Consider the following 45837-nt stretch of genomic DNA (forward strand, 5'->3'; position numbering starts at 1 on the left):
ATCCCTCTATCACTGTTAAACCTCCTATTTATCGAGTAATCGATTACTAAATATTTTATTACATAGCGAATACTACTCTTTTTTCATCTTTATTTAGCCATTTATTCGACCTGAACAAAAGCTGAATGGTCATTGACTCGAATGAACAGATATAAAATAGAGCAAAAATCCTAATTGATTGTTAACTCAATAATAACACTATTGTCATGGCACTGACGCATTGCTAGCATAAATCTACATTCGCACCTCAGTCACCACCACATTTCTTGTGGCGCTAATAATGTTGTGAATGCCAAGGAATAGGCTGTCGCCCGGTATTGAAAAGTATGGACAGATACCGTCACCAGAAAGTAATAGCCAAAAAATTAGCGCCTACTTTTTGGTGAATAATGATAAAGCGGCAGTGCTCGGTAACATATTAAAGAAGGGATACTTTAAAGTGAGCAATACAATCCAAAAAACAGCGCTCGCCGCTGCCATCGCTCTTACCAGCACAACAAGCTTTGCCGGTGAATTAGGTTCACTGACCAGTGAAGTCAAAGTCAACGACTATGAAAAAGGCCTGACAAAAACAGAAGTCACGATAGGTAAGGGTTCCTACAAATTAAGCGATGATGTCAGCTTTCTTTTTGATGTCGATAAAGATTTTATTGATAGTGAGGGAGCGGCGAGAAAAGAAGGGTGGGACACCCAGTTTGGTTTGGCCCAAGGCATAGGAACTATAGGGGATTTTAATACAACCATGTATTATTTATTCCGCTATGATGCCTCATGGAAAGCTAGCGATGAGTCCGATAGTTCGGATACAAAGCAGTACATCATTGCCCCATACTTGAGTAAAGACATCTCCCTTGGTGGCAAAGATTTCTCCTTTGGTATCGAGCTGTGGGCACAATTGGGTAACGACAATGATGAGAGCCTAAAAAATATTAGTGGTGTGGAAACTAACTTCTATCTGTCAGGTGCTCTATCTGAAAACTGGAATCTAGAACTGGCTTGGTATAACTTCGATTACTATGATACGGATGAAGAAGAATACGATTACCAAATTGGTACTGAGAACTATTTAACTTATTCACTCCCGCTCGTCTCAGGTTTCTCATTTAATATTGAAAATTATGTAGAGGCTTACCACACACCAGATTCAGACACCACAATAGCCTATGCACATATCCAGCCTGAAATTGAGTTTAAAAAAGAAGTTAACGAAAACTTCTCTTGGCACGCAGGTGTTTCTTACGAAGCATTTAACTGGGAATTCAAAGATGCTAAAGGAAATAAAGGTGATAAAGACATCTTTGACAATAACGAGTTTCAAGCATACCTAGGTTTTACTATTCAATAATCGCACCACACTGCAGGCAAATTCACTGCCTTTTGCCTGCAGTGTTTAAACGGTAGCAAGATTAACTCACACGCTTTTGCCATTTATCGATAACCGTGGCGCCAATCAGATCACCTTGCACGTTGACTGCGGTACGGAACGTATCAAGCGGGCGCTCAATGATCAGCAAGATAGCGATGGCTTCAAGTGGGATCCCCGCTGCCAGCAGCACCAACTGCATCCCAGACATCGAGCCCGATGGCATCCCTGGCGCGCCCACCGACGACACCATCGCCATAATGAAGATCATCACAATACCGGTCGTAGACAAATCAATCCCGAACAATTGCGCAAGGAACACGGCAGCAATCCCTTCAAACAACGCGGTGCCATCCATGTTCATCACCGCCCCCAAAGGCAATACCATACTCGCCGTGGATGGGGTGACCTTGAGCTCTTCCTTGGCTGCCTGCATAGATACCGGCAGTGTTGCCGCGCTTGATGAGGTAGCAAATGCCATCGCCAGAGGCGCAGAGATTGCACGAAATAAAGCGATAAAACCAACGCCTCCCGCGACACGTGCGATCAGCGGCAATACAATGACGCCATGTACCATCGTCAGAGCAAACACTAAAGCCGCGAAGCTAAACAGCTGACCAAATAAGTCATTGTCGCCTTGATGCGAAAACTGAAAGACAATCGCAAAAACGGCGAAAGGCGCCAGTTTGATGATTCCGGCCACCAGCGTGTTAATACCTTGGTTTAAACCACGAATGGTATCAAATAGCGGATGTTTTTCCGGCAAAGCTACAATCAGTGAAATACCAAACAAAATGGTGAAAACGACAATCGCAAGTAGATTACCACTGCTTAGCGCCTCAACGGGATTCACTAACGCCATGTTAAAAAGCTTGGTGGCAATCGCGCCAGCTCCTGCCGCATCTTGATTGATAAAGCTGATGCTCTCATCCACCGGGGGCGCACTGTTAAGCGTTTGCCACTCTGGCATCAGTAACGCTGCGCCAAGTCCTAGAATAATCGCTATGGTGGTGGTAAAACCGTAGAACAAAAGGGTGGCACCACCGAGACGTTTTAAGCGGACAACGTTGCCAATATTACTGATCCCTTCCAGCAGCGAGAGCAACACCATCACGCCGACGACGGCTTTCAGTAAACCGATATAACTGACTTTGGCCAACATGAGCAATGGATACCAAGTGGTCTGCTCCGCATTTTCTATGGGACCAAATACAGTCCCCACCAGCCAAGCCAGTGCTGCTGCCAATGCAATTTGCAATGGTAAAGAATGTTTAACTTTTTTCCACATCGTCTTTTCCCTCGCTGCAGACGGATCTACATGCTGATGTTCTGTCTAGTTTGTTGGGGTTTAATGGCGGCAAATCATAGCAAGATGAGGCGTTTAGCTCATGTAAAAGTTATGAACATTCTGGAATATCTAGTAACAAAATCGTTGGTTGGATGCGATTAAAAGCCCGCCAGTGATTGGCGGGCTCGCAGTACACGAATTACTGAGGCTGTTGGTTTTGAGGATTGAGTTCAAGGTTGACCGGCGTCTCGAGTGATTGATTGAGTGCTTTTTCCAGCGCCGATACATTCACGCCTGGGCTGGCTTCGAGCAACGCGACACCATCCATATAACTCACCAGATCCAGACCATATTGGTCAGCGAGTTGATCCGCTCGTGCTTGACTCGCTTTCACCAAAATAGAACCAGTGACTGTTAATGGTGTGCTCTGAGCAGACAAGGCAACCTTGTCACCGACCATCACCCCCATTTGCTCGCCATTCATATTGCGAGCATTATCGGCCGTATCGACCACAACATAGCGGTCACCATTTAATTCAACCGTAGCGGCATGGACACTCATTGTCAGCCCCATCGCTGCGATTACTGCAATTAACTTTTTCATACTTTTCTCCTATTAACCGCGGTGACCAATAACACGCAGTGACCATTGCATTAGTTTGCCATCAGCGCTGTTATTGGGTAGGGATTTCACTTCCCCTCCCAAGCTGTATTGACGTGTTTCACCATCGGTGTCAGTAACATGTAACGTCCATTGACCCGCTGAACTTTCGCTATTGAATTTATGGCTGAGCATTAAGTGATCGGTAAAACCCTCTGGATAAGTGCTATCCAGCGCATTCGATAACATGCTGTTACGCGGCGACATAAGCACGCTGCGTGTGCCAGATGGCGATTCGAGCTCGATCAACAAATCGGACATACGGCTATGATCAATTGAGCTACGTACTTGCACCGCCTCAATAGTGAGGTCATCTGTCACTCGCACGCTATCGGCGGTGGCGGCTACTCCTGCGTCAGCAATCGGTAGCCCTGTGTCACCATTTTGGTTGTGATAAGACCAAGTCCAATCCGTAAACACTTGCTCAGGCAAAGGTTGATACGTCTTTGCCGCCTCAAGCGCCGCATTGACATCAATTAAGCCAAACCCATAGGTTGGGCTATACCAACGATCTGCCGCGTTTTGTTGCCAACCTTCTAGTCCCGTGACAGTGCGAGTCTGCCCTTGTGCCGTTTGGTAGCTTAAGCGTACATCATCACTATTCGTATCCACACGTGTAGCCGTCGTCGCTAACAAATGGCGAATATCACGCTGGGAAAGGTTCGGATAGGCCGACATTAGTAGCGCGAACGCACCCGAGGTGTTTGGTGCAGCCGATGATGTGCCATTCATGACGCTATTAAAGTCACACGTGTTGTCTATTTCCGTGCCACCGTGTAGGTCATGCGAATCATAAGGAATACGATCATTGCGGTTATAGCCCATGGTACAACCGGTCAAATCTGTGGTGATATGTGCGGGTTTATTGGTGCCGTATTCGCCTCCTGGAGCCGTCAAGAATACGTTGCTACCGACCGAAGAATACGACGATCGTTTGCCATCTGCATTCAAGGCACTGACCGTCACATTCCAATAATTTGCGTTGCTGGATGACTGGTTACTGTTTTGCCATGGCAATCCATCATTATTACCCACAGGGCCAAATCGCTCTCGGTTAAACGAGGTGCGACTGAAGCCATTTCCCGCTGACTTAATAAAGACTGCGCCACGCCCACCAAAAGCTTCCGTGGTCATTGTCTTGTATTGGGCATTTTGGCGACCATCATAGCTCATAGGATCATCACTATAAGGATAGCTGCGCACCCCTGAGCCACCATAGCTTTGATTAAAGACTCGGACATCATCTGAATAACCTTCCCGCCCGTGACTGATCTCCCATGCTTTTTGGCTCTGATATGCCAGGTAATTATAGCCTTGTAGATTGGCAAGCGGTGCAACACCCATCCCTCCCAAGCCGTTATCACGCGCCGCCGCGATAATACCGGCCACCGAAGTGCCGTGAGCTGTATTTCGATTGCTCCACCCTTCAGGCGTCGGATCGTCATCACGATCAACGAAATCGTAAGATTTTCCTGCACGCATATTCGCCACTAGATCAGGGTGTGCGATCTCTAATCCGTCATCAACCACGGCGACATTGACGTTTTGGCCTAAAATCTCTTGTCGATGAGCCCACCAAAGATTTAAGTCATTACCTGGCTGCCCTCCTTCGCGAGCAAATGCATTCTGTCCCCTATTTAGCAAATGCCATTGCTCTGCGGTAAAAGGATCGTCGCCCGGTAGACAGCGCTCGGCGCTGGTGCGCCCAATATCGATAGGTTCACTTCCTGTTAACACAATACAGGCTTGTGAGTCTGGTTCCGTCGGTGGTTCAACGGGTTCAGGCACTTTTGCCATCGCCCAAGCCCCAGATGTATGAAAGAGCGCGCCGATAATGAGCGCAAGAGAGCTATGTTTGTGCATTTATCATTCCTTTTTACACTAACGAGAGATGTCTCATTCATGAGATACTCATCATTAGTAAAAAGAAACAAACTCAATAGAAACAGGCTATTAGTATAAACGTGATCTTGTGCCTAACTTTTAGAGCAAGTAATCTAATTCGTTGAACACGGCCAGCAAAATTAACGTTTACGTTACATTCATATTCAAGGCGTGTGATGTAAAAGAATCCCTGAGCCTATGCCCAACCATAAATCTATTGATGCTGCCCCATCCACCATCGTAACCACTTCGGCAATTTTTGCTGTTTGACTAAACGTATTATCTGCTTTTCGCGTAATATAAAGGCGAACAAGGAGCGATAATGAACTGGATTGAAACACATGAAGCGGGATTTCGACTTGGTCTATTCGTGCTCGTACTCGTGATCATGCTGGTCGCCGAGTGGCAATGGCCCAAACGTCAGTTAACCCGTACTCGGCGTGAACGCTGGCGGGGCAATATTGCGCTCACCGCATTTAATACGCTAACGCTTCGACTACTGGCACCGCTTTCAGCAGTTGGTGTTGCCAGCCTTGTCGATGAATCAGGGTGGGGACTGCTTAATCAGCTCTCTTTGCCGCTTTGGGCAACGGTAGTCCTCACGCTAATTGTCATGGATTTGGCGATTTGGTATCAACACAAGCTGTTCCATGAGCTCCCTTGGTTATGGCGATTACACTTGGTTCATCATGCCGACATGGATATTGATGTCACCACTGGCGCGCGCTTTCACACCGTCGAAATCTGGCTTTCAATGGCGATAAAATGTGCACTGGTAGCCTTATTAGGTGCCCCTGTTTTAGGCGTGATTCTGTTTGAAACCGTATTAAGCAGCATGGCGATGTTTAACCACAGCAACGTCCGTTTACCGCTGCGTCTCGATGACTGGCTGCGCCGTATCGTCGTCACGCCCGACATGCATCGCGTTCATCATTCCACTCGTTTTCATGAGTGCAATGCCAACTATGGCTTTAATTTGTCTTGCTGGGATCGCTGGTTTAATACCTATGTTGCTCAGCCTCGCAAAGGGCATCAGAAAATGCGAATTGGCTTAAATGAAGTGGCGCAAGCCAATGATGCGAGTCGCATAACAGGCATGCTGCGCTTACCTTTACGCTGGCGTATACTGCAGCGCGCCTACCAACACGATAAGGAGCGCTAGGGCGTATGACCCACGTAATCGTTACCTCACAAAACCCTGCCAAGATTTCTGCCGTTAAAGCAGCATTTTATGACGTTTTCCCCAATACCGACTTCACGTTTACCGGCGTGTCCGTACCCAGTGATGTCGCCGACCAACCCATGACAGAGAAAGAAACCTATTCAGGCGCATGCAATCGGGTTCGGCATGCACAAGGACGTTATCAAGGCGATTATTATGTGGGGATAGAAGCCGGCTTGGATGGCCAACATACCTTTGCTTGGATGATCATAGCAAAAGACGACGCGCACGGCGAAGCACGCTCRGCGTCACTTCCCCTTCCACCAGACGCGCTCAAGGCATTGCATCAAGGCGAGGAGCTCGGTGATGTGATGGATCGAATGTYTAGCCAGCAAAATGTAAAACAAAAAGGGGGGGCCATCGGTATGCTTACCGGACACCGATTAACGCGATCAAGCGTGTATCATCAAGCTTTGATCATGGCACTGATCCCGTTTATGCATCCACACCTTTATCGCTAAAAACCCAGCGCTAAAAACCCAGCACTAAAAACGGAGCCCGTGGGCTCCGTTTTTGTTTGATAGACAGGGGATCAAGAGCGGGTTTGCTCCGCCTCGCGCTTGAGCAAGTCGGCGAGCCAAATTTTGGTATCCTCATCCATCCGCTTTAATTCGTTAGAGCCTCGGGTCACGGTCGCGATCCCTACCCCAAGTAACTGACTGAGCTGGCGCTGACTCATTCTGCCTTCTAATAATTCATGCAAGATATTGATCCGAGCGACCAGAGTATCTCGCTCATCAGGCGTCAGTAGTGCTGTCAGTAATGCATCATCGTTATCGTCTTTTCCTGCTAAACGCACTAAAGAAATAACATCTTGCCAACCAGAGAATGCAGGCGATTGCGACATGGTTTCCTCTCGCTCTTTACGTGATGACAGTAATGATAACATCAATAGCGCTGAGCCAGCTCGTGCGCACTTAAAAATTGCACCGGCTCACCTAACAGCTGACGATAATAAATGTCGAACATCAAGACGTTCTGCACATAATGGCGCGTTTCGTAAAACGGAATCGACTCAATAAAAGCAATCGCATCCATATGACCTTGCGATCGTTCCAACCAACGCGACACACGATGCGGGCCGGCGTTATAGGCCGCGAATGCCAAGATACGATTACTGTCGAAACGATCTAACATCATTTTTAAGTAACCGCTGCCAAGACGAATATTAACGCCCGGATCACTCAAGCTAGCAGGGCCTTGATAATCAAATCCCAACTGACGAGAGGTTTCGCGTGCCGTGCCTGGCATTAATTGCATCAAGCCTCTTGCGCCCACATGGGACACTGCACGGGTAAAAAAGGCGCTCTCTTGACGCGATAAGGCCATCAGTGTGGTTTTGTCTACGCCACGCTCGCGGCTGAAAAACTCAAACCACCACTGGTGTGCTAACGGGAAGCGGAGTGACAAATGGTCCCACATTTTTCCCGCAATCGTGGCTTGAACCGCGAAGTGGTACCAATGTTTTTTATTGGCATAGGCCGCCAGTAAGGCAATCTGCTCATCACTAGCACGTTGTAATACATAATACCATTCACGCTTAGCCGCATAGATTTTATCGAGCGCGATAAGCTCATTCACTCTTGCCAATACATCATTGATCGGCATTAACCCTGCTTCTTTCAGGACTGCTGTGCGTGAGGGTATTGAAATCGGTTTATCTAAATGCTGCGCCGCTGCCACGCTATAGAAATTACGCTCACCAAGCATGGAAGCAAATGCTTGATTTGCTGACGCGCTATCACCAAGCTCTAGCTTGATTCTCGCCTGCCAATACCGCCACTTTAAAGACTGCTGAGCCGCTTCGCTGAGCAATGCGCGCCACTGATCCAGCGCGTGCCAGTCACCCTCGATAAGTGCAAGGCGAAACCGTCTTTCCAATAAACCATCATCATGACTCTGACGCAGCATACGATCTCGCCAGCCAGCCAATGCAGGCTCGTCATCATTCATTAATTGACCAATCAAGTAATCGGCAATGTCTTGTCGCTCTCGTTTATCGTAATGCTGGCCCTCGACCGTGCGACGAAAGTGGCGAATGGCTTGCGCTTCATCCTTGCGAGCCAAACGCTCAAACGCCAAGCGAGTCAGTTTTTGATTAAACGGCGTCACATAACTGCGCTTAGAAAAATCGGCCACGTTCTCAGGTTGGTCATATAAGTCCAACACCTGCTTGCCAACCGCACGATCCGCCTCGGGTAACTGGCGTAACAAATAACGCATCAAACTGCGGTTGCGCGCATCGAATGTTAGAAGCATACGCTGCAATATCAAGTCACCGGTCAGCAGCCCTTGTTCCGATAAAAAATCGAATAAGTCATTGCAACTGCTATCCACGGATTGACCCGACAAATAGAGCGATTTGGCGCCACTGCGCGCTAAAGCCTGATTCCCCGCTTGACTGTGCGCATAATAATATTGGCACTGATAACGATCACTCCGTGGCACATCAGACTGGAACGCGATCAAGGTCTTCCAATCTCCTCTGTCCGCCAACAGGGTGAGATAATCCGCACGCAAACTATTCGCGAATGGCATGGTGCTATAACGCTGAATAAAGTTAGTGACCGCGTGGTGAGGCTTTTTAGAAAGATTACGAGTGAAATCACGATAATCGAGATACGGATACAAAGGATAATCACGCAGTTGTGCTTTTAAGCGCTGAAACTGATGCAAATCACCGCTTTCAATCGCATCGATTGCCGCTTCATACTGGCGCTGGTGCGGTGTCCTTTGACGACTATCAGGGCTGGCGGAAGCCTCAACCATCGGGACTGATAAGCTGGAAATCAACACGAACCCTGACACCCATACAGGAAAGAAGGCACGGGCGTGACGAAAAGCCGCTCGATATGCTGACTTAATTGGCCCGGATAATGCGATGAATCGTTCCATGTCAAAGATCGCTCCTATTGTATGCAACACCGACTGTGTAACACCGAGTAGACAACAGCTCCGCCCGCAAATTCCCTGTAGGTGGTAAGCGTTGTTTGTCGGCACGTCTCGCCATATTAGTGACCGAATATGACAATCACTGTTAAACTTGGCAAAGTTAACGTTAGAATAGCGTTTTTTATACCACAACGATTAACGTGAGCAGAAATGGCTGAGTACGTATATACCATGTCGCAGGTGAGCAAGATCGTGCCACCTAAGCGTCAAATTCTTAAAGATATTTCTTTGTGTTTCTTCCCAGGCGCCAAAATTGGGGTGTTGGGTCTCAACGGGGCCGGTAAATCGAGCCTATTGCGCATTATGGCCGGTATCGATACCGAGATTGAGGGCGAAGCCCGTGTGCAACCCGGGATCAAGATCGGGTATCTCCCGCAAGAGCCGAAGCTGGATGAAGAAAAGACAGTCCGGGAAACCGTTGAAGAAGCGGTCGGTGACGTCAAAGATGCATTAACGCGTCTCGATGGTGTCTATGCCGCTTACGCTGATCCAGATGCCGACTTCGATGCCTTAGCGCAAGAGCAAGGTGAACTCGAAGCACTGATCCAAGCTAAAGACGGGCATAACCTCGATAATACGTTGGAGCGTGCAGCAGATGCACTGCGTTTGCCCGAGTGGGATGCGCAAATCAAGCACCTTTCAGGGGGCGAGCGTCGTCGTGTTGCTATTTGCCGTTTGCTACTCGAAAAGCCCGACATGCTGCTGCTTGATGAGCCAACTAACCACCTAGACGCTGAATCCGTTGCATGGCTTGAGCGTTTCTTAGTCGACTACTCCGGTACCGTCGTTGCCATTACGCACGACCGTTACTTCCTCGACAATGCAGCGGGCTGGATTCTTGAGCTTGACCGTGGTGAAGGTATTCCGTGGGAAGGCAACTACTCATCTTGGCTCGAACAAAAAGATGTACGGTTAAAGCAAGAAGCGTCGCAAGAAAAAGCGCGTCAGAAAACCATTGAGAAAGAGCTTGAGTGGGTTCGCCAGAATCCAAAAGGCCGTCAGGCGAAATCAAAAGCCCGTATGGCCCGCTTTGAAGAGCTCAACACCACGGACTATCAACGCCGTAACGAGACCAACGAGCTGTTTATCCCACCAGGTCCACGTCTGGGTGAAAAAGTCATTGAGGTCAATAATCTGACCAAGTCGTTTGGTGATCGCATCTTGATCGATGACTTATCCTTTAGCGTGCCCAAAGGGGCAATTGTCGGTATTGTTGGTCCGAACGGTGCGGGTAAATCAACCCTATTTAAGATGCTCAGTGGCACAGAAACCCCAGATAGCGGCACCGTTGAAGTAGGCGATACCGTACAACTGGCCTCGGTCGATCAGTTCCGAGACAGTATGGACGATAATAACACCGTCTATGATGAGATCTCTGAAGGGGCGGACATCATTCGCATCAATAACTTTGAATTACCGGCACGCGCTTATGTATCACGGTTTAACTTTAAAGGCAGTGACCAACAAAAACGCATTGGTGATTTGTCAGGCGGTGAGCGTAACCGCGTCCACCTCGCCAAATTGCTAAAAGCTGGCGGTAACGTGTTGCTCCTTGACGAACCGACTAACGACTTGGACGTGGAAACGCTCCGTGCACTTGAAGAGGCACTCTTAGAGTTCCCAGGCTGTGCCATGGTGATCTCGCACGACCGCTGGTTCCTTGACCGTGTCGCGACCCATATTCTTGACTATCGAGATGAAGGCCAAGTGAACTTCTTTGAAGGTAACTTTGCTGAATACACCGATTGGTTGAAAAAAACACTGGGTGCACAAGCGGCGGAGCCGCACCGGATCAAGTACAAGCGTGCAGTCAAATAATAACGCATACCACGGTAAGGGCAGCGACGGCTGCCCTTTACCTTCCCACTCTTCATCTTCTCACTCGTCATCTCAATAAACCGTATTGCCGCCTGTACTTAGCTCAGCAAAACCACGAAAACGTTTTAAATGTGAGACAAGCCACTAAATCAGTATTGTGATTGCCCCATATCACCTACACTAGAGACAGTGAATGAGGAGATGTCATCATGACAGAGCGTAGAAAATTTTCCCGCGTCATGTATCGTGTGCCGGCAATACTCAAACAAAACGAGCAGCAATGGCACGCACAGGTACTGGATCTATCTCTCAAAGGCGTGTTGCTCAGCCGTCCTGAGAACTGGCAAGCTGATCCCGAACATAACGCGTTTCTACTGGTGTTTTACCTCCATGACTCGGATGTAGAATTAGACATGGACTGCATTCTGGTAAATAACTGCGAAAATTATCTCCATCTTTACATCGATCACATTGACATTGATAGCGCCAGTCATTTAAAAAGGCTCGTTGAACTGAACGTGGGTAACGATGAACTGCTTCATCGCGAGCTTGCGCAATTGACTGACCACATGGCGGAACCGAACGCTTAATCCGCACGGTCATGGACGGTATTTAATGCAGGCCAGCAGTAACCAGTCATGACAGACCATATCCATATTGCCGTAACGCACCCGAACGGGGTGAAACACTATACCCTCTGCCCGACCCGTAAAAAGGTCGTGCAAACCCTTGCATTAGTGATACTCGCGGCTCTCACCATCACCTTTGCTAGCCTGTACCTGCTTTCTGAGCGTTCGACCGAGGCCGAAGCGGCTGTTGAACGATTACGCCAAGAGCGCGCGACCTTAAATAACGAGGTGGCGATGTTGCAACAAAAACGTGATGCGCTGTCACAAACCATCGAGAACAAAGATGTTGAACTCACCGCCCTGACACAACGCGTGGTCACGGTTGAAGATATGCTCGGGCTAGAATCAGTGGCCAAAGACGCCTCGCTCACTCACCGTCTCGATGTCGCAGCGATTAACTCAGCGGTGCGTTACACCATGCTCCAGCTAATCCCGAATGGTAAACCGCTTGAAAGCTACCGACGCTCCTCGGGATATGGCTCACGAACTCACCCTGTGACAGGGAAAGAAAAATTCCATATGGGCTTAGATTTGACCTCGGACGTCGGCACGCCGGTGTATGCCCCCGCGGATGGCGTCGTCGAATATGTCCGTCCCAGCCGCCGCAAAGGCTATGGTAACTTCATCAAAATCGACCACGCCTTTGGCTTTATGACACTCTATGCCCATTTGGATAAATTCAATGTCCGGAGCGGGCAATTTGTGAAAAAAGGGGATTTAATTGCATGGTCGGGTAACACCGGACTATCAACTGGCCCGCATTTGCATTATGAAGTGCGCTTTTTGGGCCGCGCCCTTGACCCTCGTCGCTTTATAAAATGGAGTACTGAAGAGTTCGATTCCTTACTCGAAAACGAAAAACGCGTGAGCTGGGGACATTTGGTCGCAGTAGTTGAAAACTTGGTCCAGACCCAGGTCCAAGTCGCCAACATGCCCGCCCCTAATCCACCGTTAAGCACCGCACAGCAGCGTGACGCAGAGGATGATCGCGCCCCGGCTAATGCCGCTATGTAGCTCAAGCAACCGCCGCTATAACTCTTCTAATACTGCCAACGCATCTGATAATTTGCTCACACCGTACACGGTCATGCCTTCAAGCGTCTGTTTGGGCATATTGGCTTTAGGGACAACCGCTTTTTTAAAGCCATGTTTCGCCGCCTCCATTAACCGCTCTTGCCCACTGGGTACCGGGCGAATTTCACCGGCCAAACCGACTTCGCCAAACACGACTAATTCTCTTGGCAAAGGCCGGTCTCTAAAGCTTGAGATCAACGCAAGCAACAAGGCCAGATCCGCGCTGGTCTCAGTCACTTTGACGCCACCAACCACATTCACAAACACATCTTGATCAGACATTTGCAGCCCGCCGTGCTTGTGTAACACCGCCAATAACAGCGCTAGACGATTTTGCTCTAACCCCACAGCCACCCGACGGGGATTAGCCAATTGCGAATAATCCACTAGCGCCTGTATTTCGACCAATAATGGGCGTGTGCCTTCCCAGACGACCATGACCGAACTGCCAGAGGTTTGCTCCTCACCACGGGAGAGAAAAATCGCCGACGGATTACTCACTTCCTTCAACCCCTGACCTGTCATGGCAAACACGCCCAGCTCATTCACCGCCCCAAAACGGTTTTTGTGGCTGCGTAAAGTGCGAAAGCGACTATCGCTCGAGCCATCCAATAACACCGAGCAGTCGATACAATGCTCAAGCACTTTCGGGCCTGCCAGTGAACCATCTTTGGTCACATGTCCGACCATAAAAATGGCCACATTGTTTTGTTTGGCGTAACGAGTTAAGGCGGCGGCAGATTCACGGACTTGTGCCACGCTCCCAGGCGCCGATTGCACCTCGGCGACATGCATCACCTGGATGGAGTCGATCACCATGATCTTAGGCTGTTCTTTTTTCGCAACCTGACAAATGGTTTCAACGCCCGTTTCAGACAATAACTTAAGCTTATCTTTGGGTAACCCGAGTCGGTCAGCCCGCATCGCGACTTGTTGGAGCGATTCTTCCCCGGTGATATACAGTGTCGGAAAGTGGTGTGCTAAGCCCACCATGGTTTGCAATAGTAAGGTACTTTTACCCGCGCCTGGGTTACCACCGATAAGAATCGCCGCCCCCGGCACAATGCCACCACCGAGTACCCGATCAAGCTCTTTAAAACCGCTGCTCAGACGCGGTACTTCTTGCAAGTTAATATCTTGTAAGGTTTGTACGACACCCTCGGCACTGCCAGTATAACCGGCGTATTTTTCATTGCGTGCGACTTGAGGTGAAGCCGCTAACCTCACTTCGGTGATCGTGTTCCACGCCCCGCATGCAGAACACTGCCCTTGCCAACGCGGAAAATCTGCCCCACAGTCATTACACACGTAGGCTCGTTTTGTTTTTGCCATTCGCTCTCCAATACGTATGATGTCAGCTAATTCACAAAATGATTGCTATCTTATTCATTATCCCGACACTTTTCAGAGAAGATGCCGTTAACAAAGTAAGCGATTACTTTACCAGACTTTGCCATGAAGCAGGATGATTACCAGGGACTGATTGAGCAACTGCTTCCTCTGTCCCAAACCCCAAAATTTGAGGTGTTGCTCGATAAGCTCACGGCTAACGAGCCCAGCTCCGCAAAGCTGCTGATCAAAATGGAGATCAGACGGCTGATGACCCCATGCAATCGCGCCATCGACTTACGCGGGAAAGTGGATGGCGACTGCCACGAATACAGCCTGCACGGTCAAAAGCACTGGCTCGATGATGTGGCGATTAACCGCTACTACGATCGCCTCCCTATGTATAACGGCCAACTCACCCAAGGATTATGGGAAGATTTGCATAACACACCGAATAACTTTCGGGTGAAGCACGAAAAAGAGAAACAGCGCCAACAGCAAGGAAAAGGGCCGGTCAGCGATGCGTCACAGTCGGCACTCTTACCCGAAAAGCTGACATTTGGTCATTACTTATCACGCAGTGAAAGCCGCATTCATTTTGCTACACAAGTCTTAATTACGCTCAACACTGGCCATGAAGTGCATGGAGTGACCAGTGATTTATCGAACTCGGGCTGTCGGGTTCGTGTGCCTGCTGCGTTCGATTATCCACCGAGCTCAGAGGTGGTGGTTCGCTTTACCACTCTCGCACAAACATACCCGGACCCCGATCTTGAACAGGGGTTGAGTTATCGGATTATCGGCGTCGATGACAACAAAGACTCGACCAGCAATGTCTGGCTGCGGTTGCGGCTAGACACGAGCAGTGACGCGATAAAACAAGCATTAGAAGCAGAAATGACCGCGCCAGATTTTCGCGGCAAGCAAGATGGCGAAGACAAACTGCTCACGTTAAAACTGCAAAGTTACGAGCAATCTTTTTTGCATCATACCAGTGTGTTACCGCTCTATTTCGCACAAGATAAAATGGAATATGTGCTACAAACGCGACAGAATCAGGAGCTATGGGCCTACTGGCACGATAACCGTAATCAACCCGTGATCAATCACCTGTTTAACACTGAACGGTTATCACTGCTCCAACTCGACGGTGCCTCCACCAGCCAGCTGTTGCTGTACTGCTTTTCTGTTGACAAAAACAAACAGCGTTTTTTCTACTCCGCCTCCCCCAGTGAAATGAGCGAAGAAGAGCGCCAGCTTTTTTGGCACCTGGGAGCCAAGCGCGCCTCGTGGCGCGTGTTTAAAGTGACGATGTCTGCCATTAATGCGACAGATATTGAACGACTCCAAGATGTGTCACCCGATTGGCTTAACACCCTCAAAACGCTGACCCATGTTGCGCTGGTACAAGATGTCACTCATGCCGACGGAAGACGCAGTTACCTTGAACACCCAAAACCTCAATGCTCTAGCCAGGTCCTGCGACGTTTTTTACACCAGCGCAACCCCGTTTGCCGTGCACAGCTCATCTCATCCGATCGCCAGCCACAACGACGGGAGCCCCGATACGCTTATCGATCGGAAGTATCAATGGTTCACGCTGAACAAGGGCCTCTTAAAGGTCAGCTGATTGACTTTTCCTCTGGGGGACTCAATGTGACGCTGAAGCAACCGTTTCAAGGGGCAAGAGATGATATTGTCTCGGTATCGCTCGATGCATTTGTCAATATTGACCCGCGCGCTCCCTTGGTCGATATGCCGTATCAAGTGATTCGAGTGAGTCCGAAAAGAGACAATATTCAGCTAAAACTGACCACCGAGTCACCGAATACCCGGCGCCGACAATACTTACGCCGATTGATTGAACATAATCAGGATAAGTTAACAGTACTCGATGAACGCTTACCCGATCCGCCTCTGGTTTGGGCCATGCACCAGCTGTTGCTGACGCGTTTGACCGTACAGCCCTATTTTGTCCAACGAGATAATGGCGCTTTGTCGGTGTCTGCTGTTGGGATCAACTTACCACCGAGCCGCTTACACCGTTTTCTCGAACGGGCGGGTGGCGGACGTCAATTATCTTTTTATCCGGTTTTCGGCGATAAAATTTTAACGCGAACCCATGAAGTCACTCGCCCATCGCAACCGCTCAATGAATTAGTCCGTGAGTACTTTGTGTGGATAGATATCCAAGCCGACAAAGTGCGAGCGGTACATACCTTTGCCGATAGCGAGTTTGAATCGGACGATGCACGACGTAAATTCGTTCAGTTGGCACAAAAAGGCGGCACGTTTGCCGTGATACGCAATCGCATGACGCCTCTGACTCACGCAGAGCAAGACATTGAGCCATCACAATTATCGGCGCTACTCAAGCGTGACACCCATAAAGCACGCCAACTCGAAGACGAATTTATCTCGCTGTGTGCGTACGGTGAATTAGTGGATGTCACCGACGAAGTATTGATGCGCTTGGGCCGTTAACGGGGTTGCCAGCTAATCTTCCCCGCTCGCAAGCTCGCAGAGAGCACGCAGAGCACGCCCCCAAGCCAACAATGTTTCACTGCGGTTTGTGCTCGAGCATTCACGGTTGGCTTGGCGTGATAGGCAATGCCGAGTCCAGCCGCCTCCATCATCGCCAGATCATTGGCGCCATCCCCGACCGCTAAAGTATTCTCAGGATCAATATCGTACTGCTGCGCCAGTGTGGTTAAAATATCCGCTTTGCGCTGGGCATCAACAACAGCCCCTACCACGTCGCCAGTCAATTTCCCCTCGTCAACGCCAAGCTGGTTTGATTCGGCATAATCTAGCCCTAACTGATGCTGAAGGTGATCAGAAAAGTGAGTGAAGCCGCCAGACGCGATTGCCACGTACCAGCCGTGTGCTTTTAAGCTTGCGACTAACGCCGCCATTTCTGGCATTAACGGTAAATGCGCTTTCACCTCATCAAGAACAGCAATATCTGTACCTTTAAGCGCAGCCACACGTTGGCGCAGGCTCGCCTCAAAATCAAGCTCTCCGAGCATCGCCCGCTCTGTCACCGCCGAGACCGCCTCACCTACACCTGCAAGCGCGGCAATTTGATCAATACATTCAACCTCAATGGCTGTTGAGTCCATATCAAACACAGCCAATCCAGGTTTACTTAAATCTGGCAATGCGTGCAGATCTGCACAATCTAATCCGAGAGCATCAATCACGGCTCGGTGATCGGGCGTGAGCTCACCACTCATTAATAAAACCTGATACGGGCCGACACACCACGCATCCATGACGTCGACTACGTGACCGGTAAAAAAAGCAATATTGTCTAAATGATCAACGCTAATGGTCTCAGCGAAGAGAATCCAGCCACCGTTTCGGCGACGATAGGGAAGCGTGCGGGTAACAGTGGGAAAGCGACGATACAGTCCGGATGCGCGGTAAATTGCCAAGGGCTTAGCCTTATCCATGGTCAGTATTTTCCTTTTCAGCTCTCAAGCAGAGCCTCGTCAATAAAACAATCGAGATGAGGCTGTGATACCATAAAAAGTGTACTCAGCTCCAGTGCTAATTACGCCGTCAACACGGCTTTGAGGTAGGTATGTTTTCAATTTCGCGCAAAGCGCTACGGCGAACCACTCGGTGGGGAATTCTGATCAGTGCATTCAGTGCCATTGCGGCGTTAATGCTCTATAGTACGACCTTAAGCCAACGCCAGTATCAAGCGCTTTATCAGCAAACCGATCAGCTCGCCCAGTTAATGACACGTCAAATCGGCGCGCAAGCCTATGATGCATTGGTCGACAAAAATTACCAGCCACTGCAAACCCTCGCCGACCAGCTAGCGACCGAGCCTTTGATTCGCGATGCCAGCTTTTATCAACTTAACGGGCGCCCCGTTGTCCGCTCTACCCATGCGTTGCCGCTTGAAACCGCCGTGGGCCTCACCACGCCGCTTGGACTCGAAAGCGAAGGACGACAGCAATTAATGACGCCCATTAGCCGTGATGGCGATATTATCGGCTTTTTACGCCTCACGCTTGAACACCAATCGGTGATTGATCATGCCAAACAACAGATCCAATCGACCATTACTGAGCTTCGTGCCCTACTGGGACTGGCGCTGTTTCTCGGCGCGCTATTGATGGCCATGCTACTACGGCGCGACAACCGATCACGCATACTGCCTTGGTAACGCCATCATAGTGTCGGCAATCTAATCAGTTAGATAGGCAACAAAAAAAGAGATGGCATGCTGCCATCTCTTTTTATTGCGATCACTCGGAGACGATTACAAGAATGACTTGCCGTAATCCATTGGTGAGGTATCAAAATACTGTGCCAACGATTGGCCAATATCCGCAAATGTTTCGCGGCGACCTAGCGAGCCGGCTGGCACTTTTTTACCATAGACCAATGCCGGGATGTGCTCACGAGTATGATCCGTACCTGGCCAGGTTGGATCACAGCCGTGGTCTGCAGTCAGTAGCAGCACATCATCGTCTTCCAACATCGCCATAATTTCAGGCAAGCGGCGGTCGAAATACTCGAGTGCAGCCGCATAGCCGGCAACATTACGACGGTGGCCATACGCGGAATCAAAGTCGACAAAGTTAGTGAAGACTAAGCTATTGTCGCCAGCTTCTTTGATCGCATCTTTAGTGGCATCAAACAGCGCTTCAAGGCCAGTTGCTTTGATTTTCTTGGTGATCCCACAGTGAGCATAAATATCAGCAATCTTACCAATAGAAATGACATCACCGCCTTTCTCATCGACAATTTTTTGCAGTACGGTGGCTGACGGTGGCTCAACCGATAAATCACGGCGGTTACCGGTACGCTCGAACTGGCCTTTACCTGGACCAACAAACGGGCGCGCAATCACACGGCCAATGTTGTAGTCTTCCAGCTCTTCACGCACGATCTGGCAAAGATCATACAGATTGTCTAGCCCAAAGGTGTCTTCGTGGCAGGCAATCTGGAACACAGAGTCTGCCGAGGTATAGAAGATCGGTTTCCCGGTTTTCATGTGCTCTTCACCAAGATCGTCGAGCACCTGCGTTCCCGATGCATGGCAGTTACCGATATAACCCGGTAGCCCTGCACGCTCAACAATGCGGTCAAGCAGTACTTCTGGGAAGCTATTGGTCAAATCAGAAAAATACCCCCACTCAAACAAGACAGGCACACCGGCAATTTCCCAGTGGCCAGATGGGGTATCTTTCCCTGACGACAGCTCTTTGGCATGCGCATAAGCACCAATGATCTCGGCGTGAGGATCCAGTCCTTCAGGGAAATAATCTGATGATTCTTCACAGGCTTTGCCGAGTCCAAGTTTGGTCATGTTAGGCAAAGACAGTGGACCTTTGCGATCGGCGTTGTCGGCTTCACCTTTTGCGCACGCTTGTGCGATGTGGCCAAGGGTGTTAGCGCCTTGGTCACCAAATTTTACGGCGTCTTCAGTGGCGCCAATACCAAATGAGTCTAAAACTAATACAATTGCGCGTTTCATGATCGCCTCCATTAGACGTCTTGTAAGCTGATACGACGATATACGTCCGGCGTAGAATTGGGTGCCTCATCAGCTACTTTTACTGCGGTTCGCACCGCATTGGCCGCTTGTTGCCATTGCTCTTCAGTTTGAGCGTGGAGCATGGCGAGCGGTGTTTGCTCATCCACGTTTTGCCCCAGACGAATCATTTCGTTCAACCCAACGGTATAATCAATTTTATCGCTGGCAACCCGACGGCCGCCACCTATTTCTATAATAGCCATGCCCAATCCCCGCGTATCCATCGCGTTGACCGTTCCAGCACGGTCGGCATAGACAGGCTTAATGACTGACGCTTTGGCCAGGTATTGATCCGGCGACTCGACAAAGTCAGAGGGACCCCCTAGGCCTGCGACCATTTTGGCAAAACACTCGGCAGCACGACCGCTATCCAATGCGTGATCCAATTTTTGTTTCGCTTGCGTCACATCTGACGCTAGCCCGCTCACCACCAGCATATCCGCACACAGTGCCATGGTCACATTGTACAGGCGAGGGTTGCGGTAACGACCGGTCAAAAAGTCGACCGCTTCTTTCACTTCCAATGCATTTCCCGCCGACGATGCCAACACTTGGTTCATGTCAGTGAGTAACGCACTGGTTTTGGTGCCGGCACCATTGGCCACGCCCACAATCGATTTCGCCAGTGCCTCTGAATCTTGATACGTGGGCATAAACGCCCCCGATCCTACTTTGACATCCATGACCAAAGCATCGAGACCTGCCGCGAGCTTTTTCGACAAGATTGACGCCGTGATCAATGAGATATTATCGACGGTGGCGGTGACATCTCGGGTGGCATACACACGTTTATCGGCCGGTGCCAAAGAGCCAGTTTGGCCAATGATCGCTACGCCAGCATCACGGGTGACATCACCAAACACCTGGTTGCTTGGCATGATGTTATAACCCGGAATAGACTCCAGTTTATCAAGTGTGCCGCCGGTATGGCCTAAGCCACGGCCTGAAATCATCGGCACATAACCGCCGCATGCCGCCACCATTGGGCCCAGCATTAACGAGGTCACATCACCAACGCCCCCTGTCGAGTGCTTATCCACGATTGGGCCATCAAAATGCATGTGTGACCAATCGATGGTCATACCGGAATCGCGCATCGCACAGGTCAGAGCCACACGTTCATCCATGGTCATATCATTGAAGTAAATCGCCATCGCAAATGCAGCAATTTGGCCTTCCGACACTGAGTCATTCGCAACACCCTGGATGAACGAATAAATTTCTTCTTTGCTTAACGCGATGTTGTCGCGCTTCTTACGAATAATTTCCTGAGGTAAGATCATGCATCCTCCTTACCAGCACAATACGTGAGCGACCGAGTACACGATCCTCGCTCGCCCTACCGTTTGGGTGAGTGGCAACTTACTTAATAGCCACCTTCAGCCGCTTTTTCGCCTTCACCCAAGGTGTGGAGTAAGTTCGCCAACAAGCTAGATGCGCCAAAACGATAGTGGCGGTTATCGGCCCATTGGTCGCCGAGAATGCGATCGGCCATAGCCAGGTATTGCTGCGCATCTTCTGCGGTGCGCACGCCACCGGCTGGCTTAAAGCCAACACGTGCTGCAACGCCTTTGTCTTTGATCACATTCAGCATGATCTCAGCCGCTTCAGGCGTGGCATTGACAGCCACTTTACCGGTAGAGGTTTTGATAAAATCTGCCCCCGCCTCAATGGCAATCTCCGAGGCGCGCTTGATCAACGCCTCAGTTTTAAGTTCACCGGTTTCGATGATCACTTTAAGCAACACCTTGTCACCACATGCCGCTTTACACTGTTTCACCAGCTCAGCGCCAGTACTTTCGTCACCAGCAATCAGCGCACGGTATGGAAAAACAACGTCCACTTCATCGGCGCCATAGGCAACGGCAGCTTTGGTTTCTGCTACCGCAATATCAACGTCATCATTGCCATGGGGGAAATTAGTCACGGTCGCGATACGGACATCTGGCGTGCCTTGTTCACGTAATGTTTTTTTCGCAATCGGAATAAAGCGCGGATAAATGCAGACAGCAGCCGTATTACCAACAGCCGTTTTCGCGTTCTGACACAGGGTGATCACTTTTTCATCGGTGTCATCATCATTCAGCGTGGTCAGATCCATTAATTTGAGTGCGCGTAGGGCCGCGGTATGTAATTCGTTCATTGGATATCTCCAGTCCTCATTCTTTTGCCAAACAGGTATTGGGTTGGCCACTGTGTTGGCAACCGTCACTTGTAGCCGGTTGCTGCTCAGCGGACTTGGCTCCATGAAGTTTGAGGCTGGACCTTGCGCCGCCTTCAACCAACCATCCTTGTTGCCGCGTGCAAACACATTTGTGTTCGCAGTTCTACCATTGGACGTTTTCGATTGGGGCTAGCCACACCTTTGTTGCTAACCATAAGAGGAAAATAAAGATTGTGGCGCCACCAAACTTTGACGGCCTTCACTTATTTTACCAACGCCGTTTCGGCAAAACTAGTTTTTACCGTTTCTGTTGGAAAATACAGTGTTGCTTGGCAGAATCAATACGGGTTAGCTGAAAAACCGCTCGATAATCCACTGGTAGCCGATCCCACCTAAGTAGACACCAACAATCCCCATCACGCCCGACAAAACCGGTGGCGCGGGGATAGGTAACTTGATCGCACTAAACAAAACACCGACTAAAAACCCGGCGACTACCGCAAGGAGCACTTCCTGCATCGTTTTTCCTTATTTTGTTAACCAGCTTCACTTTATTTATCGGATACTCCCTGAGTATACACCCTATAAAAAAAACGCCACACAGATTCACTGTGTGGCGTTTTAATCGGTTTATACTTGGTCCGTAATTGGCTGAGTCCGTAATTAGCTGAGTCAGTAATTAGCTGATTAACCTGCGAGGGTTAAGGTCACAAATAGACCCGCAATCGTTGCCGCCATCAAGTTAGACAAGGTACCAGCAATCACCGCTTTGACACCAAAGCGTGCAATCTCTGGACGACGGCTAGGCGCCAGACCACCGAGGCCGCCAAGCAAAATGGCCACCGATGACAAGTTAGCAAAACCACACAGTGCGAATGAGATAATCGCTTTGGTTTTCTCCGTCATCTCAACACCCGTTGCCGCAACAACTTGTGCGTTATCACCAAGATATTGGGTGAAGTTGAGGTAAGCGACAAATTCGTTGACGACGATCTTCTGACCGATGAAAGAGCCGGCAACCACTGCTTCTTCCCATGGCACACCGATAAGGAACGCAAATGGGGCAAATAAGTAGCCCAAGATCAGCTCAAGCGTAATGTCTGGATAACCAAACCAACCGCCGATACCACCCAGCATACCGTTGATAAGAGCAATCAAACCGATAAAGGCAAGTAGCATTGCACCTACGTTCAGGGCCAGTTGCATACCTGAAGAGGCACCACCAGCAGCGGCATCGATGACGTTAGCTGGCTTTTCAACGCCTTCTGCGGTGGCATCGGCCATTTGTTCAACTGGCTCTTCAGTTTCTGGCTTGATGATTTTAGCAAACAACAGACCACCAGGCGCCGCCATAAATGAAGCGGCAATCAAGTACTCGAGGGGAACACCCATTGACGCATAACCGGCCAATACACCACCGGCGACAGAGGCAAGACCACCACACATCACGGCAAACAGCTCTGATTGGGTCATGCGCGGGACAAAGGGACGAATCACGAGTGGCGCTTCTGTTTGACCCACGAAGATGTTCGCAGTCGCAGACATGGATTCGGCACGCGAGGTACCCAAGGCCTTTTGCAAACCACCACCGAGTACGTTAATCACAACCTGCATAATACCCAGGTAGTAAAGCACACTGATCAGTGATGAGAAGAATACGATAACAGGCAGAACTTTCAGTGCGAAGACGAAACCGCCACCGCCGAACAGTTCAAACATTTTGTCAGAAACCAGTCCACCAAAGATGAAGCTGATCCCTTCGTCACCATATGCGATGACGTTGGCAACGTATTGTGATGCCCCGTAAAGAATGTCACGACCCACGTCGACATACAGTACGAAAGCACCGAAAAAGAGTTGGATAGCAAATGCGCCACCCACGGTACGGAGGTTAATGGCTTTGCGATTATCAGAAAGGAGAACAGCTATTCCTAGCAGTACAACCATCCCGATTACGCTCATCAGCAGGCTCATAGTATTGGCATCCTCAAAGTAAAAAGTTGGCGTCTCGACAGAGTGGAATTTGGCTTCCGGGGAGGGATTATACGCAGAGCAGTCACATTAAAGTAATATTCCAATCACAGTTCGCTGTAAAACTATTTTGCAATGCATCAATAAGTATGACTTTGATCTAGTTTTGTGAGCTTATGCAACCGCAAACGTTTGTCTCACGCACGTTCGCGCTTAGTGCAAGCCAAACATTCTTTCAGCATTGCCTGATGTTTCGGCCACCAGGTGATCTCTATCACAGCTTTTTAACGCTGCGACCACATCGACCACCCGAGACACCTGGGCGGGTGTGTTGGGTTTTCCTTGATATCCCGCAAGCGGCATGTCAGGGGCATCGGTTTCCAAGAGCAAATGGTTGAGCGGTAAGCGCGCGATAGCTTGACGCGTTTTATTCGCCCGCTCATAGGTGACGGTGCCCCCCACACCGAGCATTAGGCCAGCATCAATAAATTGTTTGCCTTGTTGCTCACTGCCGCTAAACGCATGCAGCACACCGCGCACGCCAGGATACGCTTTCACCAGACGCAGCAGGTCGTTATGAGATTGACGGCTATGCAAAATAATGGGTAAGTCATAACGGCGGGCAAGCCATAACTGACTATCAAGTAAGGCGTGCTGACGCTGCTTCATCTCTGGAGTGTGCGCGACAAAATAATCCAGACCGGCTTCGCCGACCGCCACGCAGGACAATGGCCGTGATACCAGCGCGTCTTCTAATGCGGCGAGGCTGTTGTCTGTGTGCGTATCGAGAAAACATGGATGTAACCCCAAACCAGCATACATCTCAGCAAAACGTTCCGTCAGCGCTAATACCGCCGGCCAGTTTTGTTCATTGACACTCGGTACCACCATGCGCGTGACGCCCACCTCACGCGCCGCTTGCCAGTACTGATCCGGCGCCTGATTAAAAGGGGAGAAATCGAAGTGACAATGGGTATCAATCATGCTTTAACCGCCAAAACCACCTTCATCATCGCTGTCCTCTCGAGAGTAGAATGCCGTCTCTATATAGACGGCATTATAGAAGGTTTACCCCTCATTCACAGTGGGACAAGACGCTTTGCCTACCTCACTGCGATGTTTGTAGCGCAATGCTTTTAGCGCGATGTTTTTGACATAAGCCAAGATCACTTAGTGCTCACGGGTGGCTCTGAGATCAATGTCTGGGAAACGCTCTTGCGTCAGGTTGAGGTTGACCATCGTCGGCGCGATATAGGTCAGGTTATCGCCGCCATCCAGCGCGAGATTAGCTTGATTTTTGCGCTGGAATTCATCCAGCTTCTTCTCATCCTTGCACTCAACCCAACGCGCAGTGGCGACATTGATCGGCTCGTAGAGTGCGTCAACGTTATACTCGGCTTTCAAGCGCGCCACCACCATATCAAACTGCAGGACACCGACCGCGCCAACAATTAGATCGTTCGACTGCATCGGGCGGAATACCTGTACCGCGCCCTCTTCAGATAACTGAATGAGGCCTTTCAATAGTTGCTTTTGACGCAATGGATCTTTGAGACGAATGCGACGGAATAGCTCAGGCGCAAAGTTCGGGATCCCGGCAAATTTAAGATCTTCTCCTTGGGTAAAGGTATCGCCAATCTGAATGGTGCCATGGTTATGCAGGCCAATAATATCGCCGGCAAACGCATCTTCAGCCCGTGACCGATCCCCTGCCATAAAGGTCACCGCATCAGAAATATTGATTTGTTTGCCTAAACGTACATGGCGCAGCTTCATTCCCTGCTGATACTTACCGGAGACAATACGCATAAAGGCAATACGGTCACGGTGACGTGGATCCATATTGGCTTGGATTTTAAACACAAAGCCTGAGAATTTATCTTCATCGGCACTCACTTCACGATCATGAGTTGACCGCGCCATCGGCTTAGGCGCCCACTCGGTCAAGCCGTCCAGCATATGATCCACACCGAAGTTACCTAGTGCGGTACCAAAGAATACCGGCGTCAGCTCACCGCTTAAGAACAGCTCACGATCAAATTCATGCGAGGCCCCCATCACCAACTCCAGCTCGTCACGCAAATCTTGCGCAATGTCAGCGCCAATTGCGTCATCCAGCTCAGGGTTGTCCAAGCCCTTGATGATACGGGCATCCTGGATTTTATGCCCCTGACCAGACTGATAGAGAATGCTTTCATCACGGTGAATGTGATAAACACCTTGGAAGCCTTTGCCGCAGCCAATTGGCCATGATACTGGCGCACAGGCAATATTGAGCTCACTTTCGACTTCATCAAGCAGCTCCATCGGATCGCGAATATCTCGATCCAATTTGTTCATAAAGGTGATGATCGGCGTATCACGAAGGCGAGTCACTTCCATCAGCTTACGGGTCCGGTCCTCAACCCCTTTCGCGGCATCAATGACCATCAAACAAGAGTCAACCGCCGTCAATGTTCGATAGGTATCCTCCGAGAAATCCTCGTGCCCTGGGGTATCAAGCAGGTTTACCAAGCAGTCGTTGTAAGGAAATTGCATCACCGAGGTGGTCACCGAGATCCCACGCTCTTTTTCCATGTCCATCCAATCTGACTTGGCATGCTGGTTAGAGCCGCGCCCTTTGACCGTGCCGGCTGTTTGAATCGCACGTCCGAACAACAGCACTTTTTCAGTAATGGTGGTTTTACCCGCATCCGGGTGCGAGATAATCGCAAAGGTGCGTCGTTTATCAACTTCCTGTTGCAGCGGTGTATTTGACATAGCAGGTTATCTTCTTGTTTGATTCAGGCGGCAATCGAGCGCCAACTGAGGAGGTAAATCACAAAGGTGGCGTATTTTCGCTGATCTTGTAGCCAGCTTCAATTCACAAATCTGACTTGGCACGGTTATCTGCACACGTTAGGGTCAAGCTTGCTTGCCAAATCCATCACAAATGTCGTCAATTGACGGCCCTGTGGTGTCGTTATTAGTGAAGCACGTGTATAATTAGCGCCACTTTCAGCTGTAAAACAGTCAACAACGTCGACCATTAGGTCGCGACTATTGACAGCATACTGCCCATCAAGATCAATCATCCGCGCAGCGTGCTTTCATTAGTCGCGATGGTGAACAGCTGAAAGCCGACAATTAGTGAGATAAATCAAAGGGTTTATCCCTCAGCAACAAGGAAATAATCTGTGAATCCAATCGTAAAAACATTCCAATACGGCAATCATACTGTGACATTGGAAACGGGCGTCATGGCACGCCAAGCCAATGGTGCCGTCATGGTCAGCATGGACGATACCTCGGTATTCGTCTCTGTTGTAGGTAAAAAAGAAGCCGCCGAAGGCCAAAGCTTTTTCCCTCTAACCGTCAACTACCAAGAGCGTACATACGCTGCAGGTAAAATCCCAGGTGGTTTCTTCAAACGTGAAGGCCGTCCATCTGAGTCAGAAACCCTCACCGCACGCTTAATTGACCGCCCAATCCGTCCGCTTTTCCCTGATTCGTTCAAAAACGAAGTACAAGTCATTGCGACGGTTGTGTCTGTTAACCCAGCCGTTAGCCCTGACATTGTCGCCATGCTGGGTACCTCTGCCGCCCTAGCGATTTCAGGCATCCCATTCAACGGCCCGATTGGCTCGGCACGCGTAGGTTATATCAACGACGAGTTGGTTCTTAACCCAAGCCCAGCGCAACTCGACGAAAGTAAGCTGGACCTGGTTGTTGCAGGGACAGAAGGCGCAGTACTGATGGTTGAATCAGAAGCTGATCGCTTGAGCGAAGAGCAAATGCTGCAAGCCGTGATGTTTGGTCACGAGCAACAGCAAACCGCTATCAATGCCATTAAAGAGTTCGCGGCTGAAGTCGGCACGCCTCAGTGGGATTGGAAAGCACCTGAAGTTAACGCTGCCCTACAAACCCGTGTGGCAGAAATGGCACAAGGTCCATTGGCTCAGGCATACCAGATCACTGAAAAAATGGCCCGTTACGAGCAAGTTGGCCAGGTGAAGCAAGACGTGGTTGCCGCTTTGCTAAGTGAAGACGAAAGCCTCAATGAACGTGAAATCCTCGGCATGCTTGGCGACCTAGAAAAAACCGTGGTTCGTGGTCGTATTATCGCCGGCGAACCGCGCATTGATGGCCGTGAAAAAGACATGGTTCGCGCCCTTGATGTCCGTACCGGCGTATTGCCACGTACACACGGTAGTGCCTTGTTTACCCGTGGTGAAACGCAAGCGCTAGTAACGGCGACCTTGGGTACCCAGCGTGATGCGCAAACCATTGACTCGATCATGGGTGAGCGCCAAGAAGGCTTCATGCTGCATTACAACTTCCCTCCATACTGTGTGGGTGAAACTGGATTTGTTGGCTCACCAAAGCGCCGTGAAATCGGCCATGGCCGTCTCGCTAAACGTGGTATCGCCGCGGTGATGCCAAGCCAGGACGATTTCCCGTACACATTGCGTGTGGTGTCTGAGATCACCGAATCTAACGGTTCGTCATCCATGGCATCTGTCTGTGGTACATCGCTTGCGCTGATGGATGCCGGTGTACCGGTGAAAAAATCCGTTGCAGGTATTGCCATGGGTCTGGTGAAAGAAGGCGACGAGTTTGTTGTTCTTTCGGACATCTTGGGTGACGAAGATCACCTCGGTGATATGGACTTTAAAGTGGCCGGTACCGACGACGGTGTGACTGCGCTACAAATGGACATTAAAATCGAAGGGATCACCAAAGAGATCATGCAAATCGCCCTGAACCAAGCAAAAGGCGCACGTCTGCACATCTTGGATGTCATGGATCAAGCGATTGGTTCAGCCCGTGATGATATCTCTGAGTTTGCCCCTCGTATCCATACCATGAGCATCAATCCTGATAAGATCCGTGATGTGATTGGTAAAGGCGGCGCGGTGATCCGTCAGCTGACCGAAGAGACCGGCACTACGATCGAAATCGACGACAATGGTACGGTAAAAATTGCTGCTACTGATGGCGACGCGGCAAAAGATGCGATCTCTCGTATCGAAGCGCTTACTGCCGAAGTGGAAGTGGGCCGCATCTATACCGGTAAGGTCCAGCGCATTGTTGATTTCGGTGCGTTCGTCTCTGTGATTGGCGGTAAAGATGGCCTGGTTCACATTTCTCAAATCGCCGATGAGCGTGTTGAGAAAGTGACCGATTATCTTGAAGTTGGCCAAGAAGTGGACGTCAAAGTGCTCGAGGTTGATCGCCAAGGACGCATTCGCCTAAGCATGAAAGAGGCCGCATCTGAAAAAGGCTCAGACAAGCCTTCAGAAGACGCCGCACCTGCGGAGCAAGCGCCAAGTACTGACGCTTAGAGTCATCGAGTTATTCATGATATAAAGGGGGCTGAGGCCCCCTTTTTTTTACACGGAGATGCGCCTTCATGACCGTTTTTTATAAACCACTGACCAATGTGGCGCTGTTATTGCTAATGATGGCGTCATTGTTGCTCACAGGATGTAGCAGTCAGTGGACCTTCCCACCGATGGCCGTTCCCTTGCAGCCAACACTGCAACAGGAAGTCCATTTGGCACGCATCGATCAATTACTCGCACGAAAGGATTTAAGCGACGAGGCACGTGCACAACTGCATTATGAACGTGGATTAATGCACGATAATCTTGGCATGCGCGACTTAGCACGATTAGATTTCAACCAATCTTTATCTTTAAAGCCTGACCAACCCGATGTATTCAATATTCTCGGTGTCTATTTTACTCAAAATGGCCATTACGATGCGGCTTACGAAGCGTTTGACTCAACGTTAGAGCTTGATGATAGCCATAGTTATGCCGAACGTAACCGCGGTATTGCCCTGTATTATGGCGGGCGCTATCGTCTGGCCTATCAAGACTTACTTAATCACTACCAAGAAGATCGCGACGACCCTTATCGCCTGATTTGGCTTTATTTAGTGGAGCGCGATTGGCAAGGTGAATCCCAAGCTCAACAAGCATTGTTAACCCGCAAAGCAAACGCCGAGACAACCGGCTGGGGCTGGCAACTGGTAGACATGTATCTGGGGGTGATCAGCGAGCGCGAGTTGCTTGAACAATTAGCCGCTCAGGGCAAAGATAACCAACAATTAGCAGAGCGCCTGTGTGAAGCGTATTTTTATCTCGCCAAACGGTACCAATATCAAGGCGATAATGATCGCGCTGTCGCGCTTTATAAGCTCGCCATGTCAGGCAATGTCTATCAATTTGTTGAGCATCGTTACGCGCTACTTGAACTCAACCGCCTGGCTTACCGTCAGCCATAGCCCATGCTTGCGACCCATATGCACCACTAAAAAGAGCTAGGTTTTCCTGCTCTTTTTATTTTTCACTGACACATAATCATCACGGGTGGGTGGGCGCTAATAGCTGTGGCGGTTGATTTTGCGGCTTATTTTTATGTAGCAATTGTTCAAACTCTCGCTTCGGCATCGGAGAGTGAAAGTAATAGCCTTGAATGGTGTCGCAATGTAGGTTGGTTAACACCGATGCTTGCTGGCGAGTTTCGACGCCCTCAGCCACCACCGTCATCTCCATCGCTCGCCCAAGGTGGATAATACTTTCCACCAGCGTCACCTGCTTACTGAGCGCATCCATCTCATGGATAAAGGCGCGATCGATTTTGAGCTCATCAAGCGGAAAGCGCGCGAGATAGGACAACGACGAGTACCCTGTCCCGAAATCATCAATCGATAACGCAAACCCTAATGATTTAATCGCATTCAACATGGTCAGCGCGTGCTCATCATTTCTCATTACCGCGCTTTCGGTAAGTTCAAAGGTAATATCTTCAGGATTGGCGCCGGTTGCTTTTAATAGCTTTTCCATATGTTCAATTAACTTAGGGCTACTAAATTGCTCAGGCGATAAATTGATCGCGACCCGGCCCGGTAATAATCCTTGTTGCCGCCAACGATGAACATTTTGAAACACTTCCCGCATCACATGGCGCCCAAGCGCCTCTATCAAGCCGCAGCGCTCAGCCACAGGGATAAAACGCCCTGGACTGATGTAACCTTCCACTGGATGCTTCCAGCGCACCAAAGCCTCTGCACCATTGATACGAAAATCACCCGCATTCACTTTGGGCTGATACCAAACTTCTAGGCTTTTGCTTTGCAATGCTTTTTGCAGCTCAATTTCCAGCCACAGACGCATCCGCGCTTCTTTGCTCATACTGTCGTTATACTCAACCACACGGTTTCGGCCTTGCTCTTTCGCCTCATACATTGCCGTGTCGGCATTTTGCAGTAATTGTCTGGCATCTTTGCCGTCTTCAGGGTAGCGCACCATCCCCAGGGAACAGGCCAAATATTTGCTAAAGTAGTGCAGTTCAAAAGGCTGGCTAATCGCGCCAACAACCTTGTCAGCTAACTGCTCGACCATGTCTTCAGTGGCAGGTTTGGGTAGGATCACCGCAAATTCATCGCCCCCCAAATGACCAATAATGGTGTCGGCGGAAAGCAGTGCGCGTAAACGTTGTGCGATATCTTGCAACACCCGATCACCCACGTGGTGGCCTAGCGAGTCATTGATGTTTTTAAAATTATCCACGTCAAGATATAACATGGCTAAAGGCGTCTGCGCACGGATCAGTTTATCCAGTTCACTGCTAAAGCCATAGCGATTATACAATCCTGTCAAGGCATCGATATTGGCCCATTGCGGCTCGCCGACTTTGCTTATTTCATCGTGTTGTGCGGGTTGCAGCCGCTTCACCTCTGTATAAGGCGCGTGTAAGCGCAACATAGTGGCTTGTTTACCTAATACCTGAATCGGCGACTGAGAAAGGCGCACAGACGCACCTTTTTTACTACTCAATGCGTCAATGCACTCGCGATCATTGGCACTCGCCAAGCGCTCTATCACCGAATGGTTTTGATCGGCAAGCGCTAAATAATTCGCCACCGGCTCACCGAGCAAGTCGTCTGCGGATGCCACCCCTAGCAAGGTCGCTGCAGCAGGGTTCGCGGAGAGAATACAACCGTCCTCCACCAGGCAACAGCCATCGTCGATCAACGAACTTAAACGATGATATTTTTCATCCGCTTCTTCCAGCGCACTGGCTAAAATTTGACGCTCCGAGGTGTCAACCGCATGGAAAATAACACAAGGCTCTCCTTGCTCATCCTTATAGTTTTTAAGCGGTGCCACACTGAAATGAAAGCTTGAGCTATGATACTCATCCGCAATCACCACTTCTCCTTCCGCGCCATCCCCGCGTCTTGCTTTCTCATAATGCGGTTTTACCGCTTGATAAAACGCCTCGCCTAGCGTGTCTTTATCACAAAGCCCCTTTAACGAGACAGAGGAGAGACCCGCCAACTCACAATAGCGCGGGTTAGCGTACACGTAGCGATCGGTACTATCTAGAATGGCAAAAAGGAACGGACTGTTATCGGTTAAGCAGTAAAACCAATCATTTAACGACGATATTGGCATGGGGGCTCACATTGGGTAATCACGCTCGATTATATCATCATCGAGACAAGCGTCTCATATATTAGACACTTTTAACTTCATTGTCAGTAGCACTTTATGAGGCACACGTCATAGGTTCAAGCTTTTCTCACTATATACCGCACATTTATCGGTAAAAAGAGAAAAGGCACTCAAAATCAGTAAAAAAGCGAGAGTATGTTGCCAAATCGCACAATTTGGCGGCTATTTATGCATTTAGCTGCGTAGTAATCTGTGCGAGACTCACTGTCACTATTGCACCGGATCGGGAATCGGTTATCCTGACCACAACATTTACTCACCGCTGTATGTCTTATGCTTATTCGCTCAGAAGCGCCCGCCGACTTGGTTAAACTGGATCGTTGGTGGCGCGACGATATCACGCGTCCTTATCAAGCCGACCAACTCAAGCAATGGCGTGAAGCCGGGCTTATTTCTCTGTCGTTGCTCGCGACCAGCGATATGGGAGAGGTACAGGGCCATATTGTGGTGATTGATGCGCAAATGGATAACAACAGCCAAGAAATCGCGTTATGGCACAGTCCAGATCCCGACCTTTTAATGCCACTCTTGGACGAAGCGGAATCCACCCTCTTTGAGTTTGGCTATACCCGGCTTAAAATAATGCCCAGTGCTGAGGCGGCGCGCGCTGAGTTTGCCCCGATACAGACCAACGATACCTGGTGGTATAAGCAATTAGCCGCCGCGACCGCTTAATACGGATGCCAAAACGATGTTAACCGACATTCAACGTTTACAAGCGATGGGCCTAGACGTCTGGCAGTTACGTCATCCAGCCATTTATGACCAAACGCACGAAGTTATTCAGTTACCAGACGCCTGCCAATTATTGCTGGTCTGTGATACGCCGCTCAGTGAAAAAGATGCGTGGTTGTTCGGCAATATACTCAAGAGCATGAAATTGCGTCCCGAGCAGGCGCGTCAATTACCGCATGCAGCGTTGTCGGCACTGGGTGAACATCGCTTAACCTGGTGCTGGTATATTGACACACCGGATGTGATTATTGATGGCGTACGACGTTTAGATTCGATTCCCTTAGCGCAGATGCACGATAACCCAACCGCCAAACGCGATCTGTGGCGGCAGATTTGCCAATATGACTGATTATTATCTTTGTCCGCTGGCGCTCGATGACATCACAGCCATCAGCACCATCGAGCGGCGCGCCCACGGTTCACCCTGGTCAGACACCCAACTGGCGGCACCAACTGGCCGTTTTGACCACGCGTATGGGCTTCATATAATGCAGCCACACGCATTACTGATTGGGTATTTTTACGCGCGCTGTGTCGCCGGGGAGGGAGAATTATTGAACATTGCGATTGAGCCCACCTATCAAGGGCAAGGATGGGGAAGTATTTTACTTGAGGCGATGATCAAACGCCTAAATGAAGCCGGTGCGGAGAGTATCTGGCTGGAGGTACGCGAAAGCAACATCGCGGCGCAAGTCTTGTATCAAAAATATGGCTTTAAGCCCGTTAGCCGCCGAAAACACTATTATGCGTGTGCCGACGGTCGACGAGAAGATGCGTGGGTGATGCAAAAAGTAGCCGATTGAAACTAAGGCTGCTCACCACTATCTAACCTGATCGGTGGCAGAATATAGCCTTGATAGCCCTGACAACCTAACTGATGAAAATACTGGTGCTGCTCTGATTGTTCAATCCCAGTGGCAATGACAGTGATCTCTCGTCCCAGCGCAATATTGACTAGCATGCGAATGAATACATCATCCACATCGCTCGACTGCTGACCAAACCCGATATCCAATTTGACATAATCAGGCTCGATATTTTTGATGTAGTCGACGTTATCCATATTACGGCCAAAGTGATCAACCCCAACAGCAAAGCCTTGACCACGGATTAAACGAAACAATGCCTTGCAAGCTTCAGGATCAGCATGCACCGCTTTTTCTGACACTTCAAACGCCAGTTTATCGGCGAGATAGGTTTTGAGTAAAAAGTGACTTAACCAATCATAGAATGTTTGGCTTTGGACACTTTCGATGGTGATATTGATCGCGAGCTTGTCACTGTGAGGATTTTTATTAAGGTAGTCACTCACCCTATTTAGCACGTGAATATCAAACTCTTCGCCTAATGCATACATCTCAATACGGTTGAGCAACTGACCCGCAGATAGCCAGCTATCGTCCACCCAAAGGTGTGCGTACACCTCTTGATGCCAATTATATTGATTATCACGATGACGAACCGGTTGGGCATAAAGCGCTAATGGATTTTTGTGCAACGCATCAAGCAAAACATGCCGCCATTGCTCTCGGGTCCGGCTATCAACTTGTTCATCCGTTGGCCAAAAGTAAACCTCGTTTTGGCGCTTCGCGTGTTGTAATGCATTATCCGCTTTCGCCATCAGGCTCACCGTCTCGTCGGTACGCGTTTGCGCAATACCTAAGTGAAAGCCTTGATTGACCGGTAGCGAGATATTCTCTAGCTCTTGATTGATCACCCGTAATAACTGGCGTAAGTAACGCCGTAATGCTTTCTCTTCATCGGTAACCAGTAGGATCGCGATTTCATTATGACTCAACCTTGCCACAACTTGATGCGTGCTGGCTAAGCTCTCCTGCGTTAACGCTTCTCCTAGTAATCGCCAACATTGATCCCGGTATTGATATCCATAGCGAGCGCGTAAACGTGATAACCAATCCGCCTCTAACAGAATTAAGCTGCAACCGACTTCATCGTTGATAAAGCTTTGCAGCTGGTGCTGAAAATAGCCACGGTTCGGTAAGCGTGATACCGGATCAACCATGAGTTTATCGCGCAAGCGTGCCAATTCGTCTTGCTGTGATTGCTGCATCCGTGCGACTTGTTGCCCGGCAAGATTAAAGGCGTTTTGCAGTGCCGATAAATCACTCACACTGGTTGCCACTTGTGTCGGATGAAAATCACCATGTCCTAACGACGTCAGTCGCTGACTGAGCTCCCCCAGAGGGACGGTAACACGACGGAACATAAAAGACGCGGCGACAATAACGGCCACACCCGCAGCCAATAACCAGCCGACTAATCGCACCAGTCGTTGCCATAACTCTGCAATGTCTTGATGAGGATCGAACGTCATGGTCAGCTTCGCTAACTGTGTCCAGCCGTTGCTCACCGAGACGGAGGTTGTGTTCACCGTTAAATCCGTCGCTGTCGCAAACCAATTCGGCACATGCATTGCCGGGCGGTCAGATTCCCATACTTGGCGTTCCCCAGATAGCATGGGCTCGATCGTGATCTGACTCACTTGGGGCATACTGATAAACTGGGAGGCTAACTGCGTGAGTCGTTGTCCATCACTTTGTTCAAGTACCGCGGGCAGCGCTTCAGCCAGCGTCTTACTGAGTAAGTTTGATTGTTGCTGCTGCTGTTGTTTGCGTTGCTCCGCGCTCAACTGAAATACCACTGCTGTGGTCACCAATACAGTGACCACAGTAGCGGCGACGACAAACGAAAGCACACGTTGATGCAGTGTCATTGCGCGCCTCGCCAGCCGATACGTGAAATGACTATCGAAGTGACCATTGGCGTAGCCGCTAATCTGATTCCGATGAATAAATAGTCCATCGTTTCTCCGTTATGCCGTGTTCGCCAGAAACAGTCGCGACCACTCGGCGATTTGTTTCATTGGCTCTGTCTGTCTCAGCATCGATTAATGGGCGTGTCTCACCGAAGCCTTGCGCGCTAACACGACTGCGGTCAAGGTAAAACTGATTAACGAGCACGTCCGCAATCGCCTCTGCGCGTCGCTGTGACAAAGCTAAATTGTAGCTCGCCGCACCCACTTTACTGGCATGACCTTCAATGAGTACCGACGCCTTAGGATAACGGCGCATAAATTCGGCAAGATCACGGATATCACCATACTGACTCTCACGAACCTGGGCCGAATCCGTAGCAAATTGGACATTCAGCTCGAACGATGCGGTTTCTATTCGCTCTTGCGGGCATCCTTCATTATTGACCCGAGCTTGTTCAAGCGTCGCGTTACACTGATCGCGCGCGGCAATTACACCATCTTTGTCTTGATCGGTGAGGTCACGGCTTTGTATGATCTTCGTTTCCATGGGATCAACCGACTGTGGCGCACAGCCACTGATCATGAGCCCGGTAAAAAGAAGTAAACTCAACTGCTTCATTATTCACTCCCCTCACTGTACAGCGATGCCGTGTCCCAGCTTGCAGGCGTATCGATTCTTAGTGAGGCCAGTAATTGCCCAGTAGCGTTTAATATTCGATATTGTGCATACCGCTCATCGGCTTCTTTACTTAGGTATTCACGGCGTGTTTCAAACAACTCATTTTGCGAGTCCAATACATCCAAAAGCGTCCGCGCATTGAGGCGAAACTCTTCGCGATAGGCATCTCGGGTATCGGTAGCGGCTTCGACATGTTGGCGCATAAAGTCACGCTGCTGTTCAAGATAGGTTCGCGCGTTCCAGGCTAAAGTGGCCCCTTCAACCACTTGGCGATGGGTCATCTCATTAACTTCTCGCGCCTCGATGGTTTGATAAGCCGTTTGTCGCTCTCGGGCACGATCGGCACCACCATTAAATAAGTTGTAGCGCATGCGTACCATGGCTTGGATATTATTATTCTCGCCACCGACATCTGGCGGACCCGCACCGTCTTCGCCACCAATGTTTTCGTTCCAATTAGCATCGACTTCTACGTTGATGGTCGGTAAATACGCGGCACGAGAGCCATCACGGGCTGCATTCGCCGCCGCAATATCTGCTTGTGCAGATTGCAAACGCGGATGGTTATCTAACGCCATATCCAAGGTAGTATCCAGCGACTGCGGCAGCATCGCGGCATCGGGGCTGGGTAAGTGTAAATCCTCAGGTGCGATACCGACGACCTTCATAAAAGCACTACGCGCATCGGCGAGGTTATTACGCGCCGACATTAAGTTTGCGTTCGCACGCGCTAAGCGTCCTGTCACCTGAGACAAGTCGCTGGCTTTGGCAAATCCACCTTGATTGCTTTCTTCAATCGCATCGTAGATTTCCTGATGGTTATCTAGGTTTTTTTCTGCCAGGATCACAATCTCTTCAGCTACGAGCACATCCAGATAAATACGTGACACTTCCAACGCTTTATCTTCTGCGGTGGCAATCAAGCCCCACTGCTCGGCCGTGGCTTCGTTTTGTGTCCGCGCCACTTCATGTTGGGTACGAAAGCCATCAAAAAGCATTTGGCGTAATGATAACCCAAGCTCACGACGAGTTAGGTCTACTTCATCATCCGTGCTGGTATCACGGCGAGTGCCTGGTGAGTCCGTCCATTCCTGCCCCACACCAGCGGTCGCATCCAGTGTGGGATAATAACCGGCTTTGGCTTGGTCTATAGATTGCTCACGCGCTTTATAGCGCGCAAAGGCTTCACGTATTTGTGGATGAGACTCGAGTGAGCGAGCCACCGCTTGCTCCAATGTTTGCGATATTGCAACGGGTGAAATCAAGCTCATGGCTAGCGCGATAGCCGTTATGCGCGTTTTATGACACAGATGCGAAAGGGTCGGCATCTTGTTTCTCCTTGTTGTAATTATTTAGCGCTCGCGTAGTGCGTTTTCTTTTGCCCGTAAAATAGGATTGAGAAGATAATCCAACACCGTGCGCTTGCCGGTAATAATATCAACCGAGGTCAGCATGCCAGGAATAATCGGCATCGGCGTGCCATCATCCCGCGTTAAGTGCGATGCCTCAGTCCTGATTCGCACGAGGTAAAAGCTATTCCCTTCTTCATCCTGCGTGGTATCGGCACTAATGTGCTCCACTTTACCGTCTAGCCCGCCATAGCGGGTAAAGTCATACGCGGTGACTTTTACAACGGCCGGTAACCCAGGATGTAAAAATGCAATGTCTTTGGGCAAAATTTTCACTTGTACGAGCAGCTGATCTTCAGTGGGTACAATTTCTATCACATCTTCCCCGGGACCCACGACACCACCCAATGTGTTGATGTGCACCGTTTTCACCGTGCCATCGACAGGTGAAGTAATCACAGCTTTGTTCACTTTGTCTTGTGCCCCGACGGTCGCCTCTGTGAGTCGAGACAGCCGTGCCTCGCTTTCACTCAGCTTGGCCCGTGTCTCACCAATAAACTGCAAAGCAGCCTCACGGCGTTTTAAGATAGATTCATCTAACGCTGCTTTAATTTTAGGCCGCGACAGTTTTAAGTTGGTCAGCTCACCCTGCATATCATTGATCTGTCTTTCCAGTTTGAGAAGCTCCACTTCTGAGACAATCTTCTTTTTTACTAAAGGACGTGTGATATTGATCTCACGATCCATAATCGATAACGAGTTAGTCAGCGTTTTTATCTTGGAGCCCACTTCTTCTAACGCTTGACGCTTCTGAACGATTTGTTGTCCCTGAATATCCAATTGATTACGCAGACTGTCCAATCGACTCCGGTATCGTGCTTTTTGCTGTGCTACTAACTGGGGTTTGCGGCTGGTGAGTGAATCAGGAAAACTCATAGGACGCGGCACAATCTCAATTTGTTGCTGCCATGGCTGGCTAGGTGGCTGCAGAATGACACTATCAAGTTCACTGTACATGCGCGTGACCGAAGCTCGCAAACTGTCAATTTCTTGCTCTTGCTGAGCCAGATCGGAACGAAAGCGGGTGGCATCAATACGCGCGAGAGGCATTCCTTTTTCAACCAATTGCCCTTCATCAACATACATCGCCTGCAAAATGCCACCATCCAGGCTTTGGATCAGCTGGACATGAGAAGGAGGAATGACTTTACCACTGCCCCGAGTGACCCGATCCAGCTCCGCCACCGCGGCCCATACAATAAAGCTTGCAATCAGCAGCAAGGCAACCCAAACCACCGCACGGTACTTGAGCGGGGTATCTGTCATCATCGCGCCATAAACATCGTCAATCATGTCGAGATCAGCGGGTTGGCTGGCCTTTTTAACGACCTTGCTCATGACGCATTTCCTTTGTTGAGCTTACTGAGGACTTTGTCGCGCGGACCATCCATCACGATGCGTCCTTTGTCCATCACAATCACCCGCTGCGCGAGGTTGAGCAGTGACATGTTATGGGTCACCATCACCAGTGTTCGTGATTTGGCCGCCACTTCCATCGCTTTAATAAATTGGTTTTCAGCGTGCGCGTCTAAACTGGCCGTCGGTTCATCCATCACCAGCACAGGCGGCTCATTAAGCAACGCCCGTGCTAAAGACACCGCCTGCCTCTGACCGCGAGAAAGGCGTTCGCCACGCTCTCCCACCTGTTTATCTAGGCCTTCGTGGTCTTGCGCGGTAAACAAACTCACGCCTGACAGCTGCACGGCGCGAATCAGCTGGTGCTCAGTGACTTGGCGCGTACCAAACATAATGTTTTCGCGAATAGTGCCATGAAACAGCGTCACATCTTGTGCCAAATAGCCCACGTTGCGACGCAAATCTGAAGGATGGATTTGACGGCTATCGACGCCATCAAACCGTAAACTGCCTTGGTTGGGCTGAAAAAGGCCGGCTAACAGTTTGAGTAACGTGGTTTTACCCGAGCCATTTTTACCTAAGATGGCGATCACTTCACCCGGCTGAACGCGAAAATTCAATGGATAAAGCGCCGGTTTTTCCGTCTCTGGGTAATTAAAGGCCAAGTTATCGGCACTGAGTTCACCTTTCAGGCGTTTACGACTGACAAGGTGTCCTTTATCAGCAAACTCATCCTCTTGCTCCATCATCGCATTCAGTTGGCGCAGCGAGGTGCTGGTTTGATTCCAACGGTTGAGCAAACTCGCCATCTGCGCCATGGGTGATACCGCTCGGCTGGAAAGCATCACTGCCGCGATGATCCCCCCCATGGAGATATCGCCGTCCGCCACCCGGTACACCCCCAGGATCACCACGGCGATCGCCATCATCTGGGTGATGAAAGTGGCAATGTAAGAAACGTTATTGGTGATTTGTTTGACTTTAAAGTTCCAATTCGCCGTGTGCGCGGTCATTTGCTGCCAACTGCGCTGCACGATGCCTTCGGCGCCATTGGCTTTGATGCCTTCCAACGCCGATAAACTTTCAATGAGATGGCCATGGCGTTCAGACGCGTATTTATTACTCTCTTCAATCGCTGCGCGCAATTTGGGCTGGACCGAGATGGTGTAGCCCAAGATCAGTAACCCAGCCACGACCGGCACCATGGCCAGATCGCCCGCGACTAGATAAATAATCGTGATAAAGAAAACCGCAAACGGCAAATCAACCAAGGTGGTGATAGTCGCCGAGGTGAGCATGTCTCGCACAGAGTCGAACTCCCCCAACTGTTTGGCCGTGGCCCCCACACTGCCGCCACGATTGGCCAGCGGCGTACCCATCAGCCGTGCAAACAGTCGAGACGAAACAATAATATCGACTTTCTTCCCGGCCATATCAATCATGTAGGAGCGCAACTTGCGCATGATAAAGTCAAAGCAGTAGGCCAAGGTGGCGCCGCTAGCTAACACCCACAAGGATTCAAACGCCAAATTAGGAACGATCTTGTCATAGACGTTCATTACGAACAGCGGCGACACTAAAGCAAAGAGGTTCACCAACACCGAGGCGAGCAACGCATCGCGATAAATAGGCGCAGCGTCTTTGACCGTTTGCCAAAACCAGTGGATTTTATTGTCGTGCAGGTGTAAATCGACCGACTGATCACCGCGGTACTGGCGCTTAATAAAAAAGCAATACCCGACATACATCGCCTCAAGGGCTTCAAGCTGCATGGTTTGCTCGCCGCCATTTTCAGGCAACTGAATCAGGGCAGTGCCTGCCTCATTATCAATTTCACGCAGCACACAGGCTTTTTGGTCTGCTAACAGTAACACGCAAGGGAGCAGTAACGGTCCTAAGTTATCCAGGTTGCGACGTGACAAGCGTGCGGCCAAACCGGCGCGCCCTGCCGCTTGTGGAAACATATCGGGCGTGAGTAGCGCATTGGTCATCGGCAAGCCCGCAACTAACGCATCCCCCGAGCAGGGGGTGCCATAGTGTTCGGTCAGCAATACCAAACAATCTAGCAAGGGATCGTCGGTGGGCTGTTCGCCCGCTGCGATTCGCCACTGCACCGATTGATTATTATTCGAAGGGTCAGTCACTTACATCTCTCTTTTGACCGAAAACAAAAGGCAGCGACATGATAGCCGCTGCCTGAGGGTGATTACCAGTCTGCCGTATCGACTTTGATCTCTAAATCTGGATTATTCCCCATTGAAAGGTCGGCATTATCATCACCTTTTGTGAGTCGTAGCTCTCCTTCCTCTCCATTAATCAAGGTGTTGATCACCACTTCTTGCTGACCACCGCTGCTGGTAACAATATTGAGGCTTTCAATATCAATGAACTGATCCACTTGGCTATCGTCGTCGGCATCAATGCCGATGGTCAAGGTGCCCTCAGCCTCACCACTTTCAGCGGTTTGCCATGAAATCGACACTTGCCCGTCTTTGATGAGCTGAGTTAAATCCTCGACAAACGAGAAGGTGTCTTGCGTGTCACCTTGGTTATCAAAATCGACAATGACATCGGTGTCAGTCCCATCGCCATCGGCAGACGATGGCATATCATCCAACGACCACTGGAATTTATCGCTACCGGTGCCTCCGATTAAGGTGTCTTCACCTCGTCCACCAATAAGGGTGTCATCACCGCCTTGACCATAGAGGATGTCATTACCTTCTCCACCCTCTAGGGTATCGTCGCCGCCGCGGGTATCACTCTCGACATTAAACAACGCGTGGTTATCTTTAATGTACTGGTAGAGCTCGATATCGGATGGCGCTGCGCCATTTTTCATTTCAAGGAATGTGGTTAACACGTCCACGCCCGATCCATTTGGTAGTGACTCAGGCCGTGTCAGGCCATTTTCATCCCAAGGCAGATTGTCAGTGTTAATGACATCGCCAAAGAGTATATCGTCACCGGCATTACCAATTACCTCATCATCACCGACCGGAAGCATATTGATCTCTTTAGCGCCTTCATCGAGTGCGGCACTCAGATCATTAGCTGTCTTGACGATTTCAACATCCCCAGTTGGCGCACTGACACTTCCCCAGTAGTCGCTCCACGTTCCTGACCCAGATACATTGGTGTTATCAAAGAACCTGAGGATATCGGCATTCACTCCATTTCCAATGCCGATAGCTCGAACAGTAGAGCTCTCAGCAAGTGACTCATATGCCTCAATAGAATCCCTTAATTCAAAGGACTCAGTCGTATTTCCTGAGTAATTACTGCTATTCGAAAGCGTCGGGTTACCGTCAGTTAGGAAGAATGACAAGTTTTCACTGTCCGCGTCCGAGTGCGTATTTATCCATGAAGACGCCTGATTAAAGGCCGCTTCGTAGTTAGTTCCCCCGTCAGACTGAAGAGAATCTATAACACGATCAACATACCAATCATGCTCCCATTCACTTAACTGGGTAAAGTTATCAATATTAATTGTTAAGCTCGCAGAGGAGTTAAAGTCTACCAATGCCAGATTGATCGTGCCTGGATGATCAGAAATATTCTCCAACATCGACTTCAACGACGTTTTCAACACATCGAGTCGCGATTCAGAACTTCCCAGCTCTAATGCATATCCCATGCTGCCTGATGTATCAACAATTAACGCGATATTGTAGTTTGTTGGTGCGGTCGAGTTATCTTCCACCCCTCCAATATCACTAAGAATAACATCATCACCTGAGCCTCCTTCAATTGTGTTATCACCATTAGGATCACTCGGTGGCAGCACGGTTGTGCCTGGTTGCGCCGTTGCATATTCAGGCAAGTCGACAGGGTTACCGTTTTCATCAACTTCTGCCGCACCGACGGTCACGGATAAATCAGGGGCACTTCCTTCTGGCAATTCAACCGTGACTGATAGCCCAGCGTCTGGATCTGATTGCAATGCGCCAATAGGCACTTGCCAATCGCCCGAATCAAGCTGCTCTCCCCCCGAAACGCTACCGCCATCCGGTATTCCTGAAATAATCATCGATGTGATTTGTTCAGAGCCATCACTGTCGTTCAATGTGACGTCGACGTTCAACTGCACAATATCGGCAACTTTGATGAGTTCGCCATTATCTACTTCATATTTACTATCGGCAAAGTAAATGGTTTCCACTTTATTTAGATCATGATGGGGGTGGCTTCCTTGTTCGTCTTGGTAAATAAGGCGTACCCACTCATTATTGTCGCGTAGCCCGATGCGATAGTCACTGCGGTTCCCTTGTAGGTAGACTGTATCGTCGCCATTGCCTCCATAATATACGGTTGTCGCTTCGGCATTCCGCGAAATAAGCGTATCGTTTCCACCTTTACTCTGTAGGGTGTAACTGCTCGCGGTGGTTCCGCCCACGATCAAATCATCCCCGGCGTTAGTGACTAAATGCTCGCCATGGGTTTGGTTAGACGCAAATTTGATTTCATCAAATTCATCGGTCGAGCTACCATCGTTCGCTTCCGCCAGCGCGATGAGATCATCTGCAGGATGAACGCCATCAGGTAACTCGGACAATGAAGCAGACACCGACAAACCACTCGAGAGCGGCAGTACAGAAATTGGAATATCTTCCGTAACGCTCGCCGTATCGCCATTACCATTCTCCGTGCTGGTTGCCGTCACTTGCAGGTTGATCTCGCCTTCATGCGGTTCAGGCACAGAGATGGAAAGATTAGATAGATCCCAGCCCTCAAGAGAGATAGAGCCGCTTTCAACAATCATCTCCTGGTTACCGTCGGACAGTGTCGATCCAGCTGGAATATCATCTAACGTGAGGCTCAGCGTCTCAGAGTTATCTTGATCTACCAAGCTCGCATTGATTGTTGGTAACTTAATCGGTTGGCCAGCGTGTCCTTCACCAGGTTCATTAATGGTGTAATAACCGCCTTTTTCATCGCCGTCGTAGTCCTTAACGCTTAAACCACCGTCTTCTAGTGCATCGACATTGGGCGCGAGATTAAAATTGCTGGTATTTAAGTCAACGGCATCATCACCGTCTACGGCGACTTCAATATCGAACCCACCCGGGCCACTTTGGTTATGGGTATAAACGTCTAACGAATAATAGCCACTTTCTGATGGCGTAAATTCGCCGCTGAATTGGCCGCTTTCACTTACACCGCCTGGAGAGGTACCTTGACTGCCATATCGCCCTTCGGCAATCACTTGACCACCGATAACAATCGCTGCACTGTCATCCGCATACCCGCCAAAGCTGTAGCTTTTACCTGCCTCTAAATAGATTAAGCCTGAAGTCAGCATCGCCTGACCACCGTCTAAACCTGAGCCGGTATCAACGGAGACATCTTCGGTTGTCGATTTAGCGTCTGCTTCCCCAGCACTGTTCATCGCATTCAACAGAGTTTCAGCATCGACACCGTTCCCATTAGGCGTGCCAACGTCAACTGAATCCCACGTTGAGACGTTAAGATTCATGGACACAAAGTCCAGATCAAGCGTACCTAGTGATAACTCAGGCGCATCAGCCACAGGCGTCACACTGATATTGAGTGTCGCTTCCGCGGTATCGCCATATTCATCTTGAACGATGTAGGTGATAGCTGGTACGTCACCACTCCAATGCTCTACCGGCGTGAATGTATAATCACCATTTCCGCCAATCGTAATTTCACCGACATCAGCGATCGTGGCTGAGTCACCAGCGGCGTGGGTTTCGCCGTTAATGGTGAAGGTGGTGACGGTGAGCGAGTCACCATCGGTATCGGTTGCATTACCGTCGTTTAGCACATTACCCGTTAATTCGACATCTTCATCTGTCGATGCCGATACATCGTCTGAGTCAGGCGCTGCGTTTATTATCGCGCTGTCGCTGCCTTCTGCCGAGGTGTTGCCGAACTGGTCTTCCAGCACCGCTGTCACGGTGAGGGTTTCACCTTCCGCTGGCGCATCGAACGAGGTCGCGACGCTGCCGTTGCTGATGTCGGTGTCGGCCAACACGATGTCGTTGGTGGTGGTGCCATCGCTGACGCTGATGGTGTCACCGGCCACGGCACCCGCTCGGTGTCGGCCAACACGATGTCGTTGGTGGTGGTGCCATCGCTGACGCTGATGGTGTCACCGGCCACGGCACCCGCTGGCAAGTCGACGTTGACGTCGACCTGGCCATCGAGCTCGTCACTGCTGATCACGCCATCATTGTTGGCGTCTTCGGTGATGGTGACCGTCGGCGCGCTGTTGTCCTCACCCGCCTGGGTGTCGAGCACGGCGCTGTCGCTGCCTTCTGCCGAGGTGTTGCCGAACTGGTCTTCCAGCACCGCTGTCACGGTGAGGGTTTCACCTTCCGCTGGCGCATCGAACGAGGTCGCGACGCTGCCGTTGCTGATGTCGGTGTCGGCCAACACGATGTCGTTGGTGGTGGTGCCATCGCTGACGCTGATGGTGTCACCGGCCACGGCACCCGCT

Annotated in this window: 34 protein-coding genes and 1 pseudogene; 13 read left to right on the top strand and 22 right to left on the bottom strand. The window is 49.9% G+C overall.

All coding sequences use genetic code 11. The features are described 5' to 3' along the window. The first annotated feature begins 439 nt into the window (after positions 1–439). Positions 440–1345: a hypothetical protein gene (locus BZG78_RS12560; RefSeq protein WP_131826084.1), complete on the top strand. Its 906-nt coding sequence runs from the start codon at positions 440–442 to the stop codon at positions 1343–1345. Positions 1346–1406: 61 nt separating this feature from the next. Here the strand turns inward: BZG78_RS12560 and BZG78_RS12565 are convergent, their stop codons facing one another. From BZG78_RS12565 to BZG78_RS12575, 3 genes are all read right to left on the bottom strand, one after another. Further along, the gene (locus BZG78_RS12565; protein WP_077661393.1) at positions 1407–2651 is read right to left on the bottom strand and encodes a dicarboxylate/amino acid:cation symporter; all 1245 of its coding nucleotides are present in this window, start codon (positions 2649–2651) and stop codon (positions 1407–1409) included. Positions 2652–2850: 199 nt separating this feature from the next. Further along, entirely contained in the window at positions 2851–3255 is a 405-nt protein-coding gene (locus tag BZG78_RS12570; RefSeq protein WP_077577098.1) for a hypothetical protein, read from the bottom strand. A gap of 12 nt (positions 3256–3267) precedes the next feature. Beyond that, positions 3268–5175, bottom strand: a complete 1908-nt coding sequence (locus BZG78_RS12575; protein WP_199877199.1) for a S8 family serine peptidase — start codon at positions 5173–5175, stop codon at positions 3268–3270. 343 nt (positions 5176–5518) lie between these two features. Here BZG78_RS12575 and BZG78_RS12580 point away from each other — a divergent pair, with 343 nt between their 5' ends. Both BZG78_RS12580 and yjjX read left to right on the top strand, forming a co-directional pair. Next, positions 5519–6358, top strand: coding sequence for a sterol desaturase family protein (locus BZG78_RS12580; RefSeq protein ID WP_077661394.1), 840 nt, complete (start codon positions 5519–5521; stop codon positions 6356–6358). Positions 6359–6363: 5 nt separating this feature from the next. After that, complete coding sequence (yjjX, locus tag BZG78_RS12585; RefSeq protein WP_077661395.1) at positions 6364–6879, top strand: inosine/xanthosine triphosphatase; 516 nt, start codon at positions 6364–6366, stop codon at positions 6877–6879. A gap of 71 nt (positions 6880–6950) precedes the next feature. Here yjjX and trpR read toward each other — a convergent pair whose 3' ends face one another. After that, positions 6951–7265: a trp operon repressor gene (trpR, locus tag BZG78_RS12590; RefSeq protein ID WP_025744414.1), complete on the bottom strand. Its 315-nt coding sequence runs from the start codon at positions 7263–7265 to the stop codon at positions 6951–6953. A 41-nt stretch (positions 7266–7306) separates the two neighbouring features. After that, complete coding sequence (sltY, locus tag BZG78_RS12595; protein WP_077661396.1) at positions 7307–9313, bottom strand: murein transglycosylase; 2007 nt, start codon at positions 9311–9313, stop codon at positions 7307–7309. Positions 9314–9520: 207 nt separating this feature from the next. Here sltY and ettA point away from each other — a divergent pair, with 207 nt between their 5' ends. The 3 genes from ettA to BZG78_RS12610 all read left to right on the top strand — a co-directional run bounded on the left by ettA (position 9521) and on the right by BZG78_RS12610 (position 12831). Then, positions 9521–11188 carry an energy-dependent translational throttle protein EttA gene (ettA, locus tag BZG78_RS12600; RefSeq protein WP_021023650.1) on the top strand — a complete coding sequence of 556 codons (1668 nt, stop codon included), beginning with the start codon at positions 9521–9523 and terminating at the stop codon, positions 11186–11188. A gap of 209 nt (positions 11189–11397) precedes the next feature. Further along, a complete protein-coding gene (locus BZG78_RS12605; RefSeq protein ID WP_021023649.1) occupies positions 11398–11778 on the top strand; it encodes a PilZ domain-containing protein in 381 nt (126 codons plus the stop codon). A gap of 48 nt (positions 11779–11826) precedes the next feature. Beyond that, complete coding sequence (locus BZG78_RS12610; protein ID WP_021023648.1) at positions 11827–12831, top strand: peptidoglycan DD-metalloendopeptidase family protein; 1005 nt, start codon at positions 11827–11829, stop codon at positions 12829–12831. A gap of 15 nt (positions 12832–12846) precedes the next feature. Here BZG78_RS12610 and radA read toward each other — a convergent pair whose 3' ends face one another. Further along, entirely contained in the window at positions 12847–14223 is a 1377-nt protein-coding gene (gene radA, locus BZG78_RS12615; protein WP_021023647.1) for a DNA repair protein RadA, read from the bottom strand. Positions 14224–14346: 123 nt separating this feature from the next. Between radA and BZG78_RS12620 the strand changes: the two genes are divergently transcribed. Then, positions 14347–16704, top strand: a complete 2358-nt coding sequence (locus tag BZG78_RS12620) for a PilZ domain-containing protein (RefSeq protein ID WP_077661397.1) — start codon at positions 14347–14349, stop codon at positions 16702–16704. On the opposite strand, the gene serB is transcribed toward BZG78_RS12620, so the two are convergent. Further along, positions 16701–17675: a phosphoserine phosphatase gene (gene serB / locus BZG78_RS12625; protein ID WP_077661398.1), complete on the bottom strand. Its 975-nt coding sequence runs from the start codon at positions 17673–17675 to the stop codon at positions 16701–16703. The genes BZG78_RS12620 and serB overlap by 4 nt on opposite strands. A 131-nt stretch (positions 17676–17806) precedes the next feature. On the opposite strand from serB, the gene BZG78_RS12630 reads away from it, so the two are divergent. Then, positions 17807–18400, top strand: a complete 594-nt coding sequence (locus BZG78_RS12630) for an AhpA/YtjB family protein (RefSeq protein ID WP_021023644.1) — start codon at positions 17807–17809, stop codon at positions 18398–18400. Between the two features lie 96 nt (positions 18401–18496). Here the strand turns inward: BZG78_RS12630 and deoB are convergent, their stop codons facing one another. The 7 genes from deoB to prfC form a co-directional block, all read right to left on the bottom strand. Further along, on the bottom strand, positions 18497–19717 hold the full coding sequence (deoB, locus tag BZG78_RS12635; RefSeq protein ID WP_021023643.1) for a phosphopentomutase: 1221 nt from the start codon (positions 19715–19717) through the stop codon (positions 18497–18499). Positions 19718–19728: 11 nt separating this feature from the next. Next, on the bottom strand, positions 19729–21060 hold the full coding sequence (gene deoA / locus BZG78_RS12640) for a thymidine phosphorylase (RefSeq protein WP_077661399.1): 1332 nt from the start codon (positions 21058–21060) through the stop codon (positions 19729–19731). 83 nt (positions 21061–21143) lie between these two features. Further along, on the bottom strand, positions 21144–21920 hold the full coding sequence (gene deoC, locus BZG78_RS12645; RefSeq protein ID WP_077661400.1) for a deoxyribose-phosphate aldolase: 777 nt from the start codon (positions 21918–21920) through the stop codon (positions 21144–21146). 369 nt (positions 21921–22289) lie between these two features. Next, a complete protein-coding gene (locus tag BZG78_RS12650; protein WP_021023640.1) occupies positions 22290–22460 on the bottom strand; it encodes a XapX domain-containing protein in 171 nt (56 codons plus the stop codon). 168 nt (positions 22461–22628) lie between these two features. After that, positions 22629–23915: a NupC/NupG family nucleoside CNT transporter gene (locus BZG78_RS12655; RefSeq protein ID WP_077661401.1), complete on the bottom strand. Its 1287-nt coding sequence runs from the start codon at positions 23913–23915 to the stop codon at positions 22629–22631. A gap of 210 nt (positions 23916–24125) precedes the next feature. Further along, the gene (locus BZG78_RS12660) at positions 24126–24896 is read right to left on the bottom strand and encodes a TatD family hydrolase (protein ID WP_077661402.1); all 771 of its coding nucleotides are present in this window, start codon (positions 24894–24896) and stop codon (positions 24126–24128) included. 186 nt (positions 24897–25082) lie between these two features. Beyond that, positions 25083–26672 (bottom strand): peptide chain release factor 3, encoded by a 1590-nt coding sequence (gene prfC / locus BZG78_RS12665; RefSeq protein WP_021023638.1) that lies wholly within the window; start codon positions 26670–26672, stop codon positions 25083–25085. Between the two features lie 416 nt (positions 26673–27088). On the opposite strand from prfC, the gene pnp reads away from it, so the two are divergent. Then, on the top strand, positions 27089–29236 hold the full coding sequence (gene pnp / locus BZG78_RS12670) for a polyribonucleotide nucleotidyltransferase (protein ID WP_077461819.1): 2148 nt from the start codon (positions 27089–27091) through the stop codon (positions 29234–29236). A 116-nt stretch (positions 29237–29352) separates the two neighbouring features. Further along, the gene (nlpI, locus tag BZG78_RS12675) at positions 29353–30183 is read left to right on the top strand and encodes a lipoprotein NlpI (RefSeq protein ID WP_236719565.1); all 831 of its coding nucleotides are present in this window, start codon (positions 29353–29355) and stop codon (positions 30181–30183) included. A 79-nt stretch (positions 30184–30262) separates the two neighbouring features. On the opposite strand, the gene BZG78_RS12680 is transcribed toward nlpI, so the two are convergent. After that, positions 30263–32359 (bottom strand): EAL domain-containing protein, encoded by a 2097-nt coding sequence (locus BZG78_RS12680; RefSeq protein WP_077661403.1) that lies wholly within the window; start codon positions 32357–32359, stop codon positions 30263–30265. Between the two features lie 333 nt (positions 32360–32692). On the opposite strand from BZG78_RS12680, the gene BZG78_RS12685 reads away from it, so the two are divergent. The 3 genes from BZG78_RS12685 to rimI are packed head-to-tail and all read left to right on the top strand — an operon-like array spanning position 32693 to position 33957. After that, positions 32693–33094, top strand: a complete 402-nt coding sequence (locus BZG78_RS12685; RefSeq protein ID WP_021023634.1) for a hypothetical protein — start codon at positions 32693–32695, stop codon at positions 33092–33094. Positions 33095–33110: 16 nt separating this feature from the next. Then, a complete protein-coding gene (locus BZG78_RS12690; RefSeq protein ID WP_021023633.1) occupies positions 33111–33503 on the top strand; it encodes a DNA polymerase III subunit psi in 393 nt (130 codons plus the stop codon). After that, entirely contained in the window at positions 33496–33957 is a 462-nt protein-coding gene (gene rimI / locus BZG78_RS12695) for a ribosomal protein S18-alanine N-acetyltransferase (protein ID WP_021023632.1), read from the top strand. Before BZG78_RS12690 ends, rimI begins: the two co-directional genes overlap by 8 nt. A 2-nt stretch (positions 33958–33959) precedes the next feature. Here rimI and BZG78_RS12700 read toward each other — a convergent pair whose 3' ends face one another. From BZG78_RS12700 to BZG78_RS15610, 7 genes and pseudogenes are all read right to left on the bottom strand, one after another. After that, positions 33960–35888, bottom strand: coding sequence for an EAL domain-containing protein (locus BZG78_RS12700; protein WP_077661404.1), 1929 nt, complete (start codon positions 35886–35888; stop codon positions 33960–33962). 58 nt (positions 35889–35946) lie between these two features. Next, complete coding sequence (locus BZG78_RS12705; protein ID WP_077577126.1) at positions 35947–36549, bottom strand: OmpA family protein; 603 nt, start codon at positions 36547–36549, stop codon at positions 35947–35949. Beyond that, positions 36549–37937: a TolC family outer membrane protein gene (locus tag BZG78_RS12710; protein ID WP_077577128.1), complete on the bottom strand. Its 1389-nt coding sequence runs from the start codon at positions 37935–37937 to the stop codon at positions 36549–36551. The genes BZG78_RS12705 and BZG78_RS12710 overlap by 1 nt, the downstream gene beginning before the upstream one ends. A gap of 24 nt (positions 37938–37961) precedes the next feature. After that, on the bottom strand, positions 37962–39356 hold the full coding sequence (locus BZG78_RS12715; RefSeq protein ID WP_077661405.1) for an HlyD family type I secretion periplasmic adaptor subunit: 1395 nt from the start codon (positions 39354–39356) through the stop codon (positions 37962–37964). Further along, positions 39353–41518, bottom strand: coding sequence for a type I secretion system permease/ATPase (locus BZG78_RS12720; RefSeq protein WP_077661406.1), 2166 nt, complete (start codon positions 41516–41518; stop codon positions 39353–39355). Before BZG78_RS12720 ends, BZG78_RS12715 begins: the two co-directional genes overlap by 4 nt. Positions 41519–41580: 62 nt before the next feature. Then, positions 41581–45372 (bottom strand): cadherin-like domain-containing protein, encoded by a 3792-nt coding sequence (locus BZG78_RS12725; RefSeq protein ID WP_347336563.1) that lies wholly within the window; start codon positions 45370–45372, stop codon positions 41581–41583. Beyond that, positions 45291–45837 (bottom strand): annotated as a pseudogene (locus tag BZG78_RS15610) (hypothetical protein); the annotation flags it as partial. The gene BZG78_RS12725 and the pseudogene BZG78_RS15610, both read right to left, overlap by 82 nt.

The organism is Salinivibrio sp. MA351, assembly GCF_001996065.1.
In the GTDB taxonomy this organism is placed as follows: domain Bacteria; phylum Pseudomonadota; class Gammaproteobacteria; order Enterobacterales; family Vibrionaceae; genus Salinivibrio; species Salinivibrio costicola.

What these genes read in the sequence shown, in the direction of transcription:
- BZG78_RS12565 (WP_077661393.1), bottom strand. Translation starts at nt 2,651, where the DNA reads ATGTGGAAAAAAGTTAAACATTCTTTACCATTGCAAATTGCATTGGCA.
- BZG78_RS12570 (WP_077577098.1), bottom strand. Translation starts at nt 3,255, where the DNA reads ATGAAAAAGTTAATTGCAGTAATCGCAGCGATGGGGCTGACAATGAGT.
- BZG78_RS12575 (WP_199877199.1), bottom strand. Translation starts at nt 5,175, where the DNA reads ATGCACAAACATAGCTCTCTTGCGCTCATTATCGGCGCGCTCTTTCAT.
- BZG78_RS12580 (WP_077661394.1), top strand. Translation starts at nt 5,519, where the DNA reads ATGAACTGGATTGAAACACATGAAGCGGGATTTCGACTTGGTCTATTC.
- trpR (WP_025744414.1), bottom strand. Translation starts at nt 7,265, where the DNA reads ATGTCGCAATCGCCTGCATTCTCTGGTTGGCAAGATGTTATTTCTTTA.
- sltY (WP_077661396.1), bottom strand. Translation starts at nt 9,313, where the DNA reads ATGGAACGATTCATCGCATTATCCGGGCCAATTAAGTCAGCATATCGA.
- ettA (WP_021023650.1), top strand. Translation starts at nt 9,521, where the DNA reads ATGGCTGAGTACGTATATACCATGTCGCAGGTGAGCAAGATCGTGCCA.
- BZG78_RS12605 (WP_021023649.1), top strand. Translation starts at nt 11,398, where the DNA reads ATGACAGAGCGTAGAAAATTTTCCCGCGTCATGTATCGTGTGCCGGCA.
- BZG78_RS12610 (WP_021023648.1), top strand. Translation starts at nt 11,827, where the DNA reads ATGACAGACCATATCCATATTGCCGTAACGCACCCGAACGGGGTGAAA.
- radA (WP_021023647.1), bottom strand. Translation starts at nt 14,223, where the DNA reads ATGGCAAAAACAAAACGAGCCTACGTGTGTAATGACTGTGGGGCAGAT.
- BZG78_RS12620 (WP_077661397.1), top strand. Translation starts at nt 14,347, where the DNA reads ATGAAGCAGGATGATTACCAGGGACTGATTGAGCAACTGCTTCCTCTG.
- serB (WP_077661398.1), bottom strand. Translation starts at nt 17,675, where the DNA reads ATGGATAAGGCTAAGCCCTTGGCAATTTACCGCGCATCCGGACTGTAT.
- BZG78_RS12630 (WP_021023644.1), top strand. Translation starts at nt 17,807, where the DNA reads ATGTTTTCAATTTCGCGCAAAGCGCTACGGCGAACCACTCGGTGGGGA.
- deoB (WP_021023643.1), bottom strand. Translation starts at nt 19,717, where the DNA reads ATGAAACGCGCAATTGTATTAGTTTTAGACTCATTTGGTATTGGCGCC.
- deoA (WP_077661399.1), bottom strand. Translation starts at nt 21,060, where the DNA reads ATGATCTTACCTCAGGAAATTATTCGTAAGAAGCGCGACAACATCGCG.
- deoC (WP_077661400.1), bottom strand. Translation starts at nt 21,920, where the DNA reads ATGAACGAATTACATACCGCGGCCCTACGCGCACTCAAATTAATGGAT.
- BZG78_RS12650 (WP_021023640.1), bottom strand. Translation starts at nt 22,460, where the DNA reads ATGCAGGAAGTGCTCCTTGCGGTAGTCGCCGGGTTTTTAGTCGGTGTT.
- BZG78_RS12655 (WP_077661401.1), bottom strand. Translation starts at nt 23,915, where the DNA reads ATGAGCCTGCTGATGAGCGTAATCGGGATGGTTGTACTGCTAGGAATA.
- BZG78_RS12660 (WP_077661402.1), bottom strand. Translation starts at nt 24,896, where the DNA reads ATGATTGATACCCATTGTCACTTCGATTTCTCCCCTTTTAATCAGGCG.
- prfC (WP_021023638.1), bottom strand. Translation starts at nt 26,672, where the DNA reads ATGTCAAATACACCGCTGCAACAGGAAGTTGATAAACGACGCACCTTT.
- nlpI (WP_236719565.1), top strand. Translation starts at nt 29,353, where the DNA reads ATGATGGCGTCATTGTTGCTCACAGGATGTAGCAGTCAGTGGACCTTC.
- BZG78_RS12680 (WP_077661403.1), bottom strand. Translation starts at nt 32,359, where the DNA reads ATGCCAATATCGTCGTTAAATGATTGGTTTTACTGCTTAACCGATAAC.
- BZG78_RS12685 (WP_021023634.1), top strand. Translation starts at nt 32,693, where the DNA reads ATGCTTATTCGCTCAGAAGCGCCCGCCGACTTGGTTAAACTGGATCGT.
- BZG78_RS12690 (WP_021023633.1), top strand. Translation starts at nt 33,111, where the DNA reads ATGTTAACCGACATTCAACGTTTACAAGCGATGGGCCTAGACGTCTGG.
- rimI (WP_021023632.1), top strand. Translation starts at nt 33,496, where the DNA reads ATGACTGATTATTATCTTTGTCCGCTGGCGCTCGATGACATCACAGCC.
- BZG78_RS12700 (WP_077661404.1), bottom strand. Translation starts at nt 35,888, where the DNA reads ATGACACTGCATCAACGTGTGCTTTCGTTTGTCGTCGCCGCTACTGTG.
- BZG78_RS12705 (WP_077577126.1), bottom strand. Translation starts at nt 36,549, where the DNA reads ATGAAGCAGTTGAGTTTACTTCTTTTTACCGGGCTCATGATCAGTGGC.
- BZG78_RS12710 (WP_077577128.1), bottom strand. Translation starts at nt 37,937, where the DNA reads ATGCCGACCCTTTCGCATCTGTGTCATAAAACGCGCATAACGGCTATC.
- BZG78_RS12715 (WP_077661405.1), bottom strand. Translation starts at nt 39,356, where the DNA reads ATGAGCAAGGTCGTTAAAAAGGCCAGCCAACCCGCTGATCTCGACATG.